Genomic DNA, 55,930 nt, shown 5'->3' on the forward strand with positions numbered 1-55,930 from the left:
TGGAAACGACGGGATTCGTCTGCCCTGAAAACGAGAAAATGGCTGTCCGCATGTTCCATGCGGGCCAACAGGCATTCAAAATCATCGTTAAGTTGTTCGCTTAGTAAAAATCTGTAAAATCCTTTGCGAAATTACCACCTAAACCATAGAAAATAAGCTGCTATGAATAATTCAGGGTTTACTATAATGAAGCCCTGAATTTATATAAACAGGCATTGAAACGTGAGGGCATCGGGCAGGATCAATATCAGAAATATCAAGACTTCTTTCAGGCAATGACCACTGTCGCACTTAACAATGTACGAAGTGATATATCGACTCTTGAGCAAATATCAAAGCCTGAGGTCATCACCGACACGGAGAATGGGAAAGATGGGCCGGCCCTATTAAAAAGTATCGGTGACATCCAAAATGAAATAGGTAATCAAAATAATGGATTGGCGAATAATGCGAATATAACAAAGTTTGATCTTGACTTAAGTAAAATTGATGACGACGCTGATTTCAGTGAAGAGTCACTGTTTATCGATACAGATCCGAATAAGAATTATAGGGAATCTGAATTAAGATCTTACCAATTACTCCTGATGAATACGAAAAACAGCCTAAGCAATCTGCTGAAAATGGTGACCACTTTCCAGCCTGTCCAGCCCGTTTATTCTGATCTGATTCAGCCTGATGATCCTGCTCTATCTGCACCGGAAGATATGGAACTTACAGAACCAGAACGACCAGATTCTGTAGAATTAGGAGGTGCATTCGATCAGACCGGAAGCTGGATGGAACAGGTAACCGGGCAGTTGATTTCTTCACTGTACGGATTGGATGGAATAAATAAGGAAGCTCAAACGGTTGATCAACGGGAAACAATGAACGACACGGAAAAATCAATACAGGGTCAATACGATCATGCAATTAAGCAATACAATGATGCATTAGACATTCAAAAAGCGGAATTAGAAAAAGCGCAAAACGTCTTATTAAACAATATGTCCCATATGCAGCAACAGGTTGAGAACGTAGCTAAGCCGCTTGTCCTGACTGAACCGGATCCAACATTCAAAGATGTTGACAAGGGCTTTGTACTGTCATTTAAGAGCAATACCTTTAACGAGCTGAATACGATCGAGGAAGGCATCCAGTCCATCGCTGACAGTCAGTCCGCCATTCTGAAGTCTTCACAGGACGTGCGCTCACTGGTCAATGGCGTCCAGAGCGATGCCAATCAGCTGAGCGGTAACTGGGGACAGAATGTTGAGGCAACAGCGCAGCTGGGTCATGCCATCGCCCGGACGCTCGGGAATACCGGTGAACCCGGAAATCGTAATCCGTCTGCCTATCAGCAGCTTGTCAGTCCGGTCAATCTCGCGGGCTTGCAGCCTGGCGGTCCGAACAACATCGCCGAGGCAGAGCATGATGATCCCGCAGACACAAGTACGGACGCGGCGCCGACTGAACAGCCGTTTCTGACACTGCTTGCCGTTCTGGTCGCAAGTATTCTCATCGGATACTTCAGCTACCATTACCGGAATCTGAGTCGAATCCTCAATGCTGTGATTTCATCGTTGCTGGCACTGGTTTCATCTGCCGCAATCGTCGCCTATGGCATCACGCAATACGGACTTGAGGGCAGTGGAGTCATTATGTGGAGCTTCTTTACTCTGGGACTGATCGCCGTCATTTCAGTCTGGGTCCGTGAAGCCTGGCAGATCTCCGATATGGTCGGCGTGCTGCTCATCACCGGGTTGATCGTTTACTTTACGCTGCCGCTGCTGAAAAACAGTCTGGAGCGTTTTGCCTATCAGAATCCGGCGGCCGATGTCTACCTGTCGATTGCTTATGGAGAGGCTTCCTTTCTGTTCCTTGAAGGCATGGTGGCACTGGCTGTACTGATGATCCCGGCTCTTGCTGTGATCGGGATCAGGGAAGTCATCCATCATATAAAGGAGGAGAAGGCTCATGAAAGTGAAACACTGTAAAAGATGGCTGCTTGCCGGGGCCCTGCCTCTGGCCTTTATCATTGTATCCGGGTATGGCGGGGACAGTAGCAGTAAGCCGGAGCCGAACAGGTTTCAGGAAGAAAATACGACCATCAATACAGAAGAAATCCAGGCTGATCTGACCAATAATTATAAGAAAATACCTGCTCAGGTACGTCAGCTGACATTTAAGAAAACACAGCGCGATGAACAACTGCTGAATAAACTCTTTCTGGAACCGGGAGAGCGGGAAAAGATCAACGTCGAACGCGAAACAGCCAAATTAGGCCTGTTCGAATGAGCTGAAGAATAACGGGAATAAAGAAAAAAAGGATGTTCCAAAAGCTGACTTTTGGAACACCCTTTTTTTCAATATTAGAATGGAACAGAACATAAGATCAGCCGACGCCCGGGATCTGACTGAAGGTTTCGCCTGTTACGGCTGATCACTTTTGCTGTAGTGGCAGGCGACCCAGTGCCCCGGTCTGATTTCACGCCATTCCGGCACTTCCCGGCATCTGTCTGTCGCGAGCGGGCACCGGGTCCGGAATTTGCAGCCGGTCGGCGGATTGACCGGACTTGGCAGTTCACCTTCGAGTACCACGCGTTTTTTTCGGCGCTCTTCTGCCGGATTGGGAACAGGAATGGCTGACAGGAGCGCCTGTGTATAAGGATGCATCGGATCCTTGTAAATCGACAAAAATCGCCAGATACTTCCTGTCTGTTTTTCAGCGTTCCATCCTCTCTTATTTTTGATAGAATAGAACTGAGACCAGCCGAACAGACAGATCAGAGTGAGGGAGAGATTGAGATGAGAATAGCTGTCATTGGCGCGGGCGCTATGGGTCTGCGTTATGGTATCCTGCTGCAGGAAGCGGGAAATGAAGTGGACTTTGTCGAGCCATGGGAACCGAGTTATCAGGCAATTAAAGAGCAGGGCGGTGTTTATGTTTCGCGCGACCATCAGAATCAGCACCTTGTGCCGGTGAATATTTATCGGCCGGCAGAATATCCGAAAGAGCCGGAACTTGTCATCCTGTTCGTGAAACAGATGCAGTCGGAGGAGGCGATGGCTGCCTGCAGTCATTTTATCGGAGACCGTACATATGTCCTGACGAATCAGAATGGGATCGGGTCTGTTGATGTCATCCGTCAATATGTCCCGGATCAGCATATTATTGCCGGTATCGCACTGATTGCATCGGTGCTGGATGCCCCTGGGAAAGTAGATTTTATGGGGGCAAAAGGCGCCGGTCATACCCATCTGGCAAATGTCACTGAGAAACCGGATGCTTTTACCCGTCAGGTTGTGGAAGAATTCCGGAAGGCCGGAATGAATCCGACGCTTCACAAGAATTATCTGGGGACTCTGTGGAGTAAGCTGCTGATGAATTCCGTCATTAACACCCTCTGCACACTGATGGATATCACGATGGGTCAGTATGTCGCCTATTCAGGAGCGGCGGGACTGACGAAGCGTCTGATTGATGAAGGGTACGACGCCGGGCTGGCCGATGGTGTACGGTTCATGCAAAGCCGCGAAGAGATGGCGGAAATCATTTTTCACGAAAGTTCGCAGGTTAATCCGCTGCACCGGCCGTCGATGTATCAGGATATGGTGAATGGCAGGCCGACGGAAGTGGATTATATTAATGGCTATATTGTCAGGGTGGCAAAGAAACACCATCTGGAAGCGAAAAGTCATGAGCTGCTCGTGGAACTGCTTCATCTGGCTGAACAGGTCCGGAATCTGAAACACGAATAAAAACCTGACGCTGCCAGAGGCTTAGTTTTTCGTAAAACTAATGGCTAAAGGATGAAACCCCCGGTAACGGCTGAAGACCGCTTCCGGGGGTTTCTGATGATCAGTTGGTGAAGTATTTCTTTATGACTGTTTTCAATTCTGATTCATTTAAGATAATCTGGCTGTTGTTTTTCTCCAGAACATCATCATACATGGTTGCTCCGCGCCCTTTGACCTGACGGTACTTAATCTGTTCTTCCGGATGAAAATCCCCTTTGACGCCGAGTCCGACGCTGACCATGTCTTCAGTTGACATGTTTGTTGCAATCAGGAATTTTGAAAGTGACCTTGAAAGGGCCGGAAGTTTCGTGACATTGGAAGGGTGCATGACTTTTTTCGCAATACCAATCAGTGCGGCCTGCTGGATCTTTTGCCTGCCGTAATCGGTACCGGGCAGCGAGTAGCGTTCGTGCGTCAGTTCGGCAACCATCCTGCCGTTGACCGAATGGGTGCCGGCTGTGAACGTCTTTCCCTTGTTTTCCGGATACCAGGGGTGGGTCAGGGTGACTTTAAAGGGAAGATTGATGTCGATACCCCCCAGTGTGTCGACCATATCCTGAAGACCCCAATAGTTGGTTTCTGCATAGTAGTTGATGGGAACTCCGGTCAGACGGGAGACAGCCTTGACCGCATCAACAATTCCCTGTTGTGTGCCTTTTTTCGACTGAGATATGTACTGGACACTCGTCAGTTTGGTGTATCCGTAACCTGGCATGTATACCCGTGTATCACGGGGGATACTCAGCATGTTGTATGTATGGTTGTTCAGGTTGGCGTGAATTAATACCATAGAATCGGTGTGGCTCGCTGTATTTCCCTTGCGCGCGTCAGAGCCGATCAGAAGGACATTGAATGTTCCCGATTTCTGCTCAGGGGCCTGCTTTTTTCCATTATCCGGTGAAACGCCGATGACATCGAGGTCTTTAAAATGGTTCACAGGTTTCAGCGTATTATATTTATAGATACCGAACGCCGTTCCGGAGACGATCAGAAGTGCGAGGATAAGCAGGGTATAGCGAAGGACCCGGTGCTTCTTCCTCGATTTTTTAATCCCTTCCCTTGTATTTTCGTTATCGGTTTTCCTGGACAAAGAGTGATCCCTCTTTCCGTAGTGGTTTTTCGCATCGATATTTTTTCGCGGGTACAAAGTCATTATAACGGTCGAGCCATCCCCAGACAACATCATCCGGCAAAATGTCGATTTTCAGTAGATGATCCATGTTCTGTTTTCTTTCATAAGCCGGCTGATTGATCCGTTGCATTAATATTCAATTTTTTTGTTCCATGGTCGATTAATTGGATCCATGTCCATGGTATAATGGACCTGTTTCTAAATTTTTACAGGAAAGAAGGTTTGTGATTTGTATTGTAAACATTGCGGCGCCCCGCTTCATGACGGGGCAAAGTTCTGCGGGACGTGCGGTGCACCGGTTCCGCCGGCGGATGGGAAAGAGCAGGGGAACGACCGGGAAACCGAACCTCCTGTATCCTCTGCTCTTCATGAGGATGCGCCTGATGCGTCTGCTGAAAAAGTCCATGAAGATCAGCACGCCTCAGAGCATGAGGAGCGTCAGATGGTTGCCGTACCTCCCCGTGACGCGGCAGTTGAATCTGCCGATACTGTAACGGAGAGGCAGCCCGCTACCGGAAAGTCCTGGATACATAGAAAAGCCATTATGATCCCGCTGGTTTCATTGATTATCATTCTTGCCGGCCTGTACTTTATGGGAAAGTACCTGACCGATCCGGTCCGTACGGTTGATGCGTTTGAACAGGCGGTCGAGGATCAGAATATCGATAAACTGAAAGGCATGATCTATACCTATGAGGATGTTAAAATGACAGATACACAGGTTAAAGCCATGCTGGCCTGGTTTAAAAATGATCCGGATACGTATTCAGACATTGTTCAGTCACTGGAAAACACGGCACACGCGGCGAATCACGTCAGATACGGCCATACCCCGTACTATCTGCATAAAGCCGGAAAACAATATCTCCTGTTCGATCATTATCAGATTGCAACAGAACTCATTTATCCGGAAGTGACGACGAACCTGAAAAACATGGTTATCGGGATCACAGGTGCCGGTAAGGGGAAAACGGCAGAAAAAGCAGAAAGCAATTCACCGCAGACGATTAAACTCGATGGGGTGATTCCGGGCATCTATACGTTCTACGGCCATTCAGATGCGATGGATCAGACGAAAAAAAAGACATTGACTTCGGATGACAGGCAGGTTGATTTTTCCGGGACTTATATTTCGTTAAGCAGTAATATCCCTGTTGCCGAGCTTTATGTCAATAATAAAGATACAGGTAAAACGGTTGCTCAGTCCGGTGAATGGGGGCCGTTCAAGAAGGATGATACACCGACTTTTTATGCCAGATATACGGCAAACGGGCATTCCATTCAATCGGAGACGGTGTCTGTCTCCGATGAGTCTGATTATGATACCGTTACCCTGGATGAAGCCGAAAGTGACGGCATCGACCTTTATTTTGAAGATGTGGAAAACGGTGATTTTTATACGCTCGATGGAACCGATAATCAGGCGAATATGGAGACGCTGAAAACCTACTTTGACGATTATTACAACGCCAATGCGAGTGCCGTATCTTATGGCGAGATGGACCACTTTGCCTCCTTTTTTGAAACAGGCACTGATTTTTCCAATAGTCAGTTGAAAAGCGCTCAGAAATTCTATGACAACGGCGTCACGGAATCGATTAATTCTTATGATCTGGATAATCTCAAGAGTCAGGGTAAGGGACTTTACAGTGTTGAAGCCAATGAAAGCTGGGACGAAACCATTACAGATGACGAGACAGGGGACAGAAAAGACATTACTTTCACACTGAAAAATACTTATCAGCTGAAAGAAACAGCTCCGGGTGAACTGAAAATCGTCGGGATGAAAATCGAGGATCGGAAGGTTCAGACAACTTCTGAAAGTGAAGCGTACTGATCTCTGACGCCACAACTGAAACAGAGTTATACTTATCGTAAGAAGAAGCCTGTGTCCGCTAAAGCGGAGTACAGGCTTCTTCATTCTGTGACAGCTGTTCTGTTACACACGCCGGATGCCATCTTATTGACGAATTTTTCTGATTGAAGCATGATAAGGCTATAACTCTGTTGGAGGGACCTCTGATTTTACAATTTGTTGATGTGATTCTGCCGGTCTTTATGATCTTTCTGAGCGGTTACCTGGTTCAGAAAATTTTCAGGCTGGATATTAAACCGATTTCGACGGTTGCCGTCTATCTGCTTCTGCCTTTTCTGGTATTCGACACCTTTTACACAACGCCGCTTAATATGAGCTTTTTCTATATTGCGGTCACATCGACTCTGATTATGGTGCTGCTGATCCTGATCGGCGTCATTGTGTGCCGGCTGTTTCGTTATGAAAAAGCGGAGACAAACGCCTTTCTTCTGTCGACGATTTTTCCCAACAGCGGCAATTACGGTATCCCGATCATTCTGTTTGCTTTCGGGAAAGCCGGGGTGGCCGATGCCCTGCCGCTGATGGTTTTTCATGCGATTCTGATGGGCGTTGTCGGGATCTATATTGCGGCAAACGGGCGGGGCGGAGCAAAGACCGCTTTACAGACGGTGCTGAAACAGCCGATGAACTATGCCATTATACCAGCTATTCTCTTGCAGGAGCTTCATATCCGGATTCCCGGTAATTTTATGGAAAGCATCCAGATGATCAGTAATACGTCAATCCCGCTTATTATGATTATTCTCGGGATGCAGCTGGCAAATGTGGAAGTGCGGCGGATGAACTGGGGCGGGATCAGTCTGGTTACCGTCGTCCGTTTGATTGTCTCACCGCTGATTGCTTATGCGGTCTGTCTGTTTTTCCCGATCAGTACCTTACTCACAAATGTGATTATTGTCATGGCAGCGATGCCGAGTGCGGCAAATACGACGCTTTATGCGATTCAGTTCAATGCAAAACCGCAGTTCGTCTCCAGCTGTACATTGATCACGACCCTGGCCAGTATGGTCACACTGGCAGTTTTACTAAATGTATTATAACTAAGAGAAATAAAAAGCTGAAACTGAGGAAAAGATAATGGAATATGTTATAAAATTCATCTACGGTTTTATCCTGCCGCCCGGCTTATTCATCACTTTACTGTTTGTGATGGGAATCCGGCTGTTCAGGCGCAGGCGGAAACTTGCTTATCTGCTTCTGGGGCTTGGGCTGCTCCAGTATCTCGCGTTCATCCCGCTGACGGGCATTCTTCTGCTTCATCCGCTGGAGAACCGTTACGCGCAGCCGGCTCGTCCGGACGGTGACGTGATTGTGATGCTGGGCGGCGGGGCGACGCTTGGTACGCCTGACCTGAACGGGACCGGGAATTTAGGAGGAGATGCGGCGAACAGGCTGATCACTGTCGTCCGGCTATACCGCGAAACCGGCCTGCCGGTCATCCTCTCGGGCGGGAAGGTTTACTCCGACAGCGGGACAGAAGCAGAGATCGGCAGGCGGCAGCTGATCGCGATGGGTGTTCCGTCTCAGAAAATTATTCCCGAAAACCAAAGCATTACCACCAGAACGAATGCGGAAAACACAAAGCGGATCTTGGAGCAGCAGCAGTTTCATCATCCGATTCTGGTGACTTCCGCTTATCATATGCCGCGGGCGGTACAGAATTTCAGTAAGCTGGATGTGACTGTTCAGCCGTACCCGACCGGTTACCTCGTCAGCAGGCAGCTGAAGATTTACCCCGGACAGTTTGTACCGGGAAGCGGCCGGGAGACCTTTGTGGCGCTGAAAGAATACGTCGGGCTGCTGGCGTCGTTATTGTAAGCAGTTGGAAAGTTGGAGAGCGGCTGAAGCCGGGCACGGCATTACTAAATTTGAAAAAATGGGACCGGCACAGTGGTCGATAACGATTAAGAAAAAATAAAAACACTCAGTAAAAGCTCCAGATCATCATCGTCTGGAGCTTTTTCACGTCGCCTTTGAATCACAGTCACTCTGTTATCTTTTTTTCAATATGATCCAGGACCCTCTGGATCAGTTCATCCCAGTATCTCCATTCGTGTCCGACATCAGGCTTTTCATCATACGTATGCGGCAGGGTTGATTCATCGAGCTTTGCTTTAAATTTCAGATTGTCCTGATACATAAAATCGGCGGTTCCACAATACTGGTGGATGACCGGTTTCGGTCCGGAGGTGCCGGCGACTTTATCGACGAGGCTAAAAAGGTCATTGATTGAGTGCTCCCACTTTTCCGGGTCGCCGAAAACGGTCCTGAAATCGTGCATCATCTCAGGCTTCCGGTCCAGCATCCCCCTGACGTCCACGGCGCCCGACATGGAGAAGATCTCTGAGAACTTTTCAGGTTCGTTCAACCCCCATTTCAGTACACCGTATCCCCCCATCGATAATCCGGCGGCGAATGTCCGGCTGCGCACGCTTTCGACAGGGAACCAGCCCTTTATTTTTTTCGGAAGTTCTTTCGTCAGATACGTCCAGTAATGGTTACCGAAAGCCATATCTGTATAGAAACTGCGATGCACGTCAGGCATGATAATAAGAAACGGGCGGTTTTCTGCATAGCGCAACACGGATGAATGCATCAGCCAGGTACTGGAGTCATCTGAGAGTCCGTGCAATAGATAAAGCACGGCCAGTGGATGATCTTTCTGCAACTTATCCGGAATGATGATGTTCACCGTTGTGTCGAGCTGAAGCGTTTCCGAATAGAATCGGGTCGTCATAAGTGCCATATGTATCCCTCCACTCAAACTGAAACAGGGTCCATCTGCTTCTTCTTACTATATTTTACTATATTGTAAGATACCCGCACGATCAATAACAAATGAATACGAAAGCAACAGAAGGGCTTGTATACAAAAATTTTGAAAGGCAATCCATTCATTCGGTATTTTTCAAAAGGCTGTGAAAAACGTCGTCTTAATTAGTGATGTAAGCGCTATTATAATAAGAATCGAAGTTAGAGGATCAATGACCCTCGACTGAAGTCGAAGGCTTGCAACTGCCTCAGTGGTACAAACGTCATGCAACAGAGGCATGCTCCCACTCTTTTTGTGAGCGTGATCGCTCACCGGCGTCGCATCATCAAGCTTGGGGTTTTCACCAAAGCCTGTCCCAGCCCGCTGGGATCGGATGATTGACAGCACCCGTTTTGCTGGCAGGTTTACCCGCCAACCATTAGTCTTTTTCAAAATGCGGAGCAGCGACTCCACTGACGTATTGTGTCCCGAGTAACTGAATGTTCATCGCGCCAATGCGATCGTCATTACTGCGGGTGCCACAGTTTTCGCAAACGTACTCGTGCGTTTCGTGGCGACGATGATCTTTATTAATCTTTCCGCATTTGGGACATCGCTGGCTCGTATAATGAGCATCCACTTTAATGACTTCACTTTGGTTTAAACGGGCCTTATAGGTTAAAAACTGTTCCAGTTGATAGAATGCCCACGACACCTGTTCGTAGCGACGATCTTTGGACACCTTTTCGGTCGCAAAACGTACGCCGGTTAAGTCTTCCAGTGTAAACAAGGTATTTGCTCCGTAATGGGCGACGAGTGCCTTTGAAATCTGATGGTTGATGTCTGCCATCCAACGTTTTTCTCGCTGTCCGATCTTTCGGAGTCGGCGTTTCGCTGAGTATGTGCCTTTAGCCTGAAGCTGCCCCCTAAGTTTTTTATACTTGCTGCGCGTGTGCATGATTTCTTTACCGTTGATAAAGAGCGTTTTTCCCTTTTCATCGTAACCGGTAACAAGAAAACGGAGGCCCCGGTCAAGACCTGCCACGTGCTTGACGTTTTGCGTCTCAAAGTCGGGTACTTCTTTGGTTGCTCCGATATGCAGGAAAAATTTTCCCCGCCTTTGAACAAGTTTAGCTGTGCCAAGCTTCCAGTCCTGGTTAAGGTACTGTTTAAATCCTTTCGTACTATATGAGACCTTGATGCGTTTGCCCATGGTGTTTAGAGACAGCGTGCCGTCCGAGAGGAAACTGTAATCCCGGTTAAAAACCAGATCGGCTTGCGGACGGGCAAACTGGATGGGTTTCCACAAATGGTCCAGGGTTTTGCAGGTAAACACAGGGATGGGGTGCCCTTTTGTATCCAGCAAGGGGTTCCCATTGGTATTTAATTTCCAGCCGTTTTGCACACGCTCATGGGAAAGCTGCGTGCGAACCGAGCGATAGCGGGCTAACACAGTCAGCAGGACGGACTGAGCTGCCTGGGATTTGAGTGCATAATCGCGACGCAGTTTATTGTAAAGCCGGTCGTGCAGTTGTACCTGATTCAGCCTAAAGTGATGATCAAAATAATAATGAGAGACCTCGTTACAGGCGTTGCGATAGATCATCATTAATGTTTTAAGCCTTTCTGCCTGGTCGCTTGTTACTTTGAGTTTCAGTTTTAAACTAAGCCCGATATTCACCATGATCACCTCTTTTCTATCACTCTATTATAGACCTGCTTAATAGAAATATTAACCATTTGAGGGTTTATTTGTAAGACAAGCAGTAGACTTTTTTTATGTAAAAACAACTTGCTGAAACGTCAATTCCTTTCGGTTATTAATAACCGAGTTTCTTTGACTGGCAAGTTTTATGAAAAAAAAGAAAAGGCAGGCGCTTATCTATGAGTGTGTCTTAGTTAGGATTAGAGAAAAAAGTTATTATTGTGACAGGTGGTGCGGATGGTACCGGGCGGAGATGGATAGTCACGTGAAAAAATGCTGAGTCTATTTCTTGACATCCATCTCAACAGGTTTATACTTCTGTCTCTTAGAGGGATACAATTACAATAAACTCGGGAGGACCGTGGATGATTCAGGGAACAGAATGCAGGACGCTGTTGGAGAAGTATTACAAAGAGAGAAAACCTGCCCGCTTTGTTGAGAAACTGAGGTTTTCCGGTGTTGGAAATAAGGATGTCTATAATATTACGGCTCCATTTCATGATGAAGGGAAGATGATCATCGCCGGGCGGGTGGAGTCCAGAGACTCTGAGGTGTCCGTCACCACCTTTTTTGAAAAAAAGGATGGGGTCTGGCGTCTGATGAAGGATATGCCGGCTTTTCCACTGCAGGATCCGTTTATGACGCGTATTGACGGCCTGCTTGTGCTCGGCGGTGTCCACGTTTACAGAAAAGACAGTGGCGAGACGACCTGGCGTACGGAACTTTATAAGGGGAAGACAGTGAAGACACTTGAACCGTTCTTTAATGGTCCGGAGGGCATGAAGGACCTGCGGCTTGCACAGATGCCTGACGGAATCATTCTTGTCCTCACCCGGCCGCAGGGTGAAAAAGGCGGCCGGGGGAAGATCGGCTTTTTTCTAATTCCGGGCCTGAATGATCTGACGGTGAAAATGATTGAGGACGCACCGATGCTCGAAGGCCATTTTGCCGAAGGAGAATGGGGCGGAGCCAATGATATTCATCCGCTGAAAAATGGCCATGCCGGCATACTCGGGCATGTGGCCTGTTTTGATGAAAAAGGCGACAGACATTATTACCCGATGGTCTTTACCCTTGATCCGCAGACCGGCAATTATACGCCGGTTGAAATCATTGCGACGAGGGCTGACTTTATCGATGGACCGGCCAAGCGACCTGACCTTAAAGATATCGTCTTCAGCGGGGGCGGAATTCGTGGAAATTCTCAGTTTGTTCTGTATGCAGGAACAAGTGATACGGAAGCGCAGCGCATGGTGATTGAGGATCCTTTTGAAAAATACGACAAGTAAGCGGCTTCACCCTTATCGAAGGTATACGAAAAATCCGCTGATCACGCTAAAAAGATCATGCCGCCGCGCCCGGTCCGTCGCCCGCCGCTCGGAACGTGATATCGATGAGATGCTGTGGATTCTGATCTTTACCCGGGGCCTGCCCCCGGGCTTTTCTATGGGATCAGAAGGTCAGTCCTCAGGCGTGATGCGATAGCACGCTCTTAAGTTTCATGGTTTTTCGGAACAACAAACAGTCCGCGCTCCGACCATTCCGCGCCGAAAATATCATTCCTGCTGATGTTTTTTTCCTTCAGCAGGTCTGTGAGCCACTGCTCATCCTTATCGATAAATTTCAGGTTATCGGTGATCACCTGGCCATTCGAAATCACTACGACAGGCAAATCAGCCCCGTCGCTTTTAATCACAGTCAGTTGTCCGCTTGGTTCAAGCTGGGCATACTTCAGATCACGCAGGGAAAAAATACCGCGCATACGCAGCATCGTTGTAAAGTCAGAGATATCCAGATTGGTCTGGTTGAAATTTTTCACAATAAACTTTCTGTTAACCACCAGCGGGATGACCTCACCGGCAACGATCCGGCGCACATCCAGATTTCTCATCTTCAGAAAACGGGCGACGGTCATCATCGCGCTCCACAGAAGAATCACAATGAGAAACTGTGGGATCCGGATATCGGGATTGTAGATAATACCACCGATGATCGCTCCCAGAACCAGGTTTCCGATCAAATCAACCGGTGACATCTGAGAAAGCTGCGTTTTGCCTGTTACATTCAAAAAGATAAGCAGACAGATAAAACCAATCAGCAACTTCAGTCCGATTTCTAAAATATCTTGCATGCTCTACCGCCTTATACTAAGAGAGACTTTGAAAACAGGATGTCTCACCTCTCCTGAAAAAATACCCCTTACCAGGAAAAGGGAGGAAGATCTTCCGGCAACAGATCTGTTTCGCATCCGCATGAATACGCGCAGCCGTTTATGGTGACTCCTGTAGAAGGATGTTATATAATTTTTGAAGAACATAGGACAGCCCGCTGAAGAAGGAAGGTGACCTGCAGGTGAAAATCCTGTTTTGTGTAGGCAAATCGTATTACTCGATCCATCAGAATATGGTACGTCAGCTGGAGGCAGCCGGGGCAGATGTCTGCTGCCTGATGTACGATGAGGCACAGGATAAGCAGAAGATCATTCATGCGATTCATGATGCTGAAATTTATATCACAGCCGTCTCTCCCGCGGACCGGGAAGTCATCGATGCGGCACCGCAGTTAAAATATATCCTGAAGACAGGGACAGGGCTGGATAATGTGGCTATCGAGTATGCGACGGAAAAGGGGATTTGCGTCAGCAACGCTCCGGGAGAGAATGCCATTTCAGTTGCCGAGCTGGCGATCGGGCTGATGATTTCCATTTCGAGGATGATCCCGCAGCTGGACCGGCGGACGAAGGATGGCCACTGGAATCACAGCAATGGATTTGAATGTTATGGGAAAACGCTCGGGATTATCGGATTCGGTGCTATCGGACAGAGAATCGCGCGGATGGCGTCGGCTTTCAGCATGAAGCTGATGACCTATGGGGTTCATAAGGACTTTGATCAAGCGGCGGAAATCGGCGCTACCTTCGTCGATCTGGATCACCTCCTTGCAGAATCCGATTATATTGTGATCAGTACATCTCTGAAAAAAACAAATTTTCATATGATTGATGCAGGGGCACTGGAAAAAATGAAGCAGACTGCCTTCCTGATCAATGTTTCACGCGGGGCGCTGATCGATGAACCGGCCCTTCTGGATGCCCTGAAAAAAAAGAAGATTGCCGGGGCGGCACTCGATGTTTTTGAATCGGAGCCGCCGGTGCCCCCTCTTCCGCACCTCGAGAATCTGATCGCGACGCCTCATATCGGCGGAACAACCCAGGAAAGTATCTGGCGTGTCGCTCAGGTAACGATTGAAAATGTACGCCGGTTTATCCGCCATGAATCGCCGACCCATGTTGTGAATCGAGTGGACACGTTCAAATAATAATTGGGAGGTACTTTAATGACCGAAACCCTTGAGGAGCACGTAAAACGCCTGCAACATCAATTCATCACAGTGGACGCTCATTTTGATCTGTTAATGGAAGTCGATCTTCGGCGAAAGCTGGGCTACAGAAAGGTGATTGAGACGGAGTTTCTCCCGGGGATCAGAGCCGGCGGTGTTGATGTACTGGTCTGCTCCCTGTTCATATCCAGCCAGTATCTTCCTGAAATGGGGCTGAAGAAAGCGCTCGATCAGGTGAGCGCGCTGTACTCGGAAATGAAGGAATCGCCGGATAAACTGCAGCTGTGCACAACCTTTAACGAAATCGTTACTGCCCGGGCGGCGGGAAAACTGGCTATTCTTCTATCGTTTGAAGGCGTAGACCCGCTGACCAATGATCTCGATCTGCTGCAGATTTTCTACAGGCTGGGGGTGCGTTTTGTCGGACTGACCTGGAGCCGGCGCAATGAAGCAGCAGACGGCTGCCATTTCGCCGATGTTGACGAGGGACAGCAGGGCGGCCTGACTGAATTCGGTGTCCGCCTGATCGAGCAGGCCCAGAACATGTCTATGATTCTCGATGTCAGCCATCTGAACGATGCGGGATTCGCGGATGTGCTCAGTCGCGCTAAGACGCCCGTCATCGCTTCACATTCCAATGCCAGGCGGATAGCTTCATCAAAACGTAATCTGACAGATCAGCAGATCCGCGCACTGGCCGAGACAGGCGGAGTCATTGGAATGAACGGCTGTAATATGTTTGTTTCTGACAAATATGAAGAAGGCGATGTCGCCCATTTAATCAATCACTTGGATTACATGGTTCAACTGGTCGGTGCCGAGCATGTGGGTATCGGTCTGGATATCTGTCATTCGATGACGGATATCCCGCTGAAACCTGCCGGACATACCGGACCGGACAACTTTGACATTATCCGCAGCCACAGAGATTTTCCTCTTATTATTGAAGAACTGATTAAAAGGGGTTATCCGGACAATCAGATCGGTATGATCCTTGGCGGGAACTTTATGAATCTGTACAAAAAAGTATTGAAATGAAAGAGTTTGAGGATTTTATGCATGATGATAGAGACCCGGCAGGTGATTCTTATGTCAGCCTGCCGGGTTTAATCATTCAAGGGAGCCTGTTTGTCATTATGGAAGGAAGGTCGTGTTACAGTAAACAATGATCTGACAATTACAGAAAAGGCTACTTCAAACGCAGATACAATAGTGACAACTCTTTCATCATAGTAATCGTCAGATACCACTGTCTTTTCCTTCATTCTTTTTCTCTATTCTTTTCATCAATTTGAAAATAACAGGTGAAAAAAACAATGAGAATAATTAATGTCGCCCAGGGATCAGGTACGTTGATAATACTATGGGAAGTTCCGTTATACCCTGCAAAAAAGATAGTCATTATGACTAATGTTAAATATCCATACTTCAAATATGGATTTCTAAAAAGTGGAGCGGAGGAAATAAAGGCCAAAAGCAACATAAGAAAAACAAAATAGTACACGAATAAACACTCCTTCACTCAAGTTTCATTTTCCCCCTGAGTGGTAATTTTCTTCCGTTTATCATATTATCATGTTATCATAAAAGACAAAAAAATCACTTTTTGAGGTGCGTGTCAGGCTTTCCTCGAGAACTTGGACGAGAAAAAATGGAATCTTCTGAGGATTCAAATCCGTAGCCAGTGCGCCGTGCATCATCTCAGAAAATACCATGTGACGCTGAGCGAAGCTGGATACCTGGAGGTTTACCTCTATTCTTGTGACTGCATTCCTGACCATTTTATGGTTTAAATAACTTAACCATCCATATTTAAATTTTATCATAATCGAATAGTGACAGAATTCATAAGATGAATCCAGGGGAAAGAGGAATTGTAATGGGAAAAAAGAGCTTATATGAGCGTGCCTGTCAGGTTATGCCGCCGGTTGCGACGGGACGGGCAACGAAACTTGAAATTGTTAAGGGTCGCGGAGCTTATTTGTGGGATACAAATGGGAAGAAATATCTGGATTTTGCGAGCGGTGTCGGTGTCGTGAATATGGGGCACAATCATCCCTATGTCATGGAAAAGGCACACCAGCAAATGGAGAACCTGGTACACGCCGGTCATAATGTAGTCTTTTATCCCTCCTATGTTGAACTGGCTGAGCGATTAAGTGCCGCTCTTGATCATGAGTATAAGGTCTACTTTTCAAACAGTGGTGCCGAAGCCGTTGAAGGTGCTTTAAAACTGGCCAAGTGGACGACCGGACGACCAGGTATTATTTCGTTTAAACGCAGCTTTCATGGTCGAACAGCCGGGGCAATGACTGTTACGGCTTCCAGTTCAGCCTATCGGAGAGAATATGAAGCCCTGATGCCGAGCGTCTATTATGCGGAATACCCCTATTGTTTCAGAAGCGGTCTTTCGGAAGAAGAGGAAACGAAGAGATGTATTCGATCCATTAAAGAGATTTTCCAGTATCTGATTGCTCCGGAAAAGGTTGCGGCTATGATCATGGAACCACAGCAGGGTGAAGGAGGATATATTGTACCGCCAGAAGCATTTGTTAAGCAAGTACGACAGATCTGCACGGAACACGGGATTAAACTGATTTTTGATGAAATTCAGTCCGGATTCGGTCGAACGGGAGAACTGTTCGCCTGGCAGCATTTTCATGTAAAGCCGGACATCATGTGTGTGGCAAAAGGGATAGCCAATGGGTTCCCACTCAGTGCCGTGATCGGGAAGAATGAACTGATGGATCAATGGACGGCCGGAGCACACGGGGGGACGTTTGGAGGTAATCCAATTGCCTGTGCGGCAGGCATTGCTGTTCTTGATCTGCTTCAGGGCGGCCTGCTTGAACAGGTTAAGGAAACAGGAAAATATTTTAAACAGAAATTAGTGGATCTCTCCGCGAAATTCCCCGTCATCAAAGATGTCCGCGGTATGGGACTGATGATTGGTTTAGAATGCGGGACTGAAGACGGAAAACCGGACAGCCGGACCGTCAGCCGGTTAAGAGAACGGGCATTAAAAAAAGGTCTGATTTTACTTAGCTGTGGTGTTGATCATAATGTGATCCGGTTTATCCCTCCCCTGATCATAACCCGAGAAGAAGTCGACAGAGCGGTCTCTATATTGGAAGAATCATTGGCAGAATGCCTGGCTTCAAAGGTCTGAATGCTGCACAGCCGGGCCGGCAAAATAATGGCAATCATCGGATTATTCGTTCATAATAAAAAGAGAGATAAGTGTTCTGCACCACATAAACTGACGTGACTGTGATCATAAAATGGATGAGGTGTTATGATGAGCAGTACTTTAATAATCAAAGATGCACCTGATCAGCTTTTTATCGGGGGCAAATGGATTGACGCGGAAAGCGGCGAAACAGATGAAGTGATTAATCCGGCAACCGGTGAGGTCGTTGCACATGTGGCCCGTGGCGGTGCGGCCGATACGAAAAAGGCGATAGCGGCAGCTTCTGACGCTTTTGTCACCTGGTCGGAGACGCCTCCTGATGAACGGGCGAAAACCATGCGGCGCATGGCAGATCTGATTGTAGAGCGGGCAGACCGGCTGGCCCGGATTATGACGATTGAACAGGGGAAACCCGTCGCCCAGGCTAAAGGTGAAATTCTTGCCGGGGCTGAAAGTGTACGCTGGTATGCTGAGGAACTGCGGCGCATTTATGGCGAAACAATCCCCGGGCCGGACGGGCATCTGCTGCTTGTCCAGAAAGAGCCGCTTGGCGTTGTCGGTGCAATCACACCCTGGAACTTCCCATCGTCAATGATTACACGGAAAATATCTCCCGCCATTGCTGCCGGAAACACCGTCGTACTCAAACCCTCCCCGGAGACACCGCTGTCGGCAACGGCGCTGGCAGCTATATTCCAGGAAGCGGGCCTGCCGGACGGGGTCGTTAATCTGGTCATGGGTGATGCCCCGGCGATTGGAAAGGTTCTGACAGAAAGTCCGATCGTACGAAAAATAGCGTTCACCGGTTCAACAGCTGTTGGAAAGCGACTCTTTGGCCAGTCGGCGGATACGGTAAAGAAGGTTGCGCTGGAACTGGGCGGTCACGCGCCTTTCATTGTTTTTGATGACGCGCCGCTTGAGCAGACGGTCCAGGATCTTGTCGCAGCCAAATTCAGAAATAACGGGCAGGTCTGCACATCGCCAAATCGGATTTTTGTGCATGAATCGATTCTGAAGCCCTTTACTGAACAGCTGGTAGCTGCGGTGAAACAGGTGAAAGTCGGCAACGGGCTGGATGAAGGTGTCGATGCCGGTCCGCTGATTCGTGAGGACGCCCTTGTGAAGATCGATCGCCAGCTTGCTGACGCGACGGCAAAGGGAGCAAAGATTGCGACAGGCGGTGGACGGCTGACAGGCGGCGATTATGCCAGAGGCTATTTTTACGCGCCGACGGTTCTGACCGGAGTAACAAATAAAATGAAGATTTTCTATGAGGAAACATTCGGACCGGTGCTGCCGATTATCGCTTTCTCCGACACGGATCAGGTGATCGCCATGGCGAACGACACAGTCTATGGACTCGCCAGTTATTTCTATACAAAGGATCTGGCGCGGATCGCCAAAGTGAGCCGCAGCCTTCAATACGGTATGGTTGGCGTCAACAGTCCTCGGGTAGCGTTCCCGCAGGCTCCTTTCGGCGGGGTCAAACAATCCGGAATCGGCCGGGAAAACGGGCATCAGGGCATCGATGATTATGTCACGATCAAGTTTGTCAATCTGAAATATTAAGCTTTACAGTAAAAAAGAGCCGGGGATGCCCCCGGCTCTTTTGTTGCAGTATCCGAAAAAAGGCTCCGGTCCAAGCCCTCAAAATAGAAGATCGCCAAATTTTTCTTCAAAAAAGAACATGCCATGTGACCGGGCCGACAATGCCATCGGCGACAAGGCCGTGCCGACGCTGATAGGCGAGTACGGCCTGTTCTGTTTTCGGACCGAAAATCCCGTCTGGTACAGCACCCACCGCGTTTTGAATACGGACCACGTCCCGCCCTCTGCTGCCACGCCGGATCAGGTGGCCGGGATAGGGGACAACAGCGGCCGGGGAGACGGCCGGAGGGTTCACGGCGCTTTTGGCCGGCCCCCAGACTGCTGACGGGTTGCGGACCCGGTCAAGATCGACAGAAATACCGGCCAGCATCCGGCTATTCTGATACTGATAAATGTCGGCGTGGCGCGACTCACGACCAAAAGACCAGGCATAAGTCTGATAATAAAAATCGGCCAGTCCCTTGCTGCGCAGGTCCTCAATCACGCGAAACGATCCGTAAACGCCGATTCTGTATTTCTGACTGCGGGACCGGATCGCCAGAAAGTAGGCACGAATCACGCCGAGGTCATCCGGAGCGGCATTGTAATCCACTGTAAAAAAGATTGGTGAGGCATCCGGCTGGCCAATCTGCCCCGCATACCGGGTCGCTTTTTCTGCATCCTTTTTCCCCTGTTCTTCCGTAAAATAGGCACGCCGTGTTGGACGGGTTTCCCAGATGCTGAATATTCTGCAGCCGGCCCTCTGTATGGCCTCTGCTTCACCGCGGGTGATCGTTTTCCATGATTCTGCAGGGCCGATATATCTGCCGACCGCATCCACCCCCTGACTTTTCAGACGTCGAGCGGATTGCTCTGTAAGTTTTGTTGCACAGTCTATGCCGGACATCACATCCATCAGCCTCCTTCTGTTTTCATTCAATAAATAGGCTGCTGCCCCCAAAAATGGTGAAAAGGCCTGTGATTAGCAGCCGGGCCGCTGTGGCATATTAATAAGAGAAATGACCACAGGGAGGCCTGCAGATGTTCCGCTACGCCTTATTTATTGAATACGACGGCTCACCGTCGTCTCCTGTTGACATTGCGCTTCCCGAAGAAGTCATTGAAGCAACGGCGATCACTCATGCCGTATCGGTTTACGCGCTGCGCCATAATTTTGAACTGGTCAGGTACGTTGAACTGCCGGAAAATACGGCACGGGCTTTTTTCCGGGAGCGCAGGCGCATTGGAACCCCACGGGAGATCATCTGTCACTTTCATCTGATATCCGGCGGAGAGGAAGAGCTGCAGCCGGAACGGAAAGAATAAAAATTAACAGGAATCATAATCTGATTTAACAGTAGCTTAATGCAGGCGGGTTATGATAAATGTTGATTTTTCAGGTCGTACAGACCCTGTAACGGGGGACAGAATCAGGAGAATGTGAGGAGATAAGATGAAACTCGCAGTCATAGGAACAGGCTATGTCGGACTGGTGACAGGAGTAGCCCTGTCAGAAATCGGTCATACGGTGACCTGCATCGACGTCGATCCGGTAAAAATTGAAAAACTCAGAAACGGTGTTCCGACGATTTATGAACCCGGACTCGAAGAACTGATGCGCAGAAACATGGACGCGGGACGGCTGTTATTTACTTCCCGGCACCGTGAAGGACTGAGCGGGGCTGAAGTGATCTATATTGCGGTGGGGACACCTCAGCGTCTGGACGGATCAGCCAATCTGGACTATATCCGGAGAGCTGCCTCAGATATCGCAGATCACATCGAGAGACATGTGATCGTTGTGATTAAAAGTACCGTACCGGTGGGCACGAACAGACGGGTCAGGGCTCTGATCAACAGCCGGACGAAGGGGGGCGTTCAGGTCGATATCGCTTCCAATCCTGAATTTCTCCGTGAAGGTTCGGCTGTCAGTGATACATTCCGGGGCGACCGGATTGTAATTGGAACTGAGAATCGTGAGACGGCCGACACTCTGGAGAAAATCAACAGGCCATTTGGCATTCCGATCATTAAGACGGATATTGCCAGCAGCGAAATGATTAAATATGCATCAAACGCCTTTCTTGCGACCAAGATCAGTTTTATCAATGAGATTGCCAATATCTGTGACAGGCTCGGTGCTAATGTTGAAGAAGTGGCAAAAGGGATGGGAATGGATCATCGGATCGGTCCGGATTTTCTCAGAGCGGGGATCGGATACGGCGGATCCTGTTTCCCTAAAGACACCAGCGCGCTCGTTCAGATCGCGGGGAACCATCACCATGAGTTTAATCTGCTTCAATCCGTGATTGAGGTGAATAATCATCAGCAGATCCTGCTGATTGAAAAACTGCTGGCACGCTTTACATCTCTTGAAGGGAAAAAGATCGCCGTGCTTGGTCTCGCCTTCAAGCCCCATACAGACGATCTGCGTGAATCGCCGGCTCTGGTCCTTATTCCGAAACTGGCTGCGCTGGGGGCAGACATTGCCGCGTATGATCCGATTGCAGCGGACCAGGCCAGAAAGCTTCTTGGAGACAACGGTATCCTCTATACCCATCAGCTCCGTGACGCCCTTTCCGGGGCCGACTGTGCCGTGATCGTGACCGACTGGCCGGATATTAAGAAGATGGAGGCGGCCACGTACACCAGGCTGATGAAGCGGGCAATTGTCTTTGACGGCCGGAATTGTTACCGTCTCGACGCCATGAGAAAATCGAATGTAGAATATTACTCCATCGGCCGGCCGGCACACATTCCGGAACTGATCAGCTGAATCACTTTATTCGTTGCGGGCTGCGGAGGAAAATTGACATGAATATCGGGACGGAGACATACACCTATGAACATTCTGTTTGTGGTCGGCGAGTTTCCCAAACTGTCGCAGACTTTTATTCTGAATCAGATGACCGGGCTTATAGATGCCGGGCATGATGTACAGATTCTGGCCAAGAAAGCGGCGCCGGACCGGAAAGTACATCCTGACGTGATCCGGTACCGGCTTGCGCAGCGGACCTTTTACTATGGGACCGGCAGGCCGGGCGGAAAGTTTCAGAAAACGTTAGAATTTGCCGGAGGACTGGTACAGCTCACGCTGGACCGGTTCATACATAAAAAAGGGATCCATCCGAACGCCTTCAGGGATCTTTTCCGTTATCCCAACCTGATTTTGATGATCCGGGCGCTCAGGCGGATTGATCTGACGGATCGTGATGTCATTCTGGCTCATTTTGGTCCGAACGGCATCCTGGCCAGGAAATGCCTTGATCAGGGGCTGCTTCATGGCCGGCTTTTCACGGCTTTTCATGGTTATGATATGCTGCGATATCTTCAGGCAAAAGGGCAGCAGGCTTATCAGGACCTGTTCCGGTCGCAGACGACTCTGCTTCCCATCAGCCTGTTCTGGAAAGAGAGGCTGATCCGGCTGGGGGCAGATCCTTCGCGGACCATCGTGCACCACATGGGCATTGATCCGGATAAATTTTCCTTCTGTCCTGCGCAGCCGGCATCGCCCGTCCATATCGTATCTGCTGCCCGTTTTGTTGAGAAAAAGGGGCTTTCATTCGCCATCAGAGCCGTCGCCGGGCTGATTGAACGTGGATATGATGTCCGATACCGGATAGCCGGAGATGGTCCGCTGCACGCGCAGCTGCAGCAGCAGATTGCAGATCTGGGTCTTGAAGATCACGTCTTCCTTGCCGGCTGGAAGACGCAGGATGAGTGGATTGACATGATGCGGGAAGCACAGATGGTTCTTGCACCCAGCATAACGGCGGACGACGGAGATATGGAAGGCATCCCGGTTCAGCTGATGGAAGCGATGGCGATGGGGAAAATAGTTGTATCCACCCTTCACAGTGGGATTCCCGAACTGATTCAAAGCGGAGTAAACGGGTATCTCGTTCCGGAGAAGGATCCGGACAGTCTGACAGAAACGATGGCCAGTGCCCTGAAATCACCGGATTTGTGGCCGGATCTTGCCGGAAGGGCCAGGCAGACGGTTGCCGACCAGTTTCAGATCAGGCGTCAGAACAGTCAGCTCATCTGCCTGCTTTCGGGGAACCGATGAAGAAAAAAATGCCGGACGGCCGATTGCAGGCACCGCCGGAGGCTCAGTGATGAACAATATTTTTCTGATTTCAGGGGGGCTGTGGTTTTTCACGCAAAGTGCCCGCTTCCCGCGGGACGGTCCGTGAGCCTCCCTGCCCGGGGCGCGTTGCCGGTGCCTCGCTCTGCTTCTTACGCAGGAGTCCCGCACCTTCCGCAGTAATCCATAAAGGGCAGATTCAACAGGTCACGTGAACAGAGCCGGGCATCAGGAAAATACGGGCGGACTGCGGCACGGATAGGGGATTCAGACGATCTATGGCAAAATTTATCGAAAAATTTATCGGCTTTTCTGTCGGTCCGGTGATCGGGGCGCTCATCTCCTTTGTGACCGTTCCGCTGACCACCTATTTTATTGATCCGAATGAATATGGCCGGGCCAGTATGTTTTTTCTGTTTCAGATGATTTTCGGCACCTTCTTATTTCTTGGAATGGATCAGGCCTATACCCGGGAATATCATGTCGTCGATAATAAGCTGAAATTATTTCAGAACGCGGTGATCATTCCCCTCACTCTGGCCTTCGTCGTGCTTGTTGGGACACTGGCGTTGCCACATGAAGTGTCCGGGCTGCTGTTTGGGACGCCGGAAGAACCGTTCCCTGCCATTCTTTTTGGCGTCATGCTGGTCTTTATGGTTGTTGAACGCTATATTCTGCTTTCCATCAGAATGCGTGAAAGTGCACTGGAGTATTCACTTCTGAATATTTTTGTCAAGCTGGGTATTCTCACTTTTACCCTGCTTTTTGTCCTGTTCATTCGCCGCGATTATCTGGCCGTTGTCTATGCGACCGTACTCGGTCAGATCAGCGGCGATGTCTATCTCGTGATCAGGTACCGGAAGCTGTTTGCTTTCCGCCGTTTCTCTCCGGATCGCCGTCTGCTTACGCGGATGCTGAAATTCGGCTTACCGGTCGTTGTGGCGACGTCGTTATCCAGCCTGCTGCATTATATGGATCGACTGGCGCTTTACGCCTGGAGCAGTTTTTACCAGATCGGGATATTTACGGCAACTTTGAAAATTGCTGCGGTGGTTTCTCTTCTGCAAACCAGTTTTACGACCTTCTGGGTCCCCACGGCCTACCGGTGGCATGAAAACGGCAAGGAGATCCGCTATTTCAGGACGGTCAGCGACACGGTGCTCCTCTTCATGTCACTGGTCATGATCGTCGTCCTCCTGTTTAAAGATCTCATAACCGTCATTCTTTCGTCTCAGTATGCGGAAGCCAGATATATTGTTGCTTTCTTATGCCTGCCGCCCGTCATTTTCACGATCAGTGAGACCACCTGTCTGGGCATTGTTTTCTCGAGAAAAACGTATTTAAGTATCTGGGCAGGACTCATTGCGCTGATTCCCAATACGCTTCTGAATATTGTACTGGTTCCTCGTTTCGGGGCGCCTGGAGCAGCAGCTTCAACAGGCTGCGCTTACCTTTTCTTTTTTGCCGCACGAACCTTCTTCTCGAACCGGAACGGCATCCGGATTCCGGCGTGGAAACATCATCTGGTTTTATTGATCCTGTTTGCCGGGGCCGTGATGAATGCGTTTCCCATCAAATATATTCTGCCGGTCAACCTGCTCCTGCTTGTGATCGTCCTGATTGTACAGGCAGGAACAATCAGGCAGTTAATGCAGATATTCAAAACCAGAAAAAAGAAAGAATGGGATTTTTCATGAACCCGGGAGGAATGACAGATGCAGGTTAATTTTGGCATGCAGGAAGTGAATAACCAAAGAATCGGTATTGGCATTTTTGCCCGTCATTTAATTACGGAACTGGTGCAATATCCTGACCTGACGTGCTCCGGACATGCCTTTCTGACCTGGCACACCAGGCCGCAGTCCTTCTCCCGTTTTCCTTTTCCAACCAAGATTTCGCTTATCCCCGCCAGATGGATGTACAGCCCGCACAGGTCCCTGTTGCCCGTTTCCATGCGCCGGATCTGCCGGAGTTCGAGTGATATTTATCTCTATTTCAACTATAAGCTGCCGCGGGCCCGTCTTGACGGCAAAGTGATTTCAACCATTCATGACCTGATTCCGTTAAAAACGGAAATGGAGAATCAGTCGGTCAAAGCCGATTATTTAGCTTACATTCGCGACGCCATCAGTCGATCTGATGACATTCTGACGGTTTCGGAGTGTTCAAAACGCGATATTCTCACGTATTTTCCGATTTCTGAAGAGAGAATTCATGTCATTCCCAATGGGGTTGATTTCGCCCGGTTCCACACGCCGGTTCATCCGGAAAGGCTGAAAGAGGTGAGGAAAAAATATCACTTACCGGAAAAATTCATTTTGTATTTCGGGTCCAGTCGTAAGCATAAAAACGTGACTTCTGTTCTTAAATCCTACGCAAAGGTTCAGAAAGCAGTCAGGGACTCGGTAAAACTGGTGATCACGAACGGGAGTGAGCCGCTCAGACAGCTGGCCGGGCAGCTGGGTATTGAAAGCGACGTGCGCTTTACTGATGCTGTGGATGACCGGGATAAAGCAGCCTTTTACCAGCTGGCATCGATTAAACTGTTTATTTCTTTATATGAAGGCTTTGGAATTCCTGTTCTGGAAGCCATGGCGGCGGGAACCCCGGTGATTGCCTCCAACGTGTCCGCTCTGCCGGAAATTTCAGGGGATGCCGCCTGGCTGGTTGATCCGCTTGATACGGATGGCATCGCTTTTGCGGTGGAAAGCGTGCTGGCCGATGATGCGTTGCGGCAGGATATGATTCAGAAAGGATTTCTGAATGCAAAAGCCTGGTCCTGGCGGCGGGCGGGTGAAAAATTACACGCCTGTCTCATGCACCTGAACGACTGATTTCAATTTTCAGCAGCTTCCTCTGCCGCGTGCCGGGAATCTGAAGTATATTGCCCTGCTCTGATTGGGTATGCTGATAAGAGCATGGATCCTGTTACATGTGAATGCTTTCGAAAGAAGTAATCTCTCTTTCTGCCCGTCCCGGTACGTTTTCCCTTGTCATAAACCCTGTTTTCCCTGAAAAGGACACCACAATTTACACAAAATTTATACAAAAACCATAGTGCCTCTATATATGGTTTTTATAATACGATTAAGAAAGAAATTTTTATGGGAAAAGGATCAGAAAAACGAAGCCTCCGGCGTGCCTGCGACTTGCCGGTCGGAAAGTTTTTCTTCATCTGTTTATGTCATTAAAACAGGAACTTATTTCCGGAGGAAGCGGAAAACCTGTCTACGGGAACAGTCTGACCGGCAGATTTTTTCCGGTGCTTTTCCGGAGTTCCGAACGGACTCTTGAATGAACAGTGGGGCGTTTTGTATGCATGCAGAGAAACAGATCAAGGCTTATGGTGGTTATTCAATGGTCGGTGCGCAGAAAGTAACCCTGCCTGAAAAGGTCAAACCTTATCTGTTCGTCAAACGCGGACTGGATATCGTTTTATCTGCAATGGGTATCGTGATCGCAGCACCTGTTGTCCTTTTATTCTCCATTCTGATTGTTCTTGAGACGCCCGGCTCTCCCTTTTATGTCCAGAAAAGGGTCGGAAAGGGCGGCAGGACATTTAATCTGGTAAAACTGCGCTCCATGCGAAAAGATGCTGAGCGCTCCGGTGCCCAGTGGGCCGCAGCTCATGATCCCCGGGTCACAAAGGTCGGGAAATTCATTCGTCAAACGCGGATCGATGAGTTACCTCAGCTGCTGACGGTACTGAAAGGGGACATGTCACTGATTGGACCGCGTCCTGAACGACCGTTCTTCACGGAAAAGTTTGACCGGGAAATCCCCGGTTTTAAAAATCGTCTGCTTGTGAAACCGGGTTTGACCGGGCTTGCCCAGGTAAATGGTGGATATGATCTGACGCCGCAGGAAAAACTGGTTTTTGATCTTGAATATGTCAGTCATCTGTCTTTCACTCTGGAATGGCAAATCATGCTGAAAACCGTCAGGGTGCTGCTGACAGGTGAAGGGGCAAGGTAACAGCCCATCTCAGAAATTGGAGGAATGCTGTATGAAAAAAGCGATCGTAACAGGCGGGGCCGGTTTTATCGGATCACATGTCGTTGAAGAACTGCTTCGACAGAACATGCATGTCGCGGTTATGGATAACTTTTCCACCGGCCATCACAGGAATATTGCCGGGCTGCCGATTGATTTATATATCTGTGATATTGCTGATCCGTCGGTCATCAATCTGATTCAATCCAACAAGCCTGATTTCATTGTCCATCTCGCTGCCCAGGTCAGTGTCCGTCAGTCGGTGGAAGACCCGCTGTTTGATGAACGGACCAATGTTTCCGGGTCGCTGAATATCCTGAATGCGGCCCGGCTGGCGAAAGTAAAAAAGGTCGTTTTTTCTTCCTCAGCGGCCGTTTACGGCAATCCGACATTTCTGCCGGTCACAACGGATCATCCGACTCAGCCGGAGTCCCCGTACGGTCTGACCAAGCTGACGGTTGAGCACTATCTGGACATGTTCCGGAAGTTCTATGGCCTGCCTTACGGGATCCTCAGGTTCAGTAATGTGTACGGACCGAGACAGGACGCGGCGGGTGAAGGCGGTGTCGTGTCCATTTTTGCTGATCGAATCAGGAAAGGCACGCCGCCGATGATTTATGGCGATGGTGGGCAGACCCGGGATTTCATTTACGTCCGGGATGTCGCAAAAGCGGTTGCCTGTGCCCTGAAAGTCGATCAGAGTTTTATTGCCAATGTCTCCTCCGGTACATCCGTTTCAATCAATCAGCTTTTCCAGATGATGAAAGAGGCGGCCAAGTCCGATATCGGTGTCTATTATGGCCCTGAACGTCAGGGGGATATCCGGGACAGTACCCTTTCAAATGAAGAGACGAAATCCTTGCTCAAGTGGGCGCCCTCCTGGGATCTTCGAAAGGGCCTGCGCGAGACGGCAGGCAGCATGCGGAAAGCGAAGAACGCAGTGCTCTGAAGCGAGAAGTTTCATATATATAGATAAAAACAGGGGATTACATGATGAATCACATCAATCGGATGGCGGCGGGAACAGCCGGACTGCTGGCGATTCTGCTTGCCGGTCTGGTTGCGGCACTGCTTGTCGATTCCGCGCCGAAACAACTGTTTTTTCTTATCCTGTGGACATGGGCGCTGATTGCAGCGTGCCTTCTGATCAGAAAAACAGTCGGAGGAGAGGACCTTTTGACAGGCGCGATGTATGTGTTCCTCGCGGCAACCTTTCTGAATCAGTCACTGCTGAGCCTGCCCGCAGGCTTTTTCACTTTATTTATATACCGGATCATGATGCTCGTCTGTCTGATGATTCTTTTTGCACTCGCTCTCAGACGGCGTGGTCTTGCGAACCTGTGGCAGGACGTCGAAGTGAAAGGCATCCTGTACTTTTTTCTGTTCTGGATGGCTTACGGGGCGGTGTCACTTCTCTGGGCGCGTTCGGTGATCGACGGCATCAGGTATCTGTTTCTCATCGATACCGGAATCGCATTCGTTTTTCTTTCGGTTTTCGCCTTCCAAAGCATGCGCCGGCTGAGCGCTGTATTCAGGATCTGGATGGTGATGAGCGGATGCCTGATTCTGATCGGCCTGATCAATCATTTCGCAAAGATCCAGCTGCCGACCTCCACGCTTTATGGCGGACCGGCGTACAAGCTGGGTTATCCGACAGCCGTTTTCACCAATCAGAACGATTTCGCAACGCTGCTTGCCATCTCAGTCTTTTTTTATCTTGCCTGTGCGAGAAATGTGAAAAACAGAGGGATCAGAGGTTTAGCAGCCGGTGCAGCCGTTTTGTCCGTCTATTCTATCTGGCTGACGGATTCGCGTGCCAGCCTGCTTGCCGTGACAGCAGGGATGGCGTTCTACGTCTTTTTACTCCTGCCGCAGAAGCTGAAGAAAATCGGCGTGACGGCAGGTCTCCTGCTGCTGGCCGCAGGTCTGGGCTATGCCACGCTCCATGACGGACTGCCGGGTCACCTGGCGATGGAGGAACCGCAGGATCTGGTGAACGCTGCCCCCTCATCGAACAGAGTGCGGATGGATCTGCTGCGCAGTACAGTCAGTTATCTGGCTGATTCCTGGGGCTTCGGGGTCGGTGCCGGCAATCTGCCCGTCTATCTGGAATATCAGCCGCGCTACCCGACCGGTCAGATTTATGAAGTCCATAACTGGCTCGCAGAGATTGCCGGAAATTTCGGCATTTTCATAGCTGCCGGTTATCTGGCGGTGTACGCCGCGCTCTTTTTTGGACTGTACCGGAACAGCAGGGGACTTTCAGGCGCCGAACCGCGCATGCTGGCTGAAGGCGCCATGACGGCGATGATCGCCTTTCTGATTTCGAACATCAGTCCGAGTTCCGTCAGCAATCTGTATTTTCACTGGACCTTTCTCGGATTTATCGTCGCCCTTGTTTCTGTACTTCAAAAGAAGCGATTTTCTGAAAAAAAGATCAGAGGACAGGAGGGTTGCCTGTGATTTCTCATAGTGTTGCGCGACTGCGTCAATATCTGTGGCTCGCACTCAGTGTTCCCATTCTCTTCGGATTGATCGGCTGGTTCGTACCGACAGGCGCGGCACCGGCAAGTTATAAAGCTGCCGTAACGTTTATCCTCGGCAGCCATCATAACCGGGTACTCAATGAACAGGAACCGGTCACGGTGCTTCTGACGAATGCGCCGTTTTATCAGGAACAGATGCCCGATCTGTGGGAGAAAGAACAGAATGGCCTGCTCAGCCGTCTGCATGTAGCGACGCTCAGTGCCGGCCGGATGCAGCTGACGTACACCGGGACTTCAGCAGCAGAAGCAGCGAATACGGCCAACCGGATTGCTGAAGCTTTTATCCGGCTTGATCAGAAGGAATATAACAAAAAAACGGCCGTGATTGATCAGAGTATCCAGGCCGTCAGCCGGACGGACAATGTGGCCGCAACAGCTGTTGACCGTGAACGTTTCCTTTATAAGCTGAAAACCGATCGGCTCGCTCTTCGGCCGGCAGAATTACTGGAGCCGGCCGCAGCTGCCTCAGGAAGTATCGGCAGCCCCTTTACACCAAAGAAACGTGCGGTACTCGGCGTGATGATTGGTCTGACCTTAGTGATTCTCTGGGCGGTGTTCCCGGAATTTGTCCGGGAGAGAAAATCCTGATCGGAAGTTCAGTGAGGAGGTCCCGTTATGGTACAGATGGATCCGGAGGTATCGGTGATCACCCCGGCCTGGAATGCGGAAAAGACGATTGAAGAGGTAATCAGTTCCGTAAGAGCTCAGACCTTTGCAAACTGGGAAATGGTGATCGTCGATGATGGCTCTTCAGATGGTACACAGGAAAAACTTGTGGCGGCGATGCTTGCCGATGAACGGATCCATCCCGTCTTTCTCAGTGAAAACAGCGGGGCTGCCGCTGCGCGCAACAAGGCTTTATATCTGGCACGCGGACGTTATGTTGCGTTTCTGGACAGTGATGATCGCTGGAAGCCAGATAAACTGGCGAAACAGCTTGCTTTCATGAAAAAACATCAGTATGCCTTTACCTTCACGGGCTATGAATATATGGATGCATCAGGCCGGCCACTGAACAAAATCATTCATGCCCCGCAGCGCGTCACGTATCATGATCTGCTGAAAAATACCATCGTCGGCTGCCTGACTGTGATGATTGACCGCAATCAGACCGGCAGATTTCAGATGCCTGATCTGCGTTCCCGTCAGGATCTGGCCACATGGCTGAAGCTGCTGAAGCAAGGGTTTACAGCCTATGGTCTGGATGAGAACCTGTCGGCGTATCGTGTGGGCAGCCGAAACGCCCTGTCAGGGAATAAATGGAAGGCGGCAAAAAAGACCTGGTTTGTGTTTCGCCGGGTGGAGGGTCTGCCGCTTCCTGAGGCCTGCTGGTATTTCTGCCATTATGCGGCAAACGCGGCTATCAAACGCTTTTCATAACAGGGGGATGATCCGGCTGAAACATGTACATATTATTGTCGCAACAGGCGTATGGGCTCAGGACGGACTCCGGTACCGCCGCCATCGTCTCGCCGGCTTTTTACAGAAGCAGCAGGAAACAGAGAAGGTGATCTGGCTCTGCCCGACGCCGGACCGGACCTTATCCGGCTTCACCGGGCTGCCTGGTGGCATTCTTCAGTTTGCTGTACCGGACCCTTTTCCTCAGAAGGCATTCCGTTTCTGTCGTTTTCTGTCGTTTTATTATAAAAAGAAGCTTTCAGCACTTCATGCGATGCTTGAGCGTTTCAGAGGGCATGCACACGTCTTTCTGTGGTTTACGTGCCCGCTCTTCCCTGAAGTAATGAATCTGTATGCATGGGATAAGGTGATCTATGACTGCAGTGATTTCTGGGCGGCGCCGATCAGCGGCAAGATGTCGCTGCCCTACCGGCTCAGGAGTATTCTGATTTCCCATGCTGAGAGAAAAATTATCAGTCGGGCAGATCTCATTTTCTGCACCTCTGATTATCTGAGAAATCAGGTGACGCAGCGGGTGCAGCCGGATAAATGCACACGCGTACGGACATATGAGAATGGCGTCGACTACAGCCTGTTCACTCAATCTTCCGTCGCGGCGGGCCATGTCCTTCCGGAGCATTTCACGGGGCCTGTACTCGGCTATATCGGCGGCATCAAACCAAAACTGGATTTTCGTCTGATTCAGGACGCGGCGCGAAAAAGGCGGGACTGGCTCTTCCTTTTTGTCGGACCGGATGGAACAGGAGAAGACCCGGCATTCCGTGAGCTGCTTCAGGAAAAAAATGTCATCTGGACCGGAAGCGTGTCCCCTGCTGAAGTACCGAAATACATGAAGCTGGTTGATGTCGGGATCATGCCCTATAAACTGTCTCCGTATAATGCGGCTGTTTTTCCATTGAAACTGTTTGAATTTCTCGCTGCCGGGAAACCGGCTGTCGGCATCAATCTGCCGTCAACCGCCGCTTATGCAGCAGACTCGGTGTATGCCGAGATCGACCGTTCCGATACCGATACCTTTATTCATGTATGTGAAGAAATGTTGCGGGGAAAAGATGATCCTGACCTGAAGGCAAGAAGAACACGCCTCGCGAAGAGCAGGGACTGGGACGCGATTTTTCAGAAGATGGCCAATCAGCTCTGAAGGCACGCCCGGAAGAGGCGCCCGGCAGTTCATTGCAATGAGTTGTGAAGTTAATTTCTTCCAAAACAGAGGGGAAGTCGCAGGGTCAAAACATATGAAAAATACAGTGGGACGATGATCTCTATGAGTTTAATGTATCAGTCCGAATCCGTGAAAAGTTGGTCCAAATTCAAGAAAAGTTGATCCGAATCCCTGAAAAGTTGGTCCAAACCCGAAAAAAGTCGGACCAAATCACAGAAAAGTCGGTCCAAACTCGGGGATGATAAGGAAAACCTGAAGGCGTATGGTCAAAATCTGAGACGATTTACAACAATATGAAAAATACAGAGGGGGGGTTCCCGGGATCCGCTCTTATCGACTGGGGGGGCAGGTTAAGCGCATGATCAGATGAATAGACGGAAAAATTCCGCTTACTTAAGTCATTCAATTTAAAAACAGCTAAAATAGACGGAGAGATTCCGTCTATTGACCCAGAAAACGGGAAAATGGAGCTTTTTGCCTGGCCTAATCGGAAAACTTCCACTTATCTGCCCCTCGAAATGCGTGCCGTTCTGCCTCTGACCGGAAAATTTCCGCTTATTTTACTTTTTGCTCTCAGGACAAAACATCTGATGACAAGTAAGTGAGAAGAAAACCCTCGCGAGGTGGGAGATGGCCTGCGGGGCTTTGAAAGGGAGCGCAAAACGCAGAAGAAGAGTCGCCCGGCCAGGAAGGCAGCCCTTTGACCATCTGGAAAAGTTGCGCTGCTTAGATTGGCATGATGAAAAAAATCAACATTGCAAAAAGTTCGAGTGTATTTTTTTATATTGACTTACCCCCTGTTCTGTATATAATTAATATTGATTTTTGTCTCTTATTAGATAATCTCTTCATTTAACCCTCCCGACGATGTTCCTGTCACTTGAATGGATCCCCGTTTTTTTCTGCCTGGTATCCTTTAATTACCTGAATATAGAGAAAGGCTGTGAGGACAGGGTTGGAAAATAAGCTGAAGCTGTATGGCTTTAACAACCTCACAAAGGCACTGAGCTTCAACATTTATGATGTTTGCTATGCAAAGAGCGAGCGTGAGCAGAGAGACTACATTTCTTATATCGATGAGCAGTATAATTCGGAACGCCTGACGAAGATTCTCTGCAAAGTCACAGAGATGATCGGTGCCCATGTTCTTAATATCAGCAAACAGGACTATGATCCGCAGGGCGCAAGTGTGACGGTGCTGATCGCGGAGCAGGAGTTTCCGACGGACAAAATCGATCCCTCCTGTAATCTCGGCCGGATCGGTGACGCGCGGGATACGATCGTCGGGCATCTCGATAAAAGCCACGTGACGGTGCACACCTATCCGGAATTCCACCCGGGGAATGCGATTGCTACCTTCCGGGTGGATATTGACGTGGCAACCTGTGGTGAGATCACACCGCTTAATACGCTGAATTACCTGATCGGCAGCTTCGATTCCGATATCATTACGGCCGATTACCGGGTTCGCGGATTCACGCGCGATGTGGATGGAAAGAAGCTGTTCATGGATCACCGGATGACTTCAATTCAGGATTATATTGATGAAACGACTTTGGAAAAATATGATGCTACGGATATCAATGTTTATCAGGCGAATCTGTTTCATACCAAAATGCTGATTAAGGAACTGGATCTGCAGAATTATCTGTTTAACCGGGATGTACTGGAAATTCCTCCGAAAGAGCGGCTGAAAATCAGCAGCAGTTTACGCAGGGAAATGATCGAAATCTTCAGTGGTGCCAATATATTTGGCTGATTGTAAAAAATAGGACAGCCTGCCGGTCACCCGGACAGGCTTTAAAACGGAGAATGATGAAATAAAATGAACCAGCTGTCACAAAAACGGGCGCCTGTACTTGAAGCGCTGAACCGTTTTAAGGCCATGCGGGTTGTTCCGTTCGATGTACCCGGGCACAAGAGAGGGCGGGGAAACAGGGAACTGGCTGATTTTCTCGGCGACCGCTGCCTGTCGGTTGATGTCAATTCCATGAAGCCGCTCGACAACCTCTGCCATCCGGTTTCGGTCATCAGGGATGCGGAAGACCTCGCGGCTGAGGCATTCGGGGCGGAACACGCGTTTTTTATGGTGAACGGGACCACCTCAGCTGTCCAGAGCATGGTGATGAGTGTCTGCAAGCGCGGAGAAAAAATCATTATGCCGCGTAATGTGCACCGGAGCGCAATCAATGCCCTGATTCTGAGCGGTGCGGTGCCTGTCTATGTCAATCCCGGTATGAACCGTGATCTGGGGATCTCTCTGGGCATGTCTCTTGACGATGTCAGGCAGGCTGTGATCGAAAATCCGGATGCGAAAGCGGTCCTTGTCAACAATCCGACCTATTATGGCATCTGTTCCAATCTGAAGGCGATCACGGATCTGGCGCATGAATATGGCATGCGTGTTCTCGTTGATGAAGCGCACGGCACGCACTTCTACTTTGGTGAACAGATGCCGGTGACCGCGATGGCCGCCGGTGCTGACATGGCTGCTGTCAGTATGCACAAGTCGGGCGGGTCGCTGACGCAGAGCTCGCTTTTGCTGACGAGTCATGGGATGAGTGAAGGGTATGTCCGCCAAATCATTAACCTGACGCAGACGACCAGCGGTTCCTATCTGTTGATCTCTTCGCTGGACATTTCCCGACGTAATCTCGCTCTGAACGGCCGGCGGATTTTCAGCAGAGTCAGCACGATGGCGGAATATGCCCGGTCTGAGATCAACAGGATCGGCGGTTATTACGCCTTCTCAGGCGAGCTCATCAACAGGGATACCATTTATGATTTTGACCGGACGAAGCTGTCGATACACACCCTGGAGCTTGGTCTGGCAGGGATTGAGGTCTACGATACGCTGCGTGATGAATACGATATCCAGATTGAATTCGGTGATATTGGGAATATTCTGGCTTATCTGTCGATCGGTGACCGGATTCTGGATATCGAACGGCTTGTCTCGGCATTATCTGAAATCCGGAGGCAATATGCCGGAGATAAAACGGGCATGCTCAGCCAGGAATATATCCGTCCGCAGGTTGTGGCTGCGCCGCAGGAAGCGTTTTATGCGGAAAGTGAATCGGTTGCGCTCAATGAAAGCAGCGGCAGGATCTGCGGTGAATTCGTCATGTGCTATCCGCCCGGTATCCCGATTCTTGCTCCCGGCGAACGCATCACAGCCGATATATTAACGTATATCCGCTATGCGAAGGAAAGAGGCTGCTTTCTGACGGGTACCCGGGACAGCAGGGTCAATCGCCTGCAGGTGATCAAGTGAAACGTCAATCAGTGGGCGCACCGGACGAGCCCGCGCAGGCGTTGCGACAGGACGCCCTCGTTTTTAACCTGCCCTGATTGCTCGTTGAACCCATCGAACGGCTGCGGGCAGTGATCTCCCCAGACATGTTCGTGTACCCTCATGCCCCTGAGGTGGTAATGCCCGTTCATGCGGGAAAAAGGAGGCGAAGGATTTGGAATTATGGTTTACGGAGAAACATACGAAGCATGTGAAGTTTTCGATTCAGGTAGACAAACAGATCTATTCCGGACGGAGTGAGTTTCAGCGGATCGACCTCTTTGATTCACCTGAATTCGGCCGGTTTCTGACCCTCGACGGCTACATGATGCTGACGGAGAAAGACGAATTTATCTATCACGAGATGATCATTCATGTCCCGATGGCTGTGCATCCTCAAGCAAAGCGTGTGCTCGTCATTGGAGGCGGAGACGGCGGTGCTATCCGGGAACTGGTGCGTTATCCGGGCATTGAACAGATTGATCTCGTGGAAATTGACCGGCAGGTGGTCGAAGTCTGTAAAAAATTCTTGCCGCAAACCGCCGGGGGTCTGGACGACCCCCGGGTGTCGATCCATTATGAGGACGGCCTGAAATTTGTTCGGACAAAAGATCAGGCATATGATTTAATTGTTGTAGATTCAACAGACCCGTTCGGCCCGGGTGAGGGGCTTTTTACCAAAGAGTTTTATGGCAATTGTTATAAAGCCCTTCGCGCAGACGGGCTGATGGTCAATCAGCAGGAAAGCCCCTTTTATCCTGTAGATGCCGTGGCGATGCAACGGGCGCACAAGCGGATTGTTGCCTCGTTCCCGGTCAGCCGCGTCTATCAGGCGCATATTCCCACTTATCCGTCGGGACACTGGCTGTTCGGATTCGCATCGAAAAAGGATCATCCGACAAAGGATTTTGATCCGGAAGCGTGGCTGAAACTCGGCCTCAGGACGCGATACTACAATCCGGACATTCATATCGGTGCCTTTGCCCTGCCGAACTATGTGAAGGATCTCTTGGAAGAAGTTGAGTAAGGACATTTAAGGAGGCGTTCATCAAATGGGAAAAGCGTTAATTATCGGAGCAGGCGGTGTCGCTGGTGTTGTGGTACACAAATGCTGCCAGAATCCGGCTGTTTTTGAAGAAATCTGCATTGCAAGCCGTACCGTATCCAAATGCGAGGCTTTAAAAAAGAAACTGGACGGAGGGCGGACAAAGATTCAGACGGCACAGGTCGACGCGAATCACGTTCCGGAACTGGTGGCACTGATTAAGAAGTTTCAGCCTGATATCGTGATTAACGTGGCCCTTCCGTATCAGGATCTGACCATTATGGACGCCTGCCTTGAGACCGGAGTGGACTATGTCGACACAGCCAATTATGAACCGGAGGATACGGCGAAGTTTGAATATAAATGGCAGTGGGCGTACCGGGACAGATTTAAGGAGGCCGGGATTACGGCTCTTCTCGGAAGCGGGTTCGACCCGGGCGTCACCGGTGTTTTTTCGGCCTACGCGCAGAAGCACTATTTTGATGAGATCCATCAGATTGATATACTTGATGCCAATGCAGGCGACCATGGCTATCCGTTCGCAACCAATTTCAACCCGGAGATCAATATCCGTGAAGTGACGGCAAAAGGCAGCTATTTTGAAAAAGGCCGATTCATCGAAACGGAACCGATGTCGTTCAAAAAAGTCTATGATTTCCCGCAGATCGGACCGAAAGATATCTACCTGCTGCATCATGAAGAGATGGAGTCCCTCGCACTCCATATCAAAGGGATTAAGAAGATCAGATTCTGGATGACTTTCTCGCAGAGTTATCTGAACCATCTTCAGGTCCTGCAGGATGTCGGCATGACCTCGATTGAACCCATCAACTTCGAAGGAAAACAGATTGTCCCTCTGCAGTTTTTGAAGGCGGTTCTTCCGGATCCGGCTTCCCTTGGCCCGCGGACCAAAGGGAAAACGAATATCGGCTGCATCTTCCAGGGGACAAAAGAGGGCAGACCGGTCAGGTACTATGTGTACAACGTCTGTGATCACGAGGCGTGCTATAAAGAAGTCGGCTCGCAGGCCATCTCCTATACAACCGGTGTGCCGGCGATGATCGGAGCCTCGATGATCCTGACCGGCAAGTGGAAAAAGCCGGGTGTTTACAACATTGAAGAATTTGATCCCGATCCGTTCATGGACGCACTGAATCAGTTCGGACTGCCGTGGCAGGAGAGCTTTTCGCCGGAACTGATTGACTGAGGGGGCAGCTGATGGCTATTGATTTCAGGCAGGCCCCTTCGCCCTGCTATATCGTTGATGAAGGGCTGCTCATTAAAAATCTGGAAATCCTGTATGCTGTTGAACGTCAGACTGGCTGTAAGATCCTGCTGGCACAGAAGGCGTTTTCGATGTTTTCTCTTTATCCGCTGATCGGCAGATATCTGAGCGGCGTCGCCTCAAGTTCCCTGCATGAAGCGCGGCTCGGGCGTGAGGAAATGGATAAAGAGGTGCATGTTTACTCACCTGCTTACAGGGAAAGTGAATTTGATGAGATCCTGCACGTCGCCGATCATCTTGTTTTTAATTCCTTCAGCCAGTGGCGCCGGTTTCGCGACCGGGTGAAACAATCCGGGCAGCCTGTTTCCTGCGGGATCCGGGTGAATCCGGAATACTCAGAAGTCGCCGCCGGTTTGTATAATCCGTGTGCGCCGTGTTCCCGGATGGGAGTCACACTGAAAAACTTTGAACCTGATGCGCTTGAGGGCCTTGAAGGCCTGCATTTTCACACCCTGTGTGAACAAAATTCAGATGCTCTGGAGCATACACTTTCCGCTGTGGATGAAAAGTTCGGCAGGTACCTGAAGCAGATGAAGTGGATCAACTTTGGCGGCGGACACCACATCACGCGTCCGGATTATGATCTGAGCCGGCTGAGGCGCTGCATCAGCTTCATGCAGGATAAGTATGATCTTCAGGTTTATCTGGAACCGGGTGAGGCGGTTGCGCTGAATGCGGGGTATCTCGTTGGAACTGTGCTGGATGTGATGCATAACGGCATGGATCTGGCTATACTGGATCTGTCAGCCACCTGCCATATGCCGGATGTGCTGGAGATGCCGTATCGCCCGGTGTTGATTGGAGGGGGGAAGCCTGGCGAAAAGTCGTTTACGTACCGCCTGGGTGGTCCGACCTGCCTTGCAGGAGACGTCATCGGTGATTATTCATTTGATCACCGGCTCCACCCGGGAGATCGCCTGGTGTTCTGCGATATGGCCATATATTCCATGGTCAAGAACAATACGTTCAACGGCGTCGGTCTCCCGTCTATTGCTGTATTTAATGAAACAGACGGACTGCGTATCGTGAAATCTTTCAGTTATAAAGATTTCAAATCACGGCTGTCCTGAAAAAAGCCTGCCAATCGGCAGGCTTTTTCTTTAAAATATGAAAAATCTGACGATAATTGCAGGATTTTGAAAGAGGAAAAAAGAAAAGAGAATATAAGAAATTTGAGCGGACACAGTGACTGCGCCTTTTCTTATCAGACGCTTACAATCTGTTCTATAATTTAAATAAAGTAAAGCAAAAACTAAAGGAGATGTGGAAAATCCACGTGGTGGCGCACGCAGGGCTGTCCCCAATAAACGTGTCTATTAAAAATGTTTTTTCACAGGACGACCCTCCTGCGCTACACGAATAAAGGACGATCTCCATCCGGTAATCGCTGCTGAAAACCCTTAAGCCACTGGCACCTGACGAATACATGACTGACCGGAGAACTGCTTATACTGAAACATAAGGAGGGATTCCATGAACAAATACGGATTTTATGCTGAATTCGATGGAAAGCAGTCGTTACCTGTTGAAATCAGCCGGCCTGAGGAAACCATGATTTCAGAGACCATGCTGTCATCAATCAAGGCTTTTGCGCGTAAAAAAGGGACGGAAGTGATCGGCGTGGATGAACTGAAAGACGGTGCCATGCGTGCTTATTTCCGCAAAAAAAAGTGGTTTCACAAAAATCCCGAAATCATTTATTATGTCAGTGAAATCACTGACCGTGATTCCTGAAGTCTGAACGCGAAGCAGAACCTGACCGCCTGCCTGCGTTCATTTTTCTTTATGACTTCAACCTGCGCAGCAGATGGCCAGCCAGTTCTGTAAAAAAACGGGCAGCGGGCAGAACAGCCTGTTCGTCAACGATCAGGTCGGGATGATGCAGATCGGAATTTCCTGAAACGCCCATGAAAAAGAAGCTGCCGGGGATCTTTTTCTGATATTCGGCAAAATCTTCACCAATGAGGGTCAGCGGGGGTTCAACCACGTTTAACCCGCAAGCCGCAGCCGTATCAGTGGCTATTCCGGATAACAGCGGATCATTCACCACAGGCGGGCCGAGTCTTATATACCGGACATGCGCTTCTGTACCCAGTGCGAGCGCCGTGTGTCTGGCAACCCGTTTCATCTTTTGTTCGATATTTTCCCGTACTTCTTCGCTGAACGTGCGTACCGTTCCTTCGAGCTGCGCCCGGTCAGGCATCACGTTCCATGTATTTCCGGCCTCCAGCCGGGTGACACTGATCAGCGCCTGATTCAGAGGGGATGTATTCCGGCTGATAATCGTCTGCAGGGCGCTGACCATCTGCGAAGCCGCAACAATAGTATCACTCCCCTTTTCAGGCGTGGCGCCATGCGTACCGATACCTGTGATATCGATGATAAACCGGTCGACAGCGGCCATCAGCGGACCGGAACGGATGCCGATGGTACCCGTCGGTAAAGACGGCATAATGTGCATGCCGCAGATGGACTGCACATCATCAAGCAGACCGGTTTTCAACACCTCAATGGCCCCATTGCCCTTCTCCTCGGCCGGCTGAAAGATGATTTTGACGGTCCCCGAAAGATCCTCCTCACGTTCCTTCAGTAAACGGGCAGCACCCAGCATCGTTGCCATATGCACATCATGCCCGCATGCATGCATTTTTCCCGGATGAACTGAGGCAAACGGCAACCCGGTCTGTTCTGTTATCGGGAGCGCGTCAATATCCGAACGCAGGGCAATCGTCGGACCCGGTTTCTGCCCGCCGATGACGGCCAGAGCGCCGGTTTTCAAAGGGAATGCAGCCGTTCGAATGGAAAACTGATCCAGCCATTTGCTGATCCGGGCGGTTGTCTTATATTCCTCAAAAGCGAGTTCAGGCTCACGGTGCAGTTGTCTGCGGCAGCTGATCAGCCATTTTTCCACTTCGGCATCTGATCTTTTTGGAGCCATATGTTTTTCCTCTCTTCCCTGATCCGAAAATTCTGAAGTTAAAGCAAGAATACATGATTTTCACGGTATCGGCAACTGGTACCTTTTTCATTCAGAGTTCATATTTTACGAAAAAACGGGCATCATAACACAGCTGATGAAATGGGAGGATGCCGTTTTGAGAAAGCTGCGAATCAAATCGATCATGCCTGTTATCTGTTTGTGCCTCCTCACCTCAGCGTCTGTTGCTTCGAAGCTGGATGCCGGCGCTACCCTGGAAACGATCATGCTGCAGGGCACCGCTGACCCCGGTGCCCTGCTGTTCAGAAAGTCTGACTGGCTGATCAGTCAGCTGGAGCCGGTGCAGCGAAAAGTATCCCATCCTCTGTTTCAAGAGGCCCCCCATGTCGATTTTACTTTCGGCGTTCTGCCCGACACGCAGTATTACAGTCAGTCCTTTCCCAAAACGTTTAAAAAAATGAACCAGTGGTTTGTCGCTAACCGGGCATCGCTGAATCTAAAATATATTTTTCATCTCGGCGATATCGTCAATAACTTCAACCGGAGTTATCAGTGGAAGAGAGCCGATCAGGCGATGAAGATCCTGGATGATGCAAAATTACCTTATGGCGTTGTGACAGGGAATCATGACGTTGGAGATCAGGCCGGACACTACAGCATGTACGGCCAATATTTCGGCGAAGAGCGCTTTCGCTGGAACCCGTGGTATGGCGGCTCGTATAAAGATAATCGCGGACACTTCGATCTGATTGATGTAAAAGGTGAGAAGTTTATCATGCTTGGTATCGGCTGGGGCATCGGCGGGGAAGAAGTTGGCTGGATGAATCAGATATTAAAAATCTATAAAGATCGGACCGCTATTCTTTATGTGCATGATTACCTGGGAAATAACGGGAGAAGAGCCGGACCCGGTTCGATGCTGTTTGAGCGCATTGTACGTCCGAATGCCAATGTGAAAGTGGTTCTCAACGGGCACAGATTCGGAGCAGCCAGACGCGTGGATCAACTTGATGATGATTTCGATGGAAACCCGGACCGGAAAGTCCTGCAGATTCTCTCCGACTATCAGTCGATTAAGGGAGGTCAGGGTTATATCCGTCTGCTGGGGTTTGATCTGATCCATCACCGGATCTATGTGCGGACGTATTCACCGGAAACCGGTCGCCACTATGTATTTAAAAAGAACGTCGATAACTTCAGCGTCGGATACTGAAGAAAGAAATGGTTAAACCATAGTAGCAGCCCCCCTTTCGAAGCAGGTTCTGAATTCAGGATTGATGAACCAGCTTTTTCTGATTTGAAAGTTGCTTCCGGGCCATCAGTGCAAGCAGTCCGACCAGAATCAGGCCGATTGCGCTGAGAGCGGCTGCGACAAAGTAGGCGGGAATAAACGATCCGGCCGTCTCGCTGAAGTAGGCTGCGATTCGAGGCCCAACGAAGGCACCGCCGGCATATCCGAGAAAAACGATCGCATAGTTGATCTCGAGATACTTTAATCCAAACAGCTGACCGGTCAGCGGCGGGAAAAGGACCAGTACTCCCCCGAAGGAAAAACCGAGCAGGACGATGCAGACGACAAAAACCGCTAAGGTATCGGCGAATGCGATCAAAAGAAGCGCGCTGATGGTGATCAGAAGATCGAAAACCAGTGAACCGAATGCGCCCATCTTCTCGAACAGAACGCCAAAGCTCAGACGACCGATAAAGTTTGACAAGGTACTGACACTGACAATGATCGCGCCAAGAGAGGCGGTCAGCCCGATCTGCTGCTGGGCGATGACCGATACGGAGCTGACCAGCATGGTTCCTGCCGTACTGGCGACAATCATAGTAACGAGCAATAGATAAAACAGCGGCGAGGACACCATGACTTTCCAGTTGATATTGATTTTCTTCGGTTTTGTCTGTGATGATGATTTTGAAGGGCGAAAGCCGGGTGGCCGGTATCCCTCAGGGGCACTGTCCAGTTTCCAGGCGACGGCCCACGCCAGAATCAGGAAGGAAACGCCAAAGATGCGAAAGGCATTCAGCACACCGAAGAGCTCGATCACCTTCGCCGCGACCGGTGAAAACAGAAACGGGCCGATCGCTGCACTGGACAGGAGCAGACCGGATATCCTTCCTGATTGTTCGGGGAACCACTTCAGTGCGGTGACAAGCGACGGGTTATAGAGAATACCGGAACCGGCACCGGCGACAATGCCGAATGTGATATAGAACGCCGGAATCGATGAGGCAAAGGATGTAAGGAACCATCCGGCTGCAATGGTGAAACCGCCAACGTACATCATTTTCTTTGTTCCATGTTTATGCATATACATGCCGGCAAATATGGCGGTGACGGCCTGTATCAGCGTATAAATGGAATAAGCAAGGTTAAAGCTGCCAAGAGACCATCCTCTCAGCTGAGTCAGCGGTTCAGAAAAAACACTGTACATCGCAATAGATGAAATAATCAGAATCAGAACCCATGCAGAAGAAAAAACCGACCATCGGTGATGAGCCAGTTTTGCGGGATCATCAGTCATTTGCAGGACCTCCTGTGATATGTAAGCGCTATCATTACAGACCTTATTATATAACAGGTTTTGCACTTTTCAGCGCGCGAAATGCGACAATCATGTGATATGTGCCGGCGGATCACCGTTGCAGGAGTATCCGATAGCTGAAAGGTCGCATTCATGCGAAAAGCCTGATGGAAAACGAAAACAGGCGGTATCCCGCCATGGTGCCGGGAACAGCGATACGTATGCTGGTATACCCGATACGCGATGTCATGGAAGAGTCAGAAAAAAGGTTTGACAAAAGGCCCGGTTTTTGTTAATCTTTTTCTTGTCTTGAGCAAGGTTTTGGGGCATTAGCTCAGCTGGGAGAGTGCTTCGCTGGCAGCGAAGAGGTCAGGAGTTCGAGCCTCCTATGCTCCATAAAGCCCGTTGCAGTGGGATTTTTAAGCATACAACAGGGCAAAAATGCACAGCGTTCACTGACAGACCTGGTTTTGACCAGTTTTGAACCTCTGAGGGTGAGTTTTCAAAAACTTACTCTTGGAGGTTTTTTCGTAACGCACGGAAGACATCCTGTCATTTATTGAAACGCAAAAACCGGTTGTGGCGAAAGACTGAGCCATACCGCTGCCTATACTTTCGAGCTGATCACTGAAATATGCTGTAGGCGCTTTAATTTCATCACCCCATACATTGATATTCTCTGACAAATTTGTGAACGATCAGCCCTGAAATTGGCTCAGAGCCCGGGTTCATGGGGATAATACAGGGCGTTCGTAACCGCTATTGTTCAGATGTTTCTGACTGTAAGCGATTGAATAATCACGCTGAGTCCTTTAGACTTGATTATAGGGCAGCGACATGCGCCCTGTTATCGCATGTGAATGATTTCTCCAGGAACAGATGAATGTCTTCCTGATTGAACCTGTTCATGAATTTGTCGCTTCTGTTCGATAAGCGGCGAAGAAAAGGGTAATGCTAAAGGAAACAGAAATGCAGTCGCTGCGTAGAAACGGTTTTCCGGAGGATGGAGTTGAAGAGATAATGTGGTTTACCAAACCAGCGAAAGATGCCTTCAGAGAATTTGAGGTTGGGCCGGACCGCGGGCTCTCGGCTGAGGAAGCGAAGGCAAGACTGGAAAAGCACGGGGAAAATAAGCTGAAGGGCAAGAAAAAGAAAAGCATCATTGCTTTGTTTTTTGCTCAGCTGAAGGATATGCTGATTTACGTCCTGCTTGGGGCGGCAGTGATCACACTGCTCATCGGAGAGTACACCGATGCGGTTATCATCCTGCTTGTTGTGGTATTAAATGCCGTGATCGGCGTTTTTCAGGAATTTAAAGCCGAAAAGGCGATAGAAGCGCTTCAGAAAATGACAACGCCGCGCGCGCTTGTACGCCGTGACGGAGAAGTAAAGGAAATCGACTCCCGTACCCTTGTGCCGGGCGATATCGTTGTTCTGGATGCCGGGCGGTACGTACCTGCCGACCTCAGGCTGACAGAAAGCGTCAATCTGCAGATTGAAGAGTCGGCACTGACCGGTGAGTCGGTGCCGACTGAGAAGAGGGCGTCCGACCTGCACGAGGACGCGAAAACACCGCTTGGCGACCAGTCGAATATGGCGTTTATGTCCACGTTGACCACTTATGGACGTGGTGAAGGGGTGGTTGTCGCAACCGGTATGAATACGGAGATCGGCAAGATCGCCAAGGTTCTTGATGAAGATCATGAAGAACTGACACCACTTCAGAAAAGACTTGCCGGACTGGGGAAAATGCTCGGGTATCTTGCCATCGCAATCTGTGCCTTGATGTTTGTGATTGCCCTGATTCAGAAGCGCGACCTTTTTGAGATGTTCCTGACTGCGATCAGCCTCGCCGTAGCCGCCATCCCGGAAGGACTTCCGGCCATCGTTGCGATTGTGCTTGCCCTGGGCGTAACCCGCATGTCGCGGATCCACGCGATTGTCAAACGGCTGCCAGCTGTTGAAACGCTTGGTTCGGTGAACATTATCTGTTCGGATAAAACCGGGACGCTGACGCAGAACAAAATGACGGTCGTGCATACGTACACGTATCGCCATTTTGAAGATGTGCCGAAGGAAGGTGCAAAGACCGCCGGGTCCCAAGATCTGAAGGACATGATCAAATCCTTTGTCCTCTGCTCCGACGCGACTTATGAGGATGGGGAGAGCACGGGCGACCCCACGGAGGTAGCCCTTGTTGTGCTGGGTCAGAAATATCATCTGGCGAAAAAGGATCTGGAGGGATCCTTTGCACGTGTCGCTGAAAAACCTTTTGACTCCGACAGAAAACTGATGTCTACGCTGAATAAAGAGGGCTCCGGGTATCGTGTCCATACAAAAGGGGCAATCGATAATATTCTGAAAATCGCCACCCGTGCCCTTGTGGATGGACAGGTTGTGCCATTAACGGACGAGATCAGGGCCAATTATCTGAAGGCCGCTGAAGAAATGTCCGACCAGGCACTGCGTGTTTTAGGTGCCGCGTATAAAGATACGGACCGGGTACTGGAGCCGGATGAAATGGAAAATGATCTGATCGTTACCGGGCTTGTCGGTATGATCGATCCACCGCGACTTGAAGTTAAAGACTCCATCAGCAAGGCAAAACGCGCGGGCATCACACCGGTCATGATCACGGGTGACCACCAGCATACAGCGGCGGCGATCGCAACGCAGCTGGGGATTGCCACCTCACTCGATCAGACGATTTCCGGAAGTGAAATTGACGCCATGCCGGCTCAGGAATTCAGAGACAATATTAATCGGTATCGCGTGTTCGCCCGGGTGTCCCCTGAGCATAAGGTAAAAATAGTCAATGCCTTTCAGTCACACGGTAACATTGTTTCGATGACCGGTGACGGGGTTAATGATGCGCCGTCACTGAAAACCGCAGATATCGGCGTCGCCATGGGGATTACAGGCACCGATGTGTCCAAGGGCGCGAGCGATATGATTCTGACCGATGATAACTTTACGACGATCGTTGCAGCGATTGAGGAAGGCCGGAATATATATAACAACATTAAAAAATCGGTGATCTTCCTTTTGTCCTGTAATCTCGGGGAAATCATCTCGATCTTTGCTTCGGTGCTCTTCTTCTGGCCGGTGCCGCTTCTTCCGACTCAGATTCTCTGGATTAACCTGATTACCGATACCTTCCCGGCCATTGCCCTCGGTGTCGATCCCGGGGATAAACATATCATGAATAATAAGCCGCGGGATCCCAAAGAAGGATTCTTTGCTCACGGGGCGGCTTTCCACGCTGTTCTGGGCGGAACACTGATCGGTGTCCTGACCTTACTTGCCTTTTATTTCGGCCTGAACGAATACGGCTTTAATATGGGTTCGGATAACATTCCCGGACATGTGCTGGACTATGCGGAAACAATGGCCTTCGTTGTTCTGGCGGTTTCGCAGCTCTTTTACTCACTTGCCATGCGGAATTCCAGAAAATCTATATTCCAGATCGGCCTGTTTTCCAATAAATATCTGATCGGTGCCATCCTGCTTGGGATGCTGCTGCAGTTTGTTGTCATTTCAATTCCTGTTCTCGCCGGCGCCTTCCATGTTCAGATGCTGTCGCTTAGAGACTGGCTGATCGTCATCCTCTTTGCTCTGGTCCCGCTGGTTGTCAACGAATGCATCAAGATCGGTCTGAGAATGCGGAGCCATTCTAACGAGGCGTAACTATTTTACAAAAAAAGGAAGAGGATCATGAAACACCGGACAGGTGGGTCATGATCCTCTTTTTTTGACCGAATCGTGATTATTCGCGATAAGCTGTGCAGGAGATTTCCAGCTTCGCGCCCTTTGGCAGTGCAGCTACCTGGACAGCGGACCTGGCGGGCAGAACGCCGCCTTCAAAGTATTTTCCGTAAACGTCATTAACCGTATTGAAATCGTTGATGTTGGTCAGAAAGACGGTGGCGGAGACGACATGTGAAAAGTCCAGCCCGGCTTCTTTTAATATCGCGCCGATATTTTGAAAAATCCGGCCGGTCTGACGTTCAAGGCCTCCTTCAACGAGCTTCCCGCTTTCCGGATCCAGTGGAATCTGTCCGGAGACAAAGACGAAGTCACCGGCGGATACAGCCTGCGAGTAAGGACCAACAGCCTGAGGTGCCTGATTTGTTGCAATACGTGTTTTCATAACGATCATCCCTCCCCGTGGGCGGCGCCAGTTGACGCCGCCCCTCTTATCTATCTATTGTACACGATTTTCATTTTTCAGAAAGAACAGACTCACCATTTTTTTCTCTCTTGTCTACTTATTAGACACAGGAGGTGATAAGCATGGCAAACAGCGCAATTACTCAGTCTGCCTTTGTCCTGACTTTTGATGGCGGGCTGGACGAAGAGGACAAACCGGTTGTCCTGACCAAGGTATTCCGGAATATTAAGCCGGCCGCGTCAGCCGACGCACTTCTGGCCATCGCCGGCAAGCTGGCTCCGCTGCAGCAGCATCCGTTCGTCTCTGTTGAGCGCGATGACACATCGGAAATCACGGCCTGATCCCGCCCATCAGGCTATCCTTAAAGAAAGGAGAGAGGCGAAATGAAGAGACTGAATCTGGTGTTTTTGAATACGGCAGGCAAGAGCGTCACTCTGTCACTTAATGATCCTGTCGAACCCGCTGATCCGGTTGCCGTTCGAAGTGCCATGGATGAAATTATCGCTCAAAATGTCTTTGAATCAACCGGCGGAGAACTGACTCAGGTCAAATCCGCACGTATTTCGGAAAACAACACCACACCGATCGAGATAGCCTGAGTTCCATCAGGCAGAGCCGGAGGGAAAATCTGATCATTCCCTTCGGCTTTTTTTATAAAATGAAAGGAGGAACTCTCATGGACGTATGGCTCCCGATGATCAGGGATGTGGGTTTCCCGGCAGTTGTCACTTTTTTCCTGTTACATCGAATCGAAGGGAAACTGGACGAACTGATTCAATCCGTCAAAGCACTTCCTCTGCTGCAGGCAGCCGCCCGAACAGAGGGGTCTGAATCTCAGCAGATCCATATGAAATAATGATCCAGGCACCCGGTTCACCGGGTGCTTTTTCTTTATACATTGCCTCCGGTGAACGGGTTGGTTGTTTTTCGCTGTACCCGCAGGATTTCGCTTCTTCCGCACAAGCCATAAAAGGCAAAGGCGACGGTTCCGGCAGCGCCGTCGATTTTCTAATCGGTGTTTTTTTCTTCAAAAAATGGTTTTTTTGAAATAAATTTTTAACTGCCAGTGTAACCATGATACACTAAAAGTACAGTATCATGAGGAGTGACAGCAATGAGGGAACTGCGGAATATGATGGCGGTTTCCGTTATCCTGTTTATCGGCGTGCTGCTGACAGCCTCCGGGTCTGCTCAAAATCATCCGGTTGTGAAGCATATTCCTGCTGATCACTATGAAACCCGTGAAATTGTCATAAATCCGGTCGAGACCGGGGAACACGTAAGAAACCGGGAGGAGACCATCAGAATTTATGCAGCCTCAAAGCGTCAAACCAAAACCATGAGGGTTCAGACCGGAAGGCGTCAGCCGGCAAAGAAAGAACAGCAGCAGCCATCGGAAACATTCAATAAAAAGGGGACAGTGAACAAAGTGGCGACGAAGTCGAAAAAAGAGAGCAAACCTGCAGCAACCGGGGATGCCCCATCCAAACCTCAGGCACCGGCCGCCCCGCCAGGCACGCCGGCACCGAAGCCCGCTCAGCCGCCTGTTGCTGAAACCAGGCTTTCCGGCCGGACGGGACAGATTCTGACCGTTGTGGCTTCCGGCAGCCGGGCGCATATTGAATTTTGGGAGAAAAAAGGTCAGTCCTGGGTCCGGAGCCTGTCGACAGACGGACATGTCGGGACGAACGGGATCGGCCCGACACGTGAGGGTATGAGCAGGACGCCGTATGGTGCTTATCCGCTCGGCTTTGCCTTCGGGACGGAAAATCCGGGGACGTCGCTGCCCTTCAGAAAGATCACCCCTCAGTCCTGGTGGGTAGAAGACAGCAAAGATCCGCAGTACAACACCTGGCAGGAGGGGGCTCATTTTCATGCGCCAAGCGAACATCTTGCCGACTATCCGCTGCAGTATCGTTACGCGGTGGTAATCAATTATAATACGGCACGAAAGCCCTTTGCGGGTTCAGGCTTCTTTGTTCATGTCGATAATGGCCGTCCGACAGCCGGATGTGTTTCACTCCCGGAAGGCGAAATGAAGAAGCTGCTGCAGATCCTCCATCCGGGTGCCTATATCATCAACGTGAACGGGGAAGAAGAGATCAGGCGTTTTTAGTCAAAACGCTTTCAAAGTTTTGTCATCCGTACTGTGACAAAGTTAACTTTAGTTTCTCTTGTTATCCAGTTATCCTGACTCCTATAATAAAGACAGAGAGAAAAAGGTTACAAGTGCTTACTTATGTAAGCGCTTATAACCTGCAAATCTTCTTCAGTAGAAGAATGGAGAGATTTATATTTATCAGGAGGTTGGAAAATATGTCCGAAGGTAAAGGCATCAAAGTTAAAATTCAGAAATTCGGAAACTTCCTCAGTTCGATGATTTTACCGAACATGGCCGCATTTATCGCGTGGGGGCTGGCTACAGCTCTGTTCATCCCTACAGGCTGGTGGCCGAATGAGGAACTGGCTAAACTGGTTGGTCCGATGGTTACTTATTTGCTCCCGATTTTGATCGGATATACAGGCGGGAAAGTGGTCTACGATCATCGCGGAGGCGTTGTCGGAGCAATCGCTACTGCCGGTGTGATTATCGGATCTGATATTCCTATGTTCCTCGGTGCCATGATTATGGGACCGCTTGGCGGTTATCTGATCAAGAAATTTGATAAATCAATTGAAGGAAAAGTTAAAGCAGGATTTGAGATGCTGGTGGACAATTTCTCAGCCGGTATTCTTGGCGGATTGCTTGCCGTTATTGCTTTTCTCGGTATCGGACCTGTAGTTAATACAGTCAGCAATGCGCTTGCATCCGGTGTGGGCTGGCTGATCTCAGCAGGATTGCTGCCGCTGGCCAGTCTGTTCATCGAACCCGGCAAAGTGCTCTTCCTGAATAACGCGATAAACCATGGTGTTCTGACTCCGATCGGGGTTGAGCAGGTCAGACAGACCGGTCAGTCCGTTCTGTTCCTTCTCGAAGCGAACCCGGGTCCTGGTATGGGCGTCCTGCTTGCTTACTGCTTTTTTGGGAAAGGTAATGCGAAAAAGACAGCACCCGGAGCCGCAATCATTCATTTCTTCGGTGGGATTCATGAAATCTATTTTCCTTATATTCTGATGAAACCGCTTCTTTTCTTTGCGACGATCCTTGGCGGAATCAGCGGGGTGTTCACTCTGACGATGCTGCATGGTGGACTTGTCGGACCGGCTTCTCCGGGGAGTTTCATTGCCATGCTGATCGCGACACCGCATTCACTTGGCACGTTTACAGCCAATATTCTTGATGTCGCCGTTTCTATGACGATCTCCTTCCTGATCGCTACTCCGATTCTGAAGCGGGATAAGAGTGCGAATGGTGATCTTGATGAAGCAACACGCAAGATGGAAAGCATGAAAGGTAAGAAGAGCAACGTCTCAGGGATGCTTGGTGATGATCAGCCACTTAATCCGGAAAAAGTAGAGAAAATTGTTTTTGCCTGCGACGCCGGCATGGGCTCCAGTGCCATGGGGGCATCACTTCTGCGTAAGAAAGTCAGGGCTGCAGGATTGAATATCACAGTCACCAATTCGGCTGTCAGCTCCATTCCAAAGGATGCACAGATTGTCGTGACACAGTCTGAACTGACGCCACGTGCGAAAGGCAATGCGCCTCAGGCTTATCACGTATCGGTTGATAATTTTCTGGAAAGCCCGGCTTATGATCGGTTGATTGAGAAGCTGAAAGACAGCAGCAAAGAACAGACGGCACCGTTAAAAGAAGAAGAAGAGGATAACGTTTTTGCGGATGAACGGATACTGAAAAAAGAGAACATCTTCCTGAATAAATCGTTCTCCACTAAAGAAGATGCCATCCGGTTTGCCGGCCAGGCACTTGTCGATGGCGGCTATGTTCATCCTTCCTATGTAGACGGCATGATTGAGCGTGACAAGGATATGTCGACATACATGGGCAATGAAATCGCTATTCCGCATGGTACGGAGGGCACAAAGAAAGAAGTGATCCAATCAGGTATCGTTATTGTCCAGGTTCCTGATGGCGTCAGCTTTGACGGAAACATCGTCCGGATGATCTTTGGTATCGCAGGTAAGAATAACGGCCATCTGGCCATTCTATCAAAGATTGCGGTTGCCTGTGCAGACATTGAAAATGTGAGGAAAATGGTAAAAGCGGGATCTGCAGATGCTCTTCTGTCGATTATTAATGATACGATAAAGGAAAGCAGCTGATCCCGACGTATCATCAAAGTTAAGTCACACATTTTTATCGATGATCGCCACTGCTGAGAAGGAATGGGTTGATTCGATGTACATGACGAGCAGAGAAAAAACGATCATCGAACTGCTGATCAAAACAGGAGGAAGGCACACGCCGATGTCCATGGCGAACTATCTTCAGGTCAGTGTACGAACCATTGACCGGGAACTGAAAAAGATAGAAAAAATGGTCAGTCGCTTTGGCCTGAAGCTGGAGCGGACGGGCAATGACAGCGTGGAAATTAAAGGACCGGATCAGGCCGTTTTCAAACTGGCTCAGGCCCTGTCGGAAGTTGAACCTCTGGATCTGTCTGTGAAAGAGCGGAAACTGCTTTTGCTGCTCCAGCTGATGCAGGCCCGTGAACCGGTCAAAACGAGCGCCCTGGCTCTGGATCTGAATATATCGGTCACGACACTGATGTCTTATCTGGATCAGCTGACCGACTGGCTCAAAGATTTTGATGTGGCCATTGTGCGCAAACGGGGCGTCGGCGTCACCCTGTCCGGATATGAACGATCGAAGAGGCGGGCACTGGGCAACTTCTTTCTGCTTTATTTTAATGAAGAACTGATTAGATCCATTTTCAGTCTGGATCATTTCGATGCCGCATCAGACAGGCGAATCCTGCATTATTTCAAATCCCGTTATTTGCATGACATTGACCAGGTCATCCGGGATCATATGTCGTCTATGCCGGCTGAGCTGGCCGACAGTGATTATGTGGGATTCATGATTCAGGTTTGTATCACGGTGCAGAGGTTTCAGGATGGCTTTTCGTTGACTGCTGAGGAGGATAAAGGCGGGGCGGCGTCCCATCTGTTTATCGACACCCTGTGCGATGTGCTGGCAACGCGTCTCGGCGTCACCTTGCCGGCTGCAGAGAGGAATTATCTTGACGATATACTGAAAGGTTCAAGGCTGCAGCATGCTGATTCCGTTTACTATGATCAGGCCATCACCGGCAGGGAAATAAAAGAACTGATTCAGCATGTATCCAAAGCGATGCAGGTTGATCTGACCGGAGATTTCTCCCTGTTCCAGGGACTGATGGCCCACCTCGAACCCTCACTGTTCCGGATCAGAAAAAATATCCCGTCAGCAAATCCGCTGACCCGGCAAGTGAAACATCAGTTTCCCGGCCTGTTCAAGGTAACGGCCGATTGTCTGAAACGGGTATTCAGTAAAATTGATTTTCCGGATGATGAGGTGGCCTATGTCGTTCTCCATTTCGGCTCGGCACTCGAACAGAGAAAACAGACGGTACGCCTGCGTGCGCTGGTTGTCTGTCCGACCGGTATCGGGGCGTCAAAGATGCTTGCGATGAGACTGAGAAAAGAGATACAGGAACTCTCATCGGTGACGGTTTCGTCAATCAGCGATATGGAAAAGATGGATCTTAATCACTTTGATCTGATTCTTTCAACCGTGCTGCTGCCAAAGCAAAAAATTCCCTGTATTACGGTCAATCCGCTGCTCAGCCGGGAGAATATTGATGATATCAGGGCACTAGCCTCGGAGCTGATCTCACGACGAAAAGCCGTACCCCGGGCATTTACAGGCCGTGCATCGAAGGAGATCAGGCGCTACCGGGGGAAACCGGAGCGGTCACTCGGGCAATTTCTGAACGAAATGGATAAGGCGCGAACCGGAGTGAAAGACATTCTGGACAGCTTTACTGTCGTGCCCGTAACGGACGCCGGTTCGATGGAGCAGGTGATCCGGATCATGTCGGATCAGGCGGCACGTCTGGCTCTGACCGATCATCCGGACAGCGTCTCCGGAAAACTTCTGAAACGGGAAAAAGCAGCCGGTCTCGCCATTCCGGATACCCGAATGGCGCTGTTCCACTGCCGTGACCGTTCAATCCGCCATATTGCCTTTCTGATCGGTCACACGGATCATCCTTTTAGATTAAGAGGAATGGATGACAGCCGGGTGGACGTAACTGAATTTCTGATTCTGCTGGCCCCGGAGCCGCTGGACGTGATCCTGCAGGAGGTCATCAGCATGATCAGTTCTTCACTCGTTGAGGATGAGGAAGGCATACTGGTCTTTTCCTCAGCGAACGCGAAAATGATTCGCGCGAAACTGGAAGATATTTTTTATAGATTTTTGAAGAATAAATTTTCAAAGGGATGATCTATGATGGAGAAAGTCGTACATTTTGGAGCAGGTAATATTGGCAGAGGGTTTATCGGTGCCCTGTTTGCGGAATCAGGCTATCATGTCACATTTGTTGATATTGCCGGACAGATTATTGATGCACTGAACGAAAAAGGAACATACACGGTGCGTACGGCCTCCGAGCCTCAGCAGGCAGTGACGATTACGAATGTGTCCGGGATCAACAATAAAACCGATCCTGAACAGGTTGTTTCGGCGATTCAGGACGCTGTCTATATTACAACAGCCATCGGTCCGAAGGTGCTGCCCTTCATCGCACCGCTGATTGCACGCGGCCTGAGAGAACGCCTGAAAGTGAATGACAAAAAAGTATATGTGATTGCCTGCGAGAATCAGATTAATGCGACGGATCTCTTGAAGAAAGAGGTTCTGAAAGCGCTGGACGATGAGACAAAAGAAAAGCTGGAAGGCACCGTCTATTTTCTGAATTCAGCCGTTGACCGGATTGTTCCGCTGCAGCACAATGAGGAACTGCTGGACGTCCTTGTTGAAGACTATCATGAATGGATCGTCGCGACGGATCAGCAGCTTCCGAAAGTGAAGGGCATGCAGATCGTCCCGGATCTTGCTCCTTATATTGAACGTAAACTGTTCACCGTCAATACCGGGCATGCAGTGACGGCTTATCTTGGCTATCTTGCAGGAAAGAAAAAGATTCATGAAACGCTCCGTGATCAGAAGATTTATCAGGACGTTAAAGGAGCCATCGAAGAAACAGGTGCCTATCTGATCAAAACTTACGGCTTCAAGCCTGAAGTTCATGAACAGTATATTGAAAAAATCCTGCACCGTTTCGAAAATCCGAAACTGAATGATGATGTGACACGTGTCGGACGTTCGCCGATTCGCAAGCTTGGCCCGGAAGACCGGCTGGTTAAACCGGCAAAAGAGGCAGAAAAACTCGGTCTGTCGTACACGTATCTGGCAAAAGCGATGGCGGCAGCGCTTCAGTTTGATGCAGCGGGCGACAAGGAAGCTGTTGAACTGCAGAATAAGCTGAAAGCCTCTTCAGTCACGGATGTTCTGAAAGAAATCAGCGGGCTTGAAAGTGATGATCCGATTACGCGTGAAGTGATTCACCAGTACGAACAGAGATCAGCAGTTAATAAGTAATCCATGATTTCTTTCTTGAGAAGCGCAGTGTCTCAGTCAAAAAAATGCTTCATAAGGACAGGCCGGTGGCGGCCTGTCCTTTTCGGTTATTCAGAGATTTTTTTCTGTTCTGCGGGCCGGTATCATCTACCCCCTTGTTGCATTCGGTCCTGTTATTGAGCATCTGAATAAAGCAGCAGGATGAAGCTGTAGCCGGCAGGAATGCGATTGCTGCCGAAAACAGGGCGATCAGGATGGACCCAGGCGGCAGGGAAAAAGAACTCAGCCTGCCAGGTGAATGATAACCAATATTTACCTTAATGAAATGGTCAGACAGAAGTCCCACAACACTTTCAAGAGGGGGGTTAATGTTTTCGTTTTGGGATAAAATTATAGCCTGAATTATTCATAGCAGCTTATTTTCTATGGTTTAGGTGGTAATTTCGCAAAGGATTTTACAGATTTTTACTAAGCGAACAACTTAACGATGATTTTGAATGCCTGTTGGCCCGCATGGAACATGCGGACAGCCATTTTCTCGTTTTCAGGGCAGACGAATCCCGTCGTTTCCA

General features: G+C 49.6%; 46 protein-coding genes, 1 tRNA gene and 1 pseudogene. 39 read left to right on the forward strand and 9 right to left on the reverse strand.

From position 1 onward, the window contains the following. Positions 1-215 precede the first annotated feature (215 nt). On the forward strand, positions 216-1,979 hold the full coding sequence (locus tag EWH91_RS10815) for a hypothetical protein (RefSeq protein WP_129930055.1): 1,764 nt from the start codon (positions 216-218) through the stop codon (positions 1,977-1,979). Continuing rightward, a complete protein-coding gene (locus EWH91_RS10820) occupies positions 1,960-2,280 on the forward strand; it encodes a type VII secretion EssA family protein (protein WP_129930056.1) in 321 nt (106 codons plus the stop codon). Before EWH91_RS10815 ends, EWH91_RS10820 begins: the two co-directional genes overlap by 20 nt. Before the next feature lie 135 nt (positions 2,281-2,415). On the opposite strand, the pseudogene EWH91_RS10825 reads toward EWH91_RS10820, so the two are convergent. Continuing rightward, positions 2,416-2,673 (reverse strand): annotated as a pseudogene (locus EWH91_RS10825) (oligopeptide/dipeptide ABC transporter ATP-binding protein); the annotation flags it as partial. A 117-nt stretch (positions 2,674-2,790) separates the two neighbouring features. On the opposite strand from EWH91_RS10825, the gene EWH91_RS10830 reads away from it, so the two are divergent. Then, on the forward strand, positions 2,791-3,744 hold the full coding sequence (locus EWH91_RS10830; RefSeq protein ID WP_129930057.1) for a ketopantoate reductase family protein: 954 nt from the start codon (positions 2,791-2,793) through the stop codon (positions 3,742-3,744). A 100-nt stretch (positions 3,745-3,844) separates the two neighbouring features. Here EWH91_RS10830 and EWH91_RS10835 read toward each other — a convergent pair whose 3' ends face one another. Further along, positions 3,845-4,873: an LCP family protein gene (locus EWH91_RS10835; RefSeq protein ID WP_240697337.1), complete on the reverse strand. Its 1,029-nt coding sequence runs from the start codon at positions 4,871-4,873 to the stop codon at positions 3,845-3,847. Positions 4,874-5,144: 271 nt separating this feature from the next. On the opposite strand from EWH91_RS10835, the gene EWH91_RS10840 reads away from it, so the two are divergent. The 3 genes from EWH91_RS10840 (at position 5,145) to EWH91_RS10850 (ending at position 8,609) form a co-directional block, all read left to right on the forward strand. Next, on the forward strand, positions 5,145-6,752 hold the full coding sequence (locus tag EWH91_RS10840; RefSeq protein WP_165364308.1) for a zinc ribbon domain-containing protein: 1,608 nt from the start codon (positions 5,145-5,147) through the stop codon (positions 6,750-6,752). 170 nt (positions 6,753-6,922) lie between these two features. Beyond that, on the forward strand, positions 6,923-7,831 hold the full coding sequence (locus EWH91_RS10845; protein WP_240697338.1) for an AEC family transporter: 909 nt from the start codon (positions 6,923-6,925) through the stop codon (positions 7,829-7,831). 37 nt (positions 7,832-7,868) lie between these two features. After that, the gene (locus tag EWH91_RS10850) at positions 7,869-8,609 is read left to right on the forward strand and encodes a YdcF family protein (RefSeq protein WP_129930060.1); all 741 of its coding nucleotides are present in this window, start codon (positions 7,869-7,871) and stop codon (positions 8,607-8,609) included. A gap of 166 nt (positions 8,610-8,775) precedes the next feature. Here EWH91_RS10850 and EWH91_RS10860 read toward each other — a convergent pair whose 3' ends face one another. Further along, a complete protein-coding gene (locus EWH91_RS10860; protein WP_129930061.1) occupies positions 8,776-9,537 on the reverse strand; it encodes an alpha/beta hydrolase in 762 nt (253 codons plus the stop codon). A gap of 445 nt (positions 9,538-9,982) precedes the next feature. Continuing rightward, a complete protein-coding gene (locus EWH91_RS10865; RefSeq protein ID WP_483315835.1) occupies positions 9,983-11,227 on the reverse strand; it encodes an RNA-guided endonuclease InsQ/TnpB family protein in 1,245 nt (414 codons plus the stop codon). Between the two features lie 386 nt (positions 11,228-11,613). On the opposite strand from EWH91_RS10865, the gene EWH91_RS10870 reads away from it, so the two are divergent. After that, positions 11,614-12,537: a DUF1861 family protein gene (locus EWH91_RS10870; protein ID WP_129930063.1), complete on the forward strand. Its 924-nt coding sequence runs from the start codon at positions 11,614-11,616 to the stop codon at positions 12,535-12,537. A 203-nt stretch (positions 12,538-12,740) separates the two neighbouring features. Here EWH91_RS10870 and EWH91_RS10875 read toward each other — a convergent pair whose 3' ends face one another. Next, positions 12,741-13,379: a DUF421 domain-containing protein gene (locus tag EWH91_RS10875; protein ID WP_129930064.1), complete on the reverse strand. Its 639-nt coding sequence runs from the start codon at positions 13,377-13,379 to the stop codon at positions 12,741-12,743. 221 nt (positions 13,380-13,600) lie between these two features. Between EWH91_RS10875 and EWH91_RS10880 the strand changes: the two genes are divergently transcribed. From EWH91_RS10880 to EWH91_RS10895, 4 genes are all read left to right on the forward strand, one after another. Beyond that, entirely contained in the window at positions 13,601-14,566 is a 966-nt protein-coding gene (locus EWH91_RS10880) for a phosphoglycerate dehydrogenase (protein ID WP_129930065.1), read from the forward strand. A gap of 18 nt (positions 14,567-14,584) precedes the next feature. Then, entirely contained in the window at positions 14,585-15,625 is a 1,041-nt protein-coding gene (locus EWH91_RS10885; protein ID WP_129930066.1) for a dipeptidase, read from the forward strand. Between the two features lie 841 nt (positions 15,626-16,466). Next, positions 16,467-17,756, forward strand: coding sequence for an aspartate aminotransferase family protein (locus tag EWH91_RS10890; protein ID WP_129930067.1), 1,290 nt, complete (start codon positions 16,467-16,469; stop codon positions 17,754-17,756). Between the two features lie 129 nt (positions 17,757-17,885). After that, complete coding sequence (locus EWH91_RS10895; RefSeq protein ID WP_240697339.1) at positions 17,886-19,346, forward strand: NAD-dependent succinate-semialdehyde dehydrogenase; 1,461 nt, start codon at positions 17,886-17,888, stop codon at positions 19,344-19,346. A 106-nt stretch (positions 19,347-19,452) separates the two neighbouring features. On the opposite strand, the gene EWH91_RS10900 is transcribed toward EWH91_RS10895, so the two are convergent. Further along, entirely contained in the window at positions 19,453-20,280 is an 828-nt protein-coding gene (locus EWH91_RS10900; protein ID WP_240697340.1) for a glycoside hydrolase domain-containing protein, read from the reverse strand. 125 nt (positions 20,281-20,405) lie between these two features. Between EWH91_RS10900 and EWH91_RS10905 the strand changes: the two genes are divergently transcribed. From EWH91_RS10905 to EWH91_RS10985, 17 genes are all read left to right on the forward strand, one after another. Then, positions 20,406-20,690 carry a hypothetical protein gene (locus tag EWH91_RS10905; RefSeq protein WP_129930069.1) on the forward strand — a complete coding sequence of 95 codons (285 nt, stop codon included), beginning with the start codon at positions 20,406-20,408 and terminating at the stop codon, positions 20,688-20,690. Between the two features lie 127 nt (positions 20,691-20,817). Next, on the forward strand, positions 20,818-22,140 hold the full coding sequence (locus EWH91_RS10910) for a UDP-glucose dehydrogenase family protein (RefSeq protein ID WP_129930070.1): 1,323 nt from the start codon (positions 20,818-20,820) through the stop codon (positions 22,138-22,140). Positions 22,141-22,206: 66 nt separating this feature from the next. After that, complete coding sequence (locus EWH91_RS10915) at positions 22,207-23,433, forward strand: glycosyltransferase (protein WP_129930071.1); 1,227 nt, start codon at positions 22,207-22,209, stop codon at positions 23,431-23,433. A gap of 296 nt (positions 23,434-23,729) precedes the next feature. Beyond that, the gene (locus EWH91_RS10920) at positions 23,730-25,148 is read left to right on the forward strand and encodes a lipopolysaccharide biosynthesis protein (protein ID WP_129930072.1); all 1,419 of its coding nucleotides are present in this window, start codon (positions 23,730-23,732) and stop codon (positions 25,146-25,148) included. Between the two features lie 18 nt (positions 25,149-25,166). Further along, positions 25,167-26,285, forward strand: coding sequence for a glycosyltransferase family 4 protein (locus EWH91_RS10925; RefSeq protein WP_129930073.1), 1,119 nt, complete (start codon positions 25,167-25,169; stop codon positions 26,283-26,285). Between the two features lie 481 nt (positions 26,286-26,766). Beyond that, entirely contained in the window at positions 26,767-27,426 is a 660-nt protein-coding gene (locus tag EWH91_RS10930) for a sugar transferase (protein ID WP_129930074.1), read from the forward strand. A gap of 31 nt (positions 27,427-27,457) precedes the next feature. Then, positions 27,458-28,393 (forward strand): NAD-dependent epimerase/dehydratase family protein, encoded by a 936-nt coding sequence (locus EWH91_RS10935; RefSeq protein WP_129930075.1) that lies wholly within the window; start codon positions 27,458-27,460, stop codon positions 28,391-28,393. 44 nt (positions 28,394-28,437) lie between these two features. Next, positions 28,438-29,907 (forward strand): teichuronic acid biosynthesis protein TuaE, encoded by a 1,470-nt coding sequence (gene tuaE, locus EWH91_RS10940; protein WP_165364309.1) that lies wholly within the window; start codon positions 28,438-28,440, stop codon positions 29,905-29,907. Next, the gene (locus EWH91_RS10945; RefSeq protein ID WP_129930077.1) at positions 29,904-30,578 is read left to right on the forward strand and encodes a hydrolase; all 675 of its coding nucleotides are present in this window, start codon (positions 29,904-29,906) and stop codon (positions 30,576-30,578) included. The genes tuaE and EWH91_RS10945 overlap by 4 nt, the downstream gene beginning before the upstream one ends. 27 nt (positions 30,579-30,605) lie before the next feature. Next, a complete protein-coding gene (gene tuaG / locus EWH91_RS10950; RefSeq protein WP_129930078.1) occupies positions 30,606-31,370 on the forward strand; it encodes a teichuronic acid biosynthesis protein TuaG in 765 nt (254 codons plus the stop codon). Positions 31,371-31,377: 7 nt separating this feature from the next. Further along, positions 31,378-32,550 (forward strand): teichuronic acid biosynthesis protein TuaH, encoded by a 1,173-nt coding sequence (gene tuaH / locus EWH91_RS10955; RefSeq protein WP_129930079.1) that lies wholly within the window; start codon positions 31,378-31,380, stop codon positions 32,548-32,550. A 976-nt stretch (positions 32,551-33,526) separates the two neighbouring features. Further along, on the forward strand, positions 33,527-34,330 hold the full coding sequence (gene speD / locus EWH91_RS10960) for an adenosylmethionine decarboxylase (protein WP_206184324.1): 804 nt from the start codon (positions 33,527-33,529) through the stop codon (positions 34,328-34,330). 66 nt (positions 34,331-34,396) lie between these two features. After that, the gene (locus EWH91_RS10965; RefSeq protein ID WP_129930081.1) at positions 34,397-35,845 is read left to right on the forward strand and encodes an aminotransferase class I/II-fold pyridoxal phosphate-dependent enzyme; all 1,449 of its coding nucleotides are present in this window, start codon (positions 34,397-34,399) and stop codon (positions 35,843-35,845) included. Positions 35,846-36,038: 193 nt separating this feature from the next. Further along, on the forward strand, positions 36,039-36,890 hold the full coding sequence (speE, locus tag EWH91_RS10970; RefSeq protein ID WP_129930082.1) for a polyamine aminopropyltransferase: 852 nt from the start codon (positions 36,039-36,041) through the stop codon (positions 36,888-36,890). 25 nt (positions 36,891-36,915) lie between these two features. Beyond that, the gene (locus tag EWH91_RS10975; RefSeq protein WP_129930083.1) at positions 36,916-38,115 is read left to right on the forward strand and encodes a saccharopine dehydrogenase family protein; all 1,200 of its coding nucleotides are present in this window, start codon (positions 36,916-36,918) and stop codon (positions 38,113-38,115) included. Positions 38,116-38,126: 11 nt separating this feature from the next. After that, positions 38,127-39,263: a carboxynorspermidine decarboxylase gene (gene nspC / locus EWH91_RS10980; RefSeq protein ID WP_129930084.1), complete on the forward strand. Its 1,137-nt coding sequence runs from the start codon at positions 38,127-38,129 to the stop codon at positions 39,261-39,263. A gap of 403 nt (positions 39,264-39,666) precedes the next feature. Further along, positions 39,667-39,927: a hypothetical protein gene (locus tag EWH91_RS10985; protein ID WP_129930085.1), complete on the forward strand. Its 261-nt coding sequence runs from the start codon at positions 39,667-39,669 to the stop codon at positions 39,925-39,927. Positions 39,928-39,976: 49 nt separating this feature from the next. On the opposite strand, the gene EWH91_RS10990 is transcribed toward EWH91_RS10985, so the two are convergent. After that, positions 39,977-41,131, reverse strand: coding sequence for an amidohydrolase (locus EWH91_RS10990; protein WP_129930086.1), 1,155 nt, complete (start codon positions 41,129-41,131; stop codon positions 39,977-39,979). A gap of 157 nt (positions 41,132-41,288) precedes the next feature. On the opposite strand from EWH91_RS10990, the gene EWH91_RS10995 reads away from it, so the two are divergent. Further along, a complete protein-coding gene (locus EWH91_RS10995; protein ID WP_129930087.1) occupies positions 41,289-42,344 on the forward strand; it encodes a metallophosphoesterase in 1,056 nt (351 codons plus the stop codon). A gap of 55 nt (positions 42,345-42,399) precedes the next feature. Here the strand turns inward: EWH91_RS10995 and EWH91_RS11000 are convergent, their stop codons facing one another. Then, on the reverse strand, positions 42,400-43,659 hold the full coding sequence (locus EWH91_RS11000) for an L-lactate MFS transporter (RefSeq protein WP_129930088.1): 1,260 nt from the start codon (positions 43,657-43,659) through the stop codon (positions 42,400-42,402). Between the two features lie 323 nt (positions 43,660-43,982). Between EWH91_RS11000 and EWH91_RS11005 the strand changes: the two genes are divergently transcribed. Beyond that, positions 43,983-44,055: transfer RNA gene (locus tag EWH91_RS11005), tRNA-Ala, on the forward strand. Positions 44,056-44,679: 624 nt separating this feature from the next. Continuing rightward, on the forward strand, positions 44,680-47,346 hold the full coding sequence (locus EWH91_RS11010) for a cation-translocating P-type ATPase (RefSeq protein WP_129930101.1): 2,667 nt from the start codon (positions 44,680-44,682) through the stop codon (positions 47,344-47,346). Positions 47,347-47,425: 79 nt separating this feature from the next. Here EWH91_RS11010 and EWH91_RS11015 read toward each other — a convergent pair whose 3' ends face one another. After that, positions 47,426-47,809, reverse strand: a complete 384-nt coding sequence (locus EWH91_RS11015; protein ID WP_129930089.1) for a RidA family protein — start codon at positions 47,807-47,809, stop codon at positions 47,426-47,428. Between the two features lie 143 nt (positions 47,810-47,952). Between EWH91_RS11015 and EWH91_RS11020 the strand changes: the two genes are divergently transcribed. The 8 genes from EWH91_RS11020 to EWH91_RS11055 all read left to right on the forward strand — a co-directional run bounded on the left by EWH91_RS11020 (position 47,953) and on the right by EWH91_RS11055 (position 55,379). Continuing rightward, positions 47,953-48,171, forward strand: coding sequence for a DUF1659 domain-containing protein (locus tag EWH91_RS11020; protein WP_129930090.1), 219 nt, complete (start codon positions 47,953-47,955; stop codon positions 48,169-48,171). A 42-nt stretch (positions 48,172-48,213) separates the two neighbouring features. Next, positions 48,214-48,429, forward strand: coding sequence for a DUF2922 domain-containing protein (locus EWH91_RS11025; RefSeq protein WP_129930091.1), 216 nt, complete (start codon positions 48,214-48,216; stop codon positions 48,427-48,429). A 77-nt stretch (positions 48,430-48,506) separates the two neighbouring features. After that, positions 48,507-48,686 carry a YvrJ family protein gene (locus EWH91_RS11030; protein WP_129930092.1) on the forward strand — a complete coding sequence of 60 codons (180 nt, stop codon included), beginning with the start codon at positions 48,507-48,509 and terminating at the stop codon, positions 48,684-48,686. Then, complete coding sequence (locus EWH91_RS11035) at positions 48,686-48,877, forward strand: hypothetical protein (RefSeq protein ID WP_129930093.1); 192 nt, start codon at positions 48,686-48,688, stop codon at positions 48,875-48,877. Before EWH91_RS11030 ends, EWH91_RS11035 begins: the two co-directional genes overlap by 1 nt. Positions 48,878-48,944: 67 nt before the next feature. Next, on the forward strand, positions 48,945-49,946 hold the full coding sequence (locus EWH91_RS11040; RefSeq protein ID WP_129930094.1) for a L,D-transpeptidase family protein: 1,002 nt from the start codon (positions 48,945-48,947) through the stop codon (positions 49,944-49,946). Between the two features lie 200 nt (positions 49,947-50,146). Further along, positions 50,147-52,054, forward strand: coding sequence for a PTS mannitol transporter subunit IICBA (locus EWH91_RS11045; protein WP_129930095.1), 1,908 nt, complete (start codon positions 50,147-50,149; stop codon positions 52,052-52,054). 82 nt (positions 52,055-52,136) lie between these two features. Further along, positions 52,137-54,221: a BglG family transcription antiterminator gene (locus EWH91_RS11050; RefSeq protein WP_240697342.1), complete on the forward strand. Its 2,085-nt coding sequence runs from the start codon at positions 52,137-52,139 to the stop codon at positions 54,219-54,221. Positions 54,222-54,227: 6 nt separating this feature from the next. Beyond that, complete coding sequence (locus EWH91_RS11055) at positions 54,228-55,379, forward strand: mannitol-1-phosphate 5-dehydrogenase (RefSeq protein ID WP_129930097.1); 1,152 nt, start codon at positions 54,228-54,230, stop codon at positions 55,377-55,379. The last annotated feature ends 551 nt before the right edge of the window (positions 55,380-55,930 follow it).

Origin of the sequence: Sporolactobacillus sp. THM19-2, assembly GCF_004153195.1 — a bacterium.
Classification (GTDB): Bacteria; Bacillota; Bacilli; order Bacillales; family Sporolactobacillaceae; genus Sporolactobacillus.

Coding starts and splice junctions, on each gene's coding strand:
- EWH91_RS10860 (WP_129930061.1), bottom strand. CDS start 9,537: ATGGCACTTATGACGACCCGATTCTATTCGGAAACGCTTCAGCTCGAC.
- EWH91_RS10865 (WP_483315835.1), bottom strand. CDS start 11,227: ATGGTGAATATCGGGCTTAGTTTAAAACTGAAACTCAAAGTAACAAGC.
- EWH91_RS10910 (WP_129930070.1), top strand. CDS start 20,818: ATGAAACTCGCAGTCATAGGAACAGGCTATGTCGGACTGGTGACAGGA.
- EWH91_RS10920 (WP_129930072.1), top strand. CDS start 23,730: ATGGCAAAATTTATCGAAAAATTTATCGGCTTTTCTGTCGGTCCGGTG.
- EWH91_RS10965 (WP_129930081.1), top strand. CDS start 34,397: ATGAACCAGCTGTCACAAAAACGGGCGCCTGTACTTGAAGCGCTGAAC.
- EWH91_RS11000 (WP_129930088.1), bottom strand. CDS start 43,659: ATGACTGATGATCCCGCAAAACTGGCTCATCACCGATGGTCGGTTTTT.
- EWH91_RS10915 (WP_129930071.1), top strand. CDS start 22,207: ATGAACATTCTGTTTGTGGTCGGCGAGTTTCCCAAACTGTCGCAGACT.
- EWH91_RS10935 (WP_129930075.1), top strand. CDS start 27,458: ATGAAAAAAGCGATCGTAACAGGCGGGGCCGGTTTTATCGGATCACAT.
- EWH91_RS10905 (WP_129930069.1), top strand. CDS start 20,406: ATGTTCCGCTACGCCTTATTTATTGAATACGACGGCTCACCGTCGTCT.
- EWH91_RS11040 (WP_129930094.1), top strand. CDS start 48,945: ATGAGGGAACTGCGGAATATGATGGCGGTTTCCGTTATCCTGTTTATC.
- EWH91_RS10895 (WP_240697339.1), top strand. CDS start 17,886: ATGAGCAGTACTTTAATAATCAAAGATGCACCTGATCAGCTTTTTATC.
- EWH91_RS10820 (WP_129930056.1), top strand. CDS start 1,960: ATGAAAGTGAAACACTGTAAAAGATGGCTGCTTGCCGGGGCCCTGCCT.
- tuaE (WP_165364309.1), top strand. CDS start 28,438: ATGAATCACATCAATCGGATGGCGGCGGGAACAGCCGGACTGCTGGCG.
- EWH91_RS11055 (WP_129930097.1), top strand. CDS start 54,228: ATGGAGAAAGTCGTACATTTTGGAGCAGGTAATATTGGCAGAGGGTTT.
- EWH91_RS11010 (WP_129930101.1), top strand. CDS start 44,680: ATGTGGTTTACCAAACCAGCGAAAGATGCCTTCAGAGAATTTGAGGTT.
- tuaG (WP_129930078.1), top strand. CDS start 30,606: ATGGTACAGATGGATCCGGAGGTATCGGTGATCACCCCGGCCTGGAAT.
- EWH91_RS10900 (WP_240697340.1), bottom strand. CDS start 20,280: ATGGATGTGATGTCCGGCATAGACTGTGCAACAAAACTTACAGAGCAA.
- EWH91_RS10885 (WP_129930066.1), top strand. CDS start 14,585: ATGACCGAAACCCTTGAGGAGCACGTAAAACGCCTGCAACATCAATTC.
- EWH91_RS11025 (WP_129930091.1), top strand. CDS start 48,214: ATGAAGAGACTGAATCTGGTGTTTTTGAATACGGCAGGCAAGAGCGTC.
- EWH91_RS10890 (WP_129930067.1), top strand. CDS start 16,467: ATGGGAAAAAAGAGCTTATATGAGCGTGCCTGTCAGGTTATGCCGCCG.
- EWH91_RS10925 (WP_129930073.1), top strand. CDS start 25,167: ATGCAGGTTAATTTTGGCATGCAGGAAGTGAATAACCAAAGAATCGGT.
- EWH91_RS10930 (WP_129930074.1), top strand. CDS start 26,767: ATGCATGCAGAGAAACAGATCAAGGCTTATGGTGGTTATTCAATGGTC.
- EWH91_RS11030 (WP_129930092.1), top strand. CDS start 48,507: ATGGACGTATGGCTCCCGATGATCAGGGATGTGGGTTTCCCGGCAGTT.
- EWH91_RS10850 (WP_129930060.1), top strand. CDS start 7,869: ATGGAATATGTTATAAAATTCATCTACGGTTTTATCCTGCCGCCCGGC.
- EWH91_RS10985 (WP_129930085.1), top strand. CDS start 39,667: ATGAACAAATACGGATTTTATGCTGAATTCGATGGAAAGCAGTCGTTA.
- EWH91_RS11020 (WP_129930090.1), top strand. CDS start 47,953: ATGGCAAACAGCGCAATTACTCAGTCTGCCTTTGTCCTGACTTTTGAT.
- EWH91_RS11015 (WP_129930089.1), bottom strand. CDS start 47,809: ATGAAAACACGTATTGCAACAAATCAGGCACCTCAGGCTGTTGGTCCT.
- EWH91_RS11045 (WP_129930095.1), top strand. CDS start 50,147: ATGTCCGAAGGTAAAGGCATCAAAGTTAAAATTCAGAAATTCGGAAAC.
- EWH91_RS10875 (WP_129930064.1), bottom strand. CDS start 13,379: ATGCAAGATATTTTAGAAATCGGACTGAAGTTGCTGATTGGTTTTATC.
- EWH91_RS10975 (WP_129930083.1), top strand. CDS start 36,916: ATGGGAAAAGCGTTAATTATCGGAGCAGGCGGTGTCGCTGGTGTTGTG.
- EWH91_RS10830 (WP_129930057.1), top strand. CDS start 2,791: ATGAGAATAGCTGTCATTGGCGCGGGCGCTATGGGTCTGCGTTATGGT.
- EWH91_RS10990 (WP_129930086.1), bottom strand. CDS start 41,131: ATGGCTCCAAAAAGATCAGATGCCGAAGTGGAAAAATGGCTGATCAGC.
- nspC (WP_129930084.1), top strand. CDS start 38,127: ATGGCTATTGATTTCAGGCAGGCCCCTTCGCCCTGCTATATCGTTGAT.
- EWH91_RS10870 (WP_129930063.1), top strand. CDS start 11,614: ATGATTCAGGGAACAGAATGCAGGACGCTGTTGGAGAAGTATTACAAA.
- EWH91_RS11035 (WP_129930093.1), top strand. CDS start 48,686: ATGATCCAGGCACCCGGTTCACCGGGTGCTTTTTCTTTATACATTGCC.
- tuaH (WP_129930079.1), top strand. CDS start 31,378: ATGATCCGGCTGAAACATGTACATATTATTGTCGCAACAGGCGTATGG.
- EWH91_RS11050 (WP_240697342.1), top strand. CDS start 52,137: ATGACGAGCAGAGAAAAAACGATCATCGAACTGCTGATCAAAACAGGA.